The organism is Odoribacter sp. N15.MGS-14 (assembly GCF_000980245.1).
GTDB lineage: Bacteria > Bacteroidota > Bacteroidia > Bacteroidales > Marinifilaceae > Odoribacter > Odoribacter splanchnicus.
On the sequence record NZ_LARE01000018.1, the window covers coordinates 1 to 55,340 of the forward strand.

General features: G+C 44.5%; 49 protein-coding genes, 1 rRNA gene and 1 pseudogene. 13 read left to right on the forward strand and 38 right to left on the reverse strand.

Translation table 11 applies throughout. The features are described from left to right. From WS34_RS05880 to WS34_RS05890, 3 genes and pseudogenes are all read right to left on the reverse strand, one after another. Nucleotides 1-670, reverse strand: a pseudogene (locus WS34_RS05880) (hypothetical protein); the annotation flags it as partial. Between the two features lie 456 nt (nt 671-1,126). Further along, a complete protein-coding gene (locus WS34_RS05885; RefSeq protein ID WP_013611464.1) occupies nt 1,127-1,639 on the reverse strand; it encodes a ferritin-like domain-containing protein in 513 nt (170 codons plus the stop codon). A 199-nt stretch (nt 1,640-1,838) separates the two neighbouring features. After that, entirely contained in the window at nt 1,839-3,098 is a 1,260-nt protein-coding gene (locus tag WS34_RS05890) for a glycerophosphodiester phosphodiesterase family protein (RefSeq protein ID WP_087381667.1), read from the reverse strand. 363 nt (nt 3,099-3,461) lie between these two features. Between WS34_RS05890 and WS34_RS05895 the strand changes: the two genes are divergently transcribed. Then, entirely contained in the window at nt 3,462-3,893 is a 432-nt protein-coding gene (locus WS34_RS05895) for an Hsp20/alpha crystallin family protein (protein WP_013611466.1), read from the forward strand. 33 nt (nt 3,894-3,926) lie between these two features. On the opposite strand, the gene WS34_RS05900 is transcribed toward WS34_RS05895, so the two are convergent. Beyond that, nucleotides 3,927-4,547: a response regulator transcription factor gene (locus WS34_RS05900; protein WP_013611467.1), complete on the reverse strand. Its 621-nt coding sequence runs from the start codon at nt 4,545-4,547 to the stop codon at nt 3,927-3,929. After that, complete coding sequence (locus tag WS34_RS05905) at nt 4,534-5,241, reverse strand: hemerythrin domain-containing protein (protein WP_013611468.1); 708 nt, start codon at nt 5,239-5,241, stop codon at nt 4,534-4,536. Before WS34_RS05905 ends, WS34_RS05900 begins: the two co-directional genes overlap by 14 nt. A gap of 218 nt (nt 5,242-5,459) precedes the next feature. Between WS34_RS05905 and fldA the strand changes: the two genes are divergently transcribed. Together fldA and WS34_RS05915 are read left to right on the forward strand one after the other, a co-directional pair. Next, on the forward strand, nt 5,460-5,969 hold the full coding sequence (fldA, locus tag WS34_RS05910) for a flavodoxin FldA (protein ID WP_013611469.1): 510 nt from the start codon (nt 5,460-5,462) through the stop codon (nt 5,967-5,969). Nucleotides 5,970-6,148: 179 nt separating this feature from the next. After that, nucleotides 6,149-7,360: a zinc-dependent metalloproteinase lipoprotein gene (locus tag WS34_RS05915; RefSeq protein ID WP_286693651.1), complete on the forward strand. Its 1,212-nt coding sequence runs from the start codon at nt 6,149-6,151 to the stop codon at nt 7,358-7,360. A 10-nt stretch (nt 7,361-7,370) separates the two neighbouring features. Here the strand turns inward: WS34_RS05915 and WS34_RS05920 are convergent, their stop codons facing one another. From WS34_RS05920 to WS34_RS15460, 4 genes are read right to left on the reverse strand one after another with little or no spacing between them, the layout of a single operon-like run. Continuing rightward, nucleotides 7,371-8,255, reverse strand: coding sequence for a bile acid:sodium symporter family protein (locus WS34_RS05920; RefSeq protein WP_046403733.1), 885 nt, complete (start codon nt 8,253-8,255; stop codon nt 7,371-7,373). An 11-nt stretch (nt 8,256-8,266) separates the two neighbouring features. Continuing rightward, nucleotides 8,267-10,144, reverse strand: a complete 1,878-nt coding sequence (locus tag WS34_RS05925) for an amidophosphoribosyltransferase (protein ID WP_046403734.1) — start codon at nt 10,142-10,144, stop codon at nt 8,267-8,269. Nucleotides 10,145-10,164: 20 nt separating this feature from the next. After that, entirely contained in the window at nt 10,165-12,357 is a 2,193-nt protein-coding gene (locus tag WS34_RS05930) for a glutamine synthetase III family protein (protein ID WP_022159546.1), read from the reverse strand. A 57-nt stretch (nt 12,358-12,414) separates the two neighbouring features. Continuing rightward, on the reverse strand, nt 12,415-12,567 hold the full coding sequence (locus WS34_RS15460) for an NAD+ synthetase (RefSeq protein WP_013611484.1): 153 nt from the start codon (nt 12,565-12,567) through the stop codon (nt 12,415-12,417). 734 nt (nt 12,568-13,301) lie between these two features. Here WS34_RS15460 and WS34_RS05940 point away from each other — a divergent pair. After that, entirely contained in the window at nt 13,302-14,141 is an 840-nt protein-coding gene (locus WS34_RS05940; protein WP_046403005.1) for an alpha/beta hydrolase, read from the forward strand. Between the two features lie 710 nt (nt 14,142-14,851). Here WS34_RS05940 and WS34_RS05945 read toward each other — a convergent pair. The 16 genes from WS34_RS05945 to WS34_RS06020 form a co-directional block, all read right to left on the reverse strand. Then, complete coding sequence (locus WS34_RS05945; protein WP_013611486.1) at nt 14,852-15,553, reverse strand: phosphoadenylyl-sulfate reductase; 702 nt, start codon at nt 15,551-15,553, stop codon at nt 14,852-14,854. A gap of 74 nt (nt 15,554-15,627) precedes the next feature. After that, nucleotides 15,628-16,458, reverse strand: coding sequence for a phosphate ABC transporter ATP-binding protein (locus WS34_RS05950; protein ID WP_113028748.1), 831 nt, complete (start codon nt 16,456-16,458; stop codon nt 15,628-15,630). Nucleotides 16,459-16,548: 90 nt separating this feature from the next. After that, nucleotides 16,549-17,397 carry a PstA family ABC transporter permease gene (locus WS34_RS05955; RefSeq protein ID WP_013611488.1) on the reverse strand — a complete coding sequence of 283 codons (849 nt, stop codon included), beginning with the start codon at nt 17,395-17,397 and terminating at the stop codon, nt 16,549-16,551. A 16-nt stretch (nt 17,398-17,413) separates the two neighbouring features. Continuing rightward, on the reverse strand, nt 17,414-18,340 hold the full coding sequence (gene pstC, locus WS34_RS05960) for a phosphate ABC transporter permease subunit PstC (RefSeq protein ID WP_013611489.1): 927 nt from the start codon (nt 18,338-18,340) through the stop codon (nt 17,414-17,416). Beyond that, nucleotides 18,340-19,353: a PstS family phosphate ABC transporter substrate-binding protein gene (locus WS34_RS05965; protein WP_013611490.1), complete on the reverse strand. Its 1,014-nt coding sequence runs from the start codon at nt 19,351-19,353 to the stop codon at nt 18,340-18,342. Before WS34_RS05965 ends, pstC begins: the two co-directional genes overlap by 1 nt. A 348-nt stretch (nt 19,354-19,701) precedes the next feature. Next, complete coding sequence (rd, locus tag WS34_RS05970; RefSeq protein WP_013611491.1) at nt 19,702-19,866, reverse strand: rubredoxin; 165 nt, start codon at nt 19,864-19,866, stop codon at nt 19,702-19,704. Nucleotides 19,867-20,270: 404 nt separating this feature from the next. Further along, entirely contained in the window at nt 20,271-21,782 is a 1,512-nt protein-coding gene (locus tag WS34_RS05975) for a beta-helix domain-containing protein (protein ID WP_013611492.1), read from the reverse strand. A gap of 25 nt (nt 21,783-21,807) precedes the next feature. Next, entirely contained in the window at nt 21,808-24,633 is a 2,826-nt protein-coding gene (locus tag WS34_RS05980) for a TonB-dependent receptor (protein ID WP_041557225.1), read from the reverse strand. A 122-nt stretch (nt 24,634-24,755) separates the two neighbouring features. Next, a complete protein-coding gene (locus tag WS34_RS05985; protein WP_046403737.1) occupies nt 24,756-27,878 on the reverse strand; it encodes an ATP-binding protein in 3,123 nt (1,040 codons plus the stop codon). A gap of 160 nt (nt 27,879-28,038) precedes the next feature. After that, a complete protein-coding gene (locus WS34_RS05990; RefSeq protein WP_013611494.1) occupies nt 28,039-28,647 on the reverse strand; it encodes a flavodoxin family protein in 609 nt (202 codons plus the stop codon). 76 nt (nt 28,648-28,723) lie between these two features. Next, the gene (locus WS34_RS05995) at nt 28,724-29,572 is read right to left on the reverse strand and encodes a TIGR01777 family oxidoreductase (protein WP_046403762.1); all 849 of its coding nucleotides are present in this window, start codon (nt 29,570-29,572) and stop codon (nt 28,724-28,726) included. A gap of 260 nt (nt 29,573-29,832) precedes the next feature. Further along, entirely contained in the window at nt 29,833-30,621 is a 789-nt protein-coding gene (locus tag WS34_RS06000; protein WP_046403001.1) for a M48 family metallopeptidase, read from the reverse strand. A 60-nt stretch (nt 30,622-30,681) separates the two neighbouring features. After that, the gene (ung, locus tag WS34_RS06005) at nt 30,682-31,344 is read right to left on the reverse strand and encodes a uracil-DNA glycosylase (RefSeq protein WP_046403738.1); all 663 of its coding nucleotides are present in this window, start codon (nt 31,342-31,344) and stop codon (nt 30,682-30,684) included. A gap of 177 nt (nt 31,345-31,521) precedes the next feature. Further along, nucleotides 31,522-34,326 carry an FAD-binding and (Fe-S)-binding domain-containing protein gene (locus tag WS34_RS06010; protein ID WP_046403740.1) on the reverse strand — a complete coding sequence of 935 codons (2,805 nt, stop codon included), beginning with the start codon at nt 34,324-34,326 and terminating at the stop codon, nt 31,522-31,524. A gap of 1 nt (nt 34,327) precedes the next feature. Then, the gene (locus WS34_RS06015) at nt 34,328-34,702 is read right to left on the reverse strand and encodes a hypothetical protein (protein WP_046403742.1); all 375 of its coding nucleotides are present in this window, start codon (nt 34,700-34,702) and stop codon (nt 34,328-34,330) included. Nucleotides 34,703-34,752: 50 nt separating this feature from the next. Beyond that, the gene (locus tag WS34_RS06020; protein WP_286693652.1) at nt 34,753-35,001 is read right to left on the reverse strand and encodes a hypothetical protein; all 249 of its coding nucleotides are present in this window, start codon (nt 34,999-35,001) and stop codon (nt 34,753-34,755) included. A gap of 526 nt (nt 35,002-35,527) precedes the next feature. On the opposite strand from WS34_RS06020, the gene araJ reads away from it, so the two are divergent. Together araJ and WS34_RS06030 are read left to right on the forward strand one after the other, a co-directional pair. After that, nucleotides 35,528-36,685, forward strand: coding sequence for an MFS transporter AraJ (gene araJ, locus WS34_RS06025; RefSeq protein ID WP_046402997.1), 1,158 nt, complete (start codon nt 35,528-35,530; stop codon nt 36,683-36,685). 17 nt (nt 36,686-36,702) lie between these two features. After that, on the forward strand, nt 36,703-37,092 hold the full coding sequence (locus WS34_RS06030; protein ID WP_013611501.1) for a VOC family protein: 390 nt from the start codon (nt 36,703-36,705) through the stop codon (nt 37,090-37,092). Here WS34_RS06030 and WS34_RS06035 read toward each other — a convergent pair. Further along, entirely contained in the window at nt 37,089-37,364 is a 276-nt protein-coding gene (locus WS34_RS06035; RefSeq protein WP_013611502.1) for a GNAT family N-acetyltransferase, read from the reverse strand. The genes WS34_RS06030 and WS34_RS06035 overlap by 4 nt on opposite strands. Before the next feature lie 135 nt (nt 37,365-37,499). Between WS34_RS06035 and WS34_RS15465 the strand changes: the two genes are divergently transcribed. Beyond that, nucleotides 37,500-37,892 (forward strand): hypothetical protein, encoded by a 393-nt coding sequence (locus tag WS34_RS15465; protein WP_013611503.1) that lies wholly within the window; start codon nt 37,500-37,502, stop codon nt 37,890-37,892. Here the strand turns inward: WS34_RS15465 and WS34_RS06045 are convergent. Further along, on the reverse strand, nt 37,882-39,396 hold the full coding sequence (locus WS34_RS06045; protein ID WP_286693653.1) for a bifunctional metallophosphatase/5'-nucleotidase: 1,515 nt from the start codon (nt 39,394-39,396) through the stop codon (nt 37,882-37,884). The genes WS34_RS15465 and WS34_RS06045 overlap by 11 nt on opposite strands. A gap of 136 nt (nt 39,397-39,532) precedes the next feature. Here WS34_RS06045 and WS34_RS06050 point away from each other — a divergent pair, with 136 nt between their 5' ends. After that, on the forward strand, nt 39,533-40,036 hold the full coding sequence (locus WS34_RS06050; RefSeq protein WP_022159692.1) for a flavin reductase family protein: 504 nt from the start codon (nt 39,533-39,535) through the stop codon (nt 40,034-40,036). Between the two features lie 124 nt (nt 40,037-40,160). On the opposite strand, the gene crcB is transcribed toward WS34_RS06050, so the two are convergent. The 10 genes from crcB to WS34_RS06100 all read right to left on the reverse strand — a co-directional run bounded on the left by crcB (nt 40,161) and on the right by WS34_RS06100 (nt 48,536). Then, on the reverse strand, nt 40,161-40,538 hold the full coding sequence (crcB, locus tag WS34_RS06055; RefSeq protein ID WP_013611506.1) for a fluoride efflux transporter CrcB: 378 nt from the start codon (nt 40,536-40,538) through the stop codon (nt 40,161-40,163). A 25-nt stretch (nt 40,539-40,563) separates the two neighbouring features. Continuing rightward, nucleotides 40,564-41,946, reverse strand: coding sequence for an MFS transporter (locus tag WS34_RS06060; RefSeq protein ID WP_022159691.1), 1,383 nt, complete (start codon nt 41,944-41,946; stop codon nt 40,564-40,566). A 15-nt stretch (nt 41,947-41,961) separates the two neighbouring features. Next, entirely contained in the window at nt 41,962-42,936 is a 975-nt protein-coding gene (gene yut, locus WS34_RS06065; protein ID WP_046403748.1) for an urea transporter, read from the reverse strand. An 18-nt stretch (nt 42,937-42,954) separates the two neighbouring features. Continuing rightward, a complete protein-coding gene (locus WS34_RS06070; RefSeq protein ID WP_046403750.1) occupies nt 42,955-43,872 on the reverse strand; it encodes an urease accessory protein UreD in 918 nt (305 codons plus the stop codon). Next, on the reverse strand, nt 43,869-44,519 hold the full coding sequence (gene ureG / locus WS34_RS06075) for an urease accessory protein UreG (protein ID WP_046403752.1): 651 nt from the start codon (nt 44,517-44,519) through the stop codon (nt 43,869-43,871). Before ureG ends, WS34_RS06070 begins: the two co-directional genes overlap by 4 nt. A gap of 22 nt (nt 44,520-44,541) precedes the next feature. Continuing rightward, nucleotides 44,542-45,237, reverse strand: coding sequence for an urease accessory protein UreF (locus tag WS34_RS06080; RefSeq protein ID WP_013611511.1), 696 nt, complete (start codon nt 45,235-45,237; stop codon nt 44,542-44,544). 42 nt (nt 45,238-45,279) lie between these two features. Further along, nucleotides 45,280-45,909 carry an urease accessory protein UreE gene (locus WS34_RS06085; protein ID WP_013611512.1) on the reverse strand — a complete coding sequence of 210 codons (630 nt, stop codon included), beginning with the start codon at nt 45,907-45,909 and terminating at the stop codon, nt 45,280-45,282. An 86-nt stretch (nt 45,910-45,995) separates the two neighbouring features. Next, nucleotides 45,996-47,714 (reverse strand): urease subunit alpha, encoded by a 1,719-nt coding sequence (locus tag WS34_RS06090; RefSeq protein ID WP_013611513.1) that lies wholly within the window; start codon nt 47,712-47,714, stop codon nt 45,996-45,998. Between the two features lie 2 nt (nt 47,715-47,716). Next, nucleotides 47,717-48,226, reverse strand: coding sequence for an urease subunit beta (locus WS34_RS15890; protein WP_217774143.1), 510 nt, complete (start codon nt 48,224-48,226; stop codon nt 47,717-47,719). A gap of 7 nt (nt 48,227-48,233) precedes the next feature. Next, nucleotides 48,234-48,536, reverse strand: a complete 303-nt coding sequence (locus tag WS34_RS06100; protein ID WP_013611515.1) for an urease subunit gamma — start codon at nt 48,534-48,536, stop codon at nt 48,234-48,236. Between the two features lie 724 nt (nt 48,537-49,260). On the opposite strand from WS34_RS06100, the gene WS34_RS06110 reads away from it, so the two are divergent. The 5 genes from WS34_RS06110 to tsaA are packed head-to-tail and all read left to right on the forward strand — an operon-like array spanning nt 49,261 to nt 55,153. Beyond that, nucleotides 49,261-51,312, forward strand: a complete 2,052-nt coding sequence (locus tag WS34_RS06110; RefSeq protein WP_286693654.1) for a TonB-dependent receptor plug domain-containing protein — start codon at nt 49,261-49,263, stop codon at nt 51,310-51,312. 12 nt (nt 51,313-51,324) lie between these two features. Continuing rightward, nucleotides 51,325-52,416: an ABC transporter substrate-binding protein gene (locus tag WS34_RS06115; RefSeq protein WP_046402993.1), complete on the forward strand. Its 1,092-nt coding sequence runs from the start codon at nt 51,325-51,327 to the stop codon at nt 52,414-52,416. Then, complete coding sequence (locus WS34_RS06120) at nt 52,409-53,464, forward strand: FecCD family ABC transporter permease (protein ID WP_013611518.1); 1,056 nt, start codon at nt 52,409-52,411, stop codon at nt 53,462-53,464. The genes WS34_RS06115 and WS34_RS06120 overlap by 8 nt, the downstream gene beginning before the upstream one ends. Nucleotides 53,465-53,483: 19 nt before the next feature. Then, complete coding sequence (locus WS34_RS06125; RefSeq protein ID WP_013611519.1) at nt 53,484-54,239, forward strand: ABC transporter ATP-binding protein; 756 nt, start codon at nt 53,484-53,486, stop codon at nt 54,237-54,239. Nucleotides 54,240-54,295: 56 nt separating this feature from the next. After that, complete coding sequence (gene tsaA / locus WS34_RS06130; RefSeq protein ID WP_046403770.1) at nt 54,296-55,153, forward strand: tRNA (N6-threonylcarbamoyladenosine(37)-N6)-methyltransferase TrmO; 858 nt, start codon at nt 54,296-54,298, stop codon at nt 55,151-55,153. Between the two features lie 89 nt (nt 55,154-55,242). Here tsaA and rrf read toward each other — a convergent pair. Further along, a 5S ribosomal RNA gene (rrf, locus tag WS34_RS06135) occupies nt 55,243-55,340 on the reverse strand; the annotation flags it as partial.

Sequence of the window (55,340 nt, forward strand, 5' to 3'; positions counted from 1 at the left end):
CCCACTGGTAACAGGGTTGAACGGGATCACCCAGAGCGCTTTCCAAAGCCTTGGCAATCGGCCGCGTGGATTCGGATGCCGGTTTCGCAGACCTCTCCGCAATAAGCGTGTCGGGTTCGACAAAGGGTTTCAGAACCTGCGATGCCGACACCGAATCGGCCGATGTAAAGCCACTTTCCGGTAATGTTCCGGAAGCCGGGATCGTTTCCGAATTCCGGAACAAATAGGCTACCCCAATGACATCAGTCATCCCGTGCCATTGGCGCGTGGAGTTGGTCGTCCGAAAATGATCCTCCTTCAATCCTTCATGGACAATGAAATAGGATTTGACCTGATTGCTCCGATTCTTCGCAGCCGCAAGGTTCTCTGCGCAGGAACCGTAAGAGGAACAAAATCCCAGTACACGTACTTTCATATCGCCCGATTCGATCGAAAGTTTGTGTTGCCGGATGGAACGGGCAAGCGAATCGATAGCGATTGCATTTCCCTTGTAATCAGCCCAGAACATACGTTTTTCCGGAGCAAACCGGAAGACTGCCGTATCTCCCCGGACGAATGGTGCCACAGACATACCGGCCTCCTGCCCCGATGCCACACCGCAAGCAAACAACAGGATAGGCAGAAATAGCAGTCTGTACTTCAATTTCATCGGATGAATAGTTGTTCTCATTTCTTGTTTCTTTCCACCGGATGCGGCATCGAAAAACCCGTTCAAACCGCTAACGGCAGACAAAAATGTTGATTAAATCGTTCGTTTTTTCTGCTATCCGGATTAAATCACGGTTTAAAACGGAGTACGATGGAAATAACAAACAAATAAAGAACTGGGTAGGAAAATTTTAGCCGATATTTTTGCCTTTATTGTCCGCATTTGTTATATTTGCAGGCATAAACGAAGATTTAACCAGCATATTCTTACCTCTAAAAAACAATTAATATACTGGCATTATGCAAATGCATTAACAGGTCAAAACTTCTCGGAATGAGAGGAGAGATCCGAGATGGATTTTCTTTTTGGATTCTTAAAAATTATATTGACATTGACAGAAAAGACCGAATAATCATGGGGACGGGGCAATTGTGCGAAAGTTTCGCACAATTGCCCCGTCCCCGTGATTACAATAAACTATTTACCAAGGATTGATTTTTTCATCCGGGCAATATCGGTCAGATAGTCCTGAAGATCCTGTTCATGCTCTTCCTCCTCGGCCAGAATTTTTTTCGCCATATCACAGGTCGTAAAATCTTTACCATTTGTAAAGTCGGCAATTTCCTGATACCTCAGTATGGCACAACGCTCGGAAGCCACATTGTCATTCAGCAGACAAACAGAATCAAAGTCTTGTGGAGTATCGTATTTGCATCTTGCCAGTTCCGACCACTTTTGGGGATCCAAAACAGGAACGCCTTCCAGTTCGATGATACGTTTAGCAATCATTTCGGCATGCTTGCGTTCTTCATTGGCGTGTTCTTCAAACTCACTCTGTACATTCGGACGCATAGCACCTTCGACAACCAAAGCACCGATCCAATACTGATAGTATGCCAACCATTCTTCAGCCAATGCTGCGTTTAACTGTGAAATCAAGCTTTCCACATCCAATTTTCCTTGCAGGATTTTTACACTCTCTTTAGCCATAATTTTAGTGTTTAGTTCATTTTGTTCTTTTTATACGTACTACGGCCAAAGAAGTTGTTTGTCGTCCGATAGACCGGGAGATCTATTCGGAAACCTTCATCAAAATATTCAGGATCGTTATAATGAGGCAGGTATAGAAATCATATCCCCGCATTACAGCTATGCAGGAGGGCAACGAATCTACCCTCCCTAAATCCGGTCAGTTGTAATACCCTAATTGTTCCAATACTTTTTCAGCCTTTTCCAGCTTCTTTTTTTGCTGTAAATGATCCGGCAGGCCTGAGGTTGCATTCGACTTCAGATATTTTGCGGGCAACGTTTCCTGATAAAACCGGATAGTCATATCCGACTTATTGGTAAACATTCCATCGGCCCGGTTTTGTGCCGGCTGTCCGGCTTTCAATCCGGTATATTCCTCCATCTGCTCCACCGTATCGAAACTATAGGGATGAATGGCCATACCCGAACGGTAAATCAATTCACCGTTTCCGGGAGACAAAAGTTCATCATAATGATTAGGTGCCCCTGCAATACTAGGCCCCATAATCACAGCCCCGTTTTCTATACCGAAATTGATTTTGGCAGCATATTGCTCGGGGGTATTTTGTTTTAAGTCAGAAACGTCATTCCCTAACCACAATAAAAAGCAGGTAGGAATCCGTCGTGGGAAAGCTTCTTTCAGTTTTACCAGGCTCTCGTCCGAGAAAGTCTGCAAAATCACCCGGGCCGACGAATTTGCAATAGCTACTTTGCCCGCGGTTACCGGAATTTGTTTCATTTGTCCGGCATCCGGATGATACCAACCCAGTCTTTGTAATTCTATCACCAAATCTTTTTCCATACCCGGAAACAAATGAGGTTCTTTGGTTTCGGGATAAATACCGGGACGATTACCGTTATCGTCAGGATCTTTTTCGTAACGGGTGTGCTTTCTCCCCTGCCCGTCGATATCGTACACTCTTTTTCCTGCCCGGTCTCTGACTATGCGATAGCCCTCGGCTATACGCACGACATCTTCCAAGGTCAGTATGTCTAAGCCTTCGAATGCTTTTCTGGCCCGATCCGGATTCGCTTTGTTAAACCACGAACCGGCATCCAGTTGTCTCAGCTCTTCCAGGGTAAACTCCGAAACAGGCGAGTCGGCCCGATCCGGAAATACGGTTTCAACATTCGTCGTACGCCTCAGATTGACATCGTGCAGAGCAATCAATACCCCATCTTTCGTTCGTTGTAAATCCAGTTCCAGGTAATCGGCTCCGATATTACGGGCCCAACGCATGGCGGCTTCGGTTTCCTCCGGAGCCCAATACGTCGTACCCCGATGGGCTATAACAATATTCCGGGGTAAATAATCCAAAACTTCACGGGATTCAGGAGGTAAAGTCTTTACTTTTACCTCTCCGGGCAATATCGTTTTCCCGGTCGCCAGCATCAACAATACGGGTAAGAGCATTTTCATCGGTATTATTCTTTTATTAATAAGGCAAAAATAAAGAATAAAGCTGATATCCCCTCATTAAAAGCCCACGGGTTTGTTACAAAACCATGAAGATTTGGCAGACCTCCAAACAGATTTTATGACAATTTTTCCTTTATTCTGCCAAAACAACATAACACACTCATTACAAGTAATTTAACACACAAAGCATCTCTTTCTTCTTTCTTATTTATTATCAATAAATTACACATAATCTACAAAAAAAAATACGTATTTCCCCACGAATTGCGGCATACCGATTGCAATCTCCTAAAACGAACACGGTTTAAAATACCGGTTCTACCCAATGAATATGTTAAACTTAAATAATAGGAGGATTAAATTATGGTACCTGTAAGAAGAACACAGACTTGGTTACCGGATATCTTCAATGATTTCTTCGATAACACGTGGATGGAAAAAACCAATGCTACTGCACCGGCAATCAATATTCGGGAAACCGAAACAAATTACGAAATCGAAGTTGCTGCACCGGGTATGACCCGTGAGGATTTTACCATCAAAATCGAAAACAACAACCAGTTGGTCGTCAGTATGGAAAAGAAACACGAACAGAAAGAAGATAAAAAAGAAGAGGGACGCTATCTGAGACGTGAATTTTCATATACCCGCTTCCAGCAAGCGATGATCTTGCCCGATGATGTGGTAAAAGAGAAGATTCAGGCCAGGATGGAACACGGTGTATTGACCATCGATATCCCGAAACAAACGGTAATTCCGGAAGAAAAAAACGGACGAACGATTGAAATCAAATAATAAAAAATCCCGGATTGTTTCCGGGATTTTTTATTACAAATATTCTTTGATATCCTGCAACTCCACCAATTTATTTACAATCGCATAAATAGTCAGGCCTGCCGGACTATGAATCTGTAACTTACGGGCTATATTCCGTCGGTGAGTAATCACCGTATGGGCCGACAAATACAAGGCATCTGCAATTTCTTTATTAGTCATCCCTTTGACGACACAAGTAATAATTTCTTTTTCCCGGCTACTCAACACTTCCTGTCCGGCTAATTCTTCTTCTGTCTCTTCCCCGGGAACATTCAACAGGCGATTCAATTTTTCCCTGATCGTATCCGCATCGTCATATATAGTCAGAGACTCATCGTAATTCCGCAACACACCCTGATCGGCCACCGAACACATCAAAGCAATACATTTCACACCCGCATTCTGAGGCGTTTCTTTAAATTTACGCACATCGAAATATCCGGTAAATGACGGATTTACAATCAGAATTTCAGGCTTATGAAATCGTACACATTCATCCAACGATTCTTCGGAGACTAACTCTATCGGAAGAATTTTCAATCCCTGAATCCGCTTCAAGACCAATGCCAATCCACTACGGACGATCATCGATGTCTCGGCTATAGCAATCTTTAAAACTTCATCTTCCTGCATTTTCCTGTACTTTCTTTTCCAATTCTGCAATCAGAGGAACAAACATATAATCTTCTACCCGGCAATGTGAACACAAATCTTTTTCACAAGAATAAATATCGAACAATACGGTATTCAACAGATTATTATTCGCCCTGGAAGGATAATATTTGACAATAATATTCTTGAGTTCGGTCAGTTTAGTCTCGATCTGGTTATGACGTGCAACAAAAACACCGATATTATATCGCCCGGTATCCTCACCCTGCAATAGTGCATTCACATATTTAAAAACCACCTCATTCTCATATCCCATATGTGCCCGCACCTCGTTGACATATTCATCGTAAAATTTCAAAATCAGAAAAGCAACGTCATCCTGCGAACAATCGATGGCATCTATTAACCTCCGCCGGATCACCGGCAGATTATAATCCAGAAAATAAGAATGAGCCTGCTTCAAATATTCCATCAGGGCTTCAACCGATATCTGGTCATGAAACTCTTCGGACACACAACATTCCCCATCCATAAAATTCACAACAGCCAGAAAAGTACCCGTATGCACCCCCTGACGTTCACATACCTGCTGTACAGTCTGGTCACCGAATCCCAAGGATAACCCGAACCGACTCATCACCAGTAACAGGTTATAATTCTCACAAATCAGATCACTCATCTTATCTGTACCGGAATATTTTAAACGCTTATTCATTCTAAATAAATTTAATCATGCAAAATAAACATTTTATCCGATTCCAACCAATCCCTATTTTTAGGTATTTTTCAATAATCAGCCCATTAGTTTAACCACAATTAAAATTTTTTCGACATAATAAGCCACCCCATTTCTCTTCCGCTCCGTAAACAGAACAGTGATCTGCACAGAATAGATAAACAGTTGACTTATAATAACTTTAAATCACTATTTTTATGAAAAAAACAGGTATTTTTTACGGTTCCACCAACGGTGATACCGAATCTGTAGCGAATAAAATCGCTATTCAATTGGGGATCGGGAAAGAAGATGTACACAATGTCGCCGATACAACGCCCCATGCCGTACAACCCTACGAAGTATTGTTATTAGGTTGTTCGACCTGGGGAGTCGGGGAAATGCAGGACGACTGGAATGATTTCCTTTTCAAACTCAAAGATATGGATCTGAAAAACAAAACCGTCGCCTTGTTCGGATGCGGAGATTCGGTCAGTTTTAGTTCCAGTTTTTGTGATGCTTTGGGTGTCATCTATCACGAGCTTCAGCACACCGGTTGTACTTTTACGGGAGAAGTAGACCCCTCTGAATATCGTTTCGATGGTTCCGGTGGAGTTATCGACGGTAAATTTGTCGGGCTCCCGATCGACGATAATAATGAATCGGACCGAACCGATACCAGAATAAAAAAATGGACAGACCGCTTAAAAGTAACGGTTTTATCCTGAAGTCAGCCTGCTATGAGGCTACGATCGGTCGCTTTCCGAAGTCACCGATCGTATATGTTCCAATTCCGTACACCAAAATCTATTTTTACAGGCTGTGTGAAAACAATCTTTAAAACAACTTAAAGTGTCAAGTATATAAAGTCTTTTTTATACATTTGCATTCAATAAAAAAGATTCCGATGAAAATACAACGACTTATATTTCTGATTTTCACAACGATCGTAATGTTCGCCTGTGTGACCGATCACCCTTCACCCCAGGTATTGAAAATTTCCGAAAACACCCTCCGGTTTTCCGGTAACGGCGGTGTATGGAAATTAACGGTCAACAGTAACTGTGAATGGAAAATTACAGGAGGGGATACCTGGTGTACAACCGATAAAATGGAAGGCAGTAAAACGGCCGAAATATTAATTCAGGTAGATACCAACGACACCAAAGCCGAAAGAGATACCCGTTTTACTTTTACCTGCGACCAGAAAGAGGCTGAAGTACATGTATATCAGGATACAAGCGGCAACAACTATTATTATGAACTGCCCGTTATTTTTCATTTATTCTATGCGGATGAAACCGACAGTTTGCAAAATGCTTCCGGAGAATTCTTCACCAAAATGATCGACGAATGCAACCGTTTGTACAATACAGGTACCAACAGTATTCCTATGAACCTGAAATTGGTGACGGCTACCGAAGATCCTGCCGGTAATCCCCTGGCCGAACCCGGCATCGAACGCATCCTGAAAACCCCGGCAGCAGTCATGAGCTGTGAGGATTTCATGGCTCAAAGCAATACTTCGTTCAATTCATTCGTTTGGGACCTGAATAAATACATCAATGTATTTGTATATACCTTTAAAGAGGAGACCACGGCAGGCATCTCCCACCTCCCATACACCCCCCGTGAAAACAGTCTTCCGGGCCTGACTGCGAATAACCACTATTTCTCGAACATGCCTTCCTATACCCACTGTATTTCTATCAACAATACCTATATCACCGAGGATGACGTTTATACGACTTTAGCCCATGAGCTGGGCCACTATTTGGGGTTATTTCACGTATTCTCCGAACAAGAGTGCAACGAAACGGATTATTGTGAGGATACTCCCAATTATGACCGTAATGCCTATACCGAATGGCTGAGTACACTCACGCCTCCTTACAATTTTCAGGAAGTGGTCAAAAGAAACGGATGTGAAGGAGAAAGTTTTATATCTACCAATATCATGGACTATTTCTATTCATACCAAAACCGGTTTACCGCCAATCAATACAGCCGGGTACGCCATGTATTGGAAAATAGTCCCCTGATCCCCGGACCGAAAAACATCATTACAACGAAAGTGGCGCGGGAAGATATCGTTCCTGCAGCCAGAGCAATAGAGTAGCCTTCTGTTCTTATTTTCCTTTTTTCCACAACTGCCAGCTATTGATCATATTTTGCCACAGCACATACGAAGCAGGAGCGATGGAGGAAAGAGGGTTCAGATATACCTGTGCCATCCAGATAGCCAGGATGGTATTTTTCTGTCCGAGTCCCTGCCCTCCCGAAACAGGATCGCCATACCGCCGTCCGATACGCCTGCCCAGGATAAACTGCAGGACACAGATCACCAATGCTAATGCGGCCATCCACCACTCTTCCGTAATATCGGCATTCTCCTGATACACGATAAAATAAACCGTTTTCCCGGTTACAATGGTCAATCCCAACGCCCAAAGATAAAAAGAAAGAATTTGCAGTTTTTTCAACTGCCGGTGGAGAGACGGCAAAGCTTTCTCCAAAAACAGGGCCAATGCAAAAGGTAATATCAGGATAGGCATGACTTGCCGGCAAATGAAAAGTACGGAATTCCAGAAGGTCATATCGCTATGTTCTCCCAACAGAGTAAAGATCAAGGGAGATACGACAGCTACCACTAAACTACTCATCAAAGTATATGCCGCCAGACAGGCGACACTTCCTCCGAGCATTCCCGTGATCACTGCAGCAGCCGTTGCAGTCGGCGCCAAAACACAAATCAGACCTCCCTGTGCCACGACCGGATCGAACCACACCAATCCACCGTAAACCACCAAACACCCGACAACCTGAACAGCCAGCAACCACAGATGCAAACCACTGAACTTCAAATCGCGAAAAGACAATTTACAATATGTAATAAACAACATACTGAAAATCAGGTAGGGCGTTAAAAAAGCCAACTGTTGAAAGAATTCATAAAAAAATGCTCCCGACAACATGGCCAGCGGAAGCATCCAGGTCTTTATCTTTTGTAACACGACAAACGGATTTAGGAATTAAACCTTTTCTCATACCATTCCACAAAAGCCCCGTTCACCAGACGGTTTCCGCCCGGAGTGGGATAATCACCCGAAAAATACCAATCCCCGGAATGATTCGGACAAGCCTGGTGTAAATGATCTATCGTCTGATATACCACAGCTATTTCCGAAGGGCAATTCTCAGGGGTGATCATTTCGGCAATCTTAGCAGAAATCTCTTCGTCTGTAAAAGGAGCATAAATTTCTTTGACATAATTCACGACCTTTTCTTTGGGTAATGCTATCTGAGCCTTACTTTTGGTATACACCTCATCGATCACCCGTTCTAATCCCCTCTCTTTCAGCAAAGCGATAGCAGCATGAAAAGCGATAAACTCTCCCATCTTCGACATATCGATGCCATAACAATCCGGATAACGGATTTGAGGCGAAGAGGAGACAATCACAATCTTTTTGGGTTTCTGCCGGCAAAGGATTTTGATTATACTTTGCCTCAAGGTAGTACCCCGGACAATACTATCGTCGATAACGACGATCGAATCCACCCCTTCCCGTACTGTCCCATAAGTGGTGTCGTACACGTGGGCGGCTAAATCATTCCGGCTATTTCCTTCAGCGATAAAAGTCCTCAGTTTGATATCCTTGATGGCCAACTTCTCGGTCCGGATCTGCCGCGACAGGATTTCCCGGATCTGCGCGCTGCTCAGTTGTCCGTTCCGGGCACAGATCTCTTCACTCTTCTGCCGGTCCAACCAGGCTTCCAATCCCTGCATCATCCCATAATAAGCGATTTCTGCCGTATTAGGGATAAAAGAAAAGATAGTGTGATCCACATCATATCCGACACTTTTCAAAATATTTTCGGTCAGCAGACGCCCCAGTTCCTTCCGTTCGTTATAAATATCGCAATCACTTCCCCGGGAGAAATAAATCCGTTCAAAAGAACAGGGAGTTACCTCAACGGCCGGATGGATCGTACTTACTTTCATATTACCGTTCCGTTTCACAACGATACTCTGTCCGGGCATCAATTCTTTCACCTCTGTTACCGGCAAATCGAAAACCGTTTGAATAACCGGACGCTCGGAAGCAACGACGATCACCTCATCGCTGGCATAATAAAAAGCAGGCCGGATTCCATGAGGATCCCGGAAAGCGAAAAGATCCCCGCTTCCCAACAAACCGGTAATGACATATCCTCCGTCCCAGCGTGCCGAAGCTTCCTGCAAAATATGTTCGATATCGATATTCTCTTCGATCGCATCGTTCATCGCCTGACCGGCCAGGCCCTCGGCCTTGAATCTCCGGTAGAGGTGTTCCACCTCATAATCCAGTAAATACCCTAATTGCTCCAGTATAATAAAAGTATCCGCATTATGCCGGGGATGTTGTCCCCTTTCCACGATATACTGCAATATTTCGTCCACATTGGTCAGGTTGAAATTTCCGGCCAACGAAAGATTCCGGCTCCGCCAATTATTACGACGCAAAAAAGGATGTAGGTATGAAATCCCCGAACGCCCCGTTGTACTGTAACGCAAATGCCCCATGTACATCTCGCCGATAAAAGGCAACTCCTCGTCGGGCACCTCCGGTTCTATCCTCCGGCATTCGGTAATCGCCCGGTGGACAGCAGAAAAAATATCCTGAATAGCCCCCGTTCCTTCCGCCCTCTCCCGGAAGATATATTCTTCGCCCGGACGGACATTCAACTTTACCGAAGCCATTCCGGCTCCTTCCTGTCCACGGTTGTGCTGTTTTTCCATCAGCAGGTAAAGCTTATTCATCCCCCAAAAAACATCTCCGTATTTTTTCCGGTAGTATTCCAAAGGTTTCAACAACCTCACCATGGCAATCCCACATTCATGTTTAATTGCGTCACTCATAACATTTCCATTCCTGTTCGTTATCTCAAAAACAAAAGTTCCCGATATTTCGGCAACGTCCACATTTCATTATCGACAATCAATTCCAATTTATCGATATGAGCCCGGATCTCATCGAAGGTCGGGGCTATCCGGTCGTGATAAGCAATCGCTTTTTCCCGTATATCCCCCATCTTATTGATCACTTTCCGGGTTTCCACCATTGCCTCCACCTGGGTCTGAATACAGGTCATATGCCGGGCTATCTTCTCTATCAATTCTAAGTCTTGTTCGGCCAAAACCCTGGCTTTCTCTTTCGGGAAAATCGCCATAAACTTGCTTACCTTATCCAGCAACATACTCTGGTAACGCGAAGCCACCGGTAAGATATGATTCATAGCCAAATCTCCCAATATACGGGCTTCGATCTGTACCTTTTTGGTATATGTCTCCCATTTCACTTCAGCCCGGGCATGCAGTTCCACTTCGTTCAATACACCGGTTTCTCCGAACATCCGGATGTTCTCCTGGGCTAACAGACGATCGAAGATCAGGGGAACGCTGGTCTCACAATCCAACCCACGCCGGGCAGCTTCAGCCTTCCATTCATCACTATATCCATTCCCCTCGAACCGAATCGGTTTGCATGCCACCGTATACCGTTTTAACACCGTAAAGATAGCATTTTCTTTCGTATGTCCTTCAGCGATGAGTTTATCAATATCAGCTTTAAACTCTTTTAACTGATAAGCCACTGCCGTATTCAAAGTGATCATGGCATCGGCACAATTATCCGAGGAACCGACGGCACGGAATTCGAACCGGTTACCGGTAAATGCAAACGGTGATGTCCGGTTACGATCGGTCGTATCCCTGAATAGTTCAGGGATATGCGTAATCCCGTCCATCCTGAACCCAGTCTTTTTATCCAACTGAATCGCTTCATCCGATTGGCTGAATTCGATTTTATCCAGAATAGCCGACAACTGAGTCCCCAGGAATACCGACAAAATAGCAGGAGGAGCTTCGTTAGCTCCTAAACGATGGGCATTGCCTGCACTCATCACAGAGGCTTTCAATAAGCCATTCCGTCGATAGACCGCCATCAGGATATTCACCAGAAAGGTGATAAATTGCAGATTCTCTGCAGCAGAACGTCCCGGAGATAACAGATTCACTCCCGTATCGGTACCCAAAGACCAGTTGTTGTGTTTGCCCGAACCGTTGATCCCCTTGAAAGGTTTTTCGTGCAAAAGTACCCGGAAACAATGACGCCTCGCCACCACTTTCATGGTAGACATCAACAACTGATTGTGGTCATTAGCCAGATTGGTCTCTTCGAAAACCGGAGCAAGTTCGAACTGGTTCGGAGCCACCTCATTGTGGCGGGTTTTTACCGGGATTCCCAATTGCTGACATTCGTATTCCAGATCCTTCATAAAAGCAATCACCCGAGTCGGTATAGAACCGAAATAATGATCATCCAGCTGTTGATTTTTAGCACTTTCATGTCCCATCATCGTCCGGCCGGTAAGTACCAGATCAGGACGGGCCGCCCACAGGCTTTCGTCTACCAAAAAATATTCCTGCTCCCATCCCAGATAAGAGAACACTTTTTCCACCTTCGGGTCGAAATACCGGCAAATATCCACAGCCGCACGGTTTACTGCCTCGAGTGCCCTCAAAAGAGGGGCCTTGAAATCCAGGGCCTCCCCCGTATAAGCAATAAAGATAGTCGGTATACAAAGGGTCGTATCGACAATAAAGGCCGGAGAACTAGGATCCCAGGCACTATATCCCCGGGCTTCAAATGTATTGCGAAGACCACCGCTCGGAAAACTGGAAGCATCCGGTTCTTGTTGTATCAGCAACTTTCCTGTGAACTCTTCCAACACTCCTCCTTCGTGATCGGCCTCGATAAAAGCATCGTGTTTCTCCGCAGTTCCTCCCGTCAAGGGTTGAAACCAATGCGTATAGTGAGTAGCTCCCATATCCTGAGCCCACTGTTTCATTCCGGCAGCCACACAATCGGCTGTTTCCCGATCCAACGGGCTCCCGTTCTTCATCGTATTCATCAACGTTTCGAAACAAGCTTTCGGCAAATATTTCCGCATTTTGTCCCGATCAAAAACATATTTTCCGAAATACTCTGCCGGACGTTCGGCAGGTGCTTTTACTTCTACGGCTTTTCTTCCGATCGCCTCTTCAACCATTTTAAATCTAAGTGTTGTCATAATATTTATTGTTTAGGTGGTTCTTTATCTCTGTATACATCATCGGCCAACGGCATCTTACACCCTTCCCACAGCAGACAGGACCATTTCGCCGGGTAACGCCGGATCTGCACCACTATCCGCAGCCTCGTCAATATAGTCTATGTTCTTACTTTTATTCGAGAGAATATCTCCGACCATAACGTTCAACTGTGATAGTGTAATCTTCATAAGCCTGAAATTTTAAATCAAACGATAAGTGCCGGAAGTCTTTTCCCGGCAGAAGGAAATTGAAAAGTGTCTTTAGCCGTTCCCACAATCTGACAGTCCGGGAAAAAAGAGACGATTTGCCGATATTGTTTCAATAAAAACATCTGTTTTCAATATTCAATCTAAAAAAACAAGGGGATATATACGCTACAAAAAGTATTTTTCCAAACCCATTTCTTATTTTCATTAAAACCAAGACAAAAATACATATTTAGAACAATAATCAAATAAAATTTGAATTATTTTTCCACATATCCCCCCAAAAAAAATACACATATATCAAAATAAAACACAAATAATTCAATACATACCCCCCAATTTTACACACACATACAATAAAAATAGATTTTACTATAAAATCGATAGTTTCCAAAATAATCAGTAGGATCACTTTAGATTTTAATCTCCAAAACATTCTTTGTATCCGGTATTTTATGCCTACCAGAGTTTACGTCAAATGTTGCCCGTAACAGTCGAGGAAGATGAACCTTTACAAGAAATCCATATACAAAATGCAAATTTATGACGAAACTATTGAAAAATAATGACGTATTTGTTACATATCCGCAGGGACAAAATCAAAGAAAAACAAAAAAATATGCAGGAAAATATACAAGAAATAAATATCTTTACAGAGTATTTGCAGCAAGTTTTATATTGTTAATATCCGGTAACAAACCAATAAGTATACCCTTATGAAAAAAATAAGACTGATACAATTATTGTTCCTATCCTTATTTCTGATCGGGACATACCTCCCAACTCAAGCCCAGAAAATAGACACGATCTCGGTTTACAGTACGTCCATGAAAAAACAAATTAAAAATATCATTATCCTGCCTGCCAGCTATACCCAAAATACACAGAAAAAATACCCGGTAGCCTATCTGCTCCACGGTTATGGAGGATGTTACGATACGTGGGCCACCTATACAAAACCCGATCTGGCTCAAATGGCTTCTAATTTCGATATGATCATCGTATGTCCCGACGGCCTGAACAGTTGGTATTGGGATAGCCCCATCAATCCTTCCTACCGCTATGAAACTTATGTGAGCAAAGAGCTGATCAACTATATCGATTCCCAATACCGCACTTATAATAACCGCAAAGGAAGAGCTATCACCGGTTTCAGTATGGGCGGGCACGGTGCTTTATGGCTGGCTTTCCGTCACCCGGACACTTACGGAGCCTGTGGCTCGATAAGCGGAGGTGTCGATATCCGGCCTTTCCCCGAAAATTGGGAAATGAAGCAATTGCTGGGCCCCTATTCCGAGAATCCCCAGCGTTGGAACGAATATACCGTAATCAACCAATTGCCCTACAACAGCAAATCGGGACCTTTAGCCATCATTATCGATTGCGGATATTACGACTTCTTCTATACCGTAAATCAGAAATTACATGAAAAACTCCGGTATTACAATATTCCCCACGATTTCCTCACCCGTCCGGGCGGGCATACACACGAATATTGGAATAATGCAATAGATTATCAACTGCTGTTTTTTTATAAATATTTCCACCCTAATTGACCGAAAATCTTCGATAGATAAAAGACATTTCAAGCCCGCTAAGCATTTCTATCAGGTAGTGATATACATATTTACAACTTATAAATGTAGGTTTATTTTTTTTCTTTCTATTCCGATTCCGGGTTTTATCCCGTCAGACCGGTTCGCCTGGAACGATCCGCTAAGGCTTTCCTTCACTGACCGGCGGAACTCCTCACTTCGTTCGTCAGACACCACCGGTCGGACGTTCGGAAAACCTAACCGGTTCCTCGTTCCCGCTCCAATGGTCTTCCGCCATAAAACCCTCCATCTAACGGCAGAGCTAACCGGTAAAGGAAATACAAGCGGAAATTTACGAAAATAGGAAAAACGGACTATCCGGCTTATTTCCAGGGAGAATGATCTTTCTTAAATCAAGACCGGTCTGCAATTCAGTGATAACGTAAGTCGGAGGTGTTCGTGTTCGGGGATCATTGGAGCTCTGGCGAGTGTCGTCTTGCTTTTTCTGAACGCCCGACCGGTGGTGTCTGACGAACGCAGTGAGGAGTTCCGCCGGTCAGTGAAAGAAAAAGTTAGACGACCGACAGAAGCGACCGGGTCCCCAAACACGATCACCGAAGACGAATAAATAACAAAATAAACCTACATTTAGAGTAAACATGTATATAAGCACCTTTCATTATTAGGTCCGGTAGAAAATTTTCCGACCATCAAGGCAACGAGAAATCCGGTCATTTATGTAATCCACATTCTTTGTGTTCAGGCGACTCCCACCACCAACGTCCGGCCCGGATATCTTCGCCGGGCTTAACAGCCCGGGTACAGGGCTGACAACCGATACTCGGAAATCCCTGATCATGCAATTTATTATAAGGTACGCCGTGCTCACGGATATACTCCCATACCTCGGTTTCTGTCCAATCGATCAAAGGATTCACTTTTATCAATCCGTTCATCCCGTCCCATTCTACCAACTGATTTCCTGTACGGGTAACCGATTGTTCGTGCCGCAATCCGCAAATCCACACTTTCATTCCCTGGAAAGCACGTTTCAGAGGTTCCAGTTTACGGATATGACAACATAACCTCCTGTATTCAATGCTATCGTAAAACAAATTCACCCCATGTTCCGCCACCATTTTTTCCACTTCGTGATAGTCCGGGAAAAATACCTGAATCCGGATTCCATATGTCATATTTGTCCGCCCGATCAGACTATATGTTTCAGGAAACAACCGCCCGGTGTCCAAAGTAAAAATACGGGTAGTCGCATCGATCCCGCAAATCATAGCAGTCAACACCTGGTCTTCAATCCCCAGACTCGACGCCAGAGCAATATGTCCCTGGTATTTTTCCAAAAAATAATCCAATACCTCTTCCGCCTTCTTGCCTTTCAGCTGCTCATTCAACCGTATTACATCCTCTTTCATCATATCCCAATCGATTTTTACTTTCCTCCCCAGCTCCAAGCCCTTAGCTTATAGCTTTTTCCCACTTTTTACTTTTTCTAACTAAATACCCCGGCCAAATATTTCTGTGTCAACTCCTTTTGTGGATTTTTAAAGATTTGTTCTGCCGGTCCGGCCTCGATGATCTCTCCCATATACATAAAGATCACATAATCGGCAATTCGTAAGGCCTGACGCAACGTATGCGTCACCAATACAATAGCATATTCCTCTTTAAGTTTTAAAAACAGATCCTCGATGGTTTTACTCGATATAGGATCCAAAGCCGAAGTCGCTTCGTCTGCCAGGATAAACTGGGGTTCGACAGCTAATCCCCGGGCCAGACAGAGGCGTTGTTGCTGTCCGATAGACATCCGACCTGCCGGAGTATGCAAACGATCTTTCACCTCTTCCCATAATCCCACAGCCTGCAGGTAATGGCGTACGATCATATTCAGCTTCTTCCGGTTACGTATACCATGAATCCGGCAACCGTAAGCGATATTATCATAAACAGACATCGGTAGCGGACAGGGACGTTGCGACAACAATCCCATCTTACGCCGTATATGTGTAATCTCTACTCCCGGAGCATACAATTCTTCCCCGTCTACCAACACACTACCCGAAATATGAACCTCTTCATTCGTATCCAACAGACGGTTCAAGCTCTTGAGCAAAGTCGACTTTCCACAACCCGAAGGACCGATAATACAGGTAATCTTCCGGTCCGGAATAACTGCCGACACCTCTTTCAGAATATGATTGTGCTGGATAGTGACATTCAAATGGTCTACGACAATGTTCGATCTTTTGGAATCATCGGTACAAAATTTCTGATTCGGACGAAAAAAACCTTTTTTCAATTCTGTTTCATTCAAATCGGACATATTATACCATTTGATTTTCTTACCTAAAAACGGAATATTCATATATAGTTACCAGATTACTAAGTTACTCAATTATTTTAATCACGATGATTACTGAATTTTATTCCTGGAGAAACGGTTCGTAATAATCCGTCCCAGGATACTCAATATCAAAACAATAATAGTCAATATCAAAGCGGCGGCATACGCCCTTTCCTGAACTGCGGGTATAGGGCTGCTCAGCTGAAAAAATACGGCCAGAGGCAAAGTGGCTGCCGGCTGTCCCAGGGAAGTCGGGATATTATCCGTATACCCGGCAGTGAACAACACCGCAGCAGCATCTCCGATCGCCCGGCCGATAGACAACAAAGTAGCTGTAGCGATACCCGGAGCGATCTGCCGGACAACCACTTTGATCGTTTCGTAACGCGTAGCTCCCAGGGAATAAGAAGCATTCAGCATATCCTGCGGCAATTCCCGGGCAATCTCGTCCATCGAACGGATAAAAATCGGAATGATCAATAGTGTTATGACAATAATACCACCGGCCAAAGAAGTCTTCAACCCCAAATAGATCATGATGGTAAAAGCAAAAGCCCCGTATACGATCGAAGGGATTCCGAAAAGCACATCATACGCCAGTCGGGCGAACGAACCCCGTTTCGAATTTTTTTTCAGATATACATTCAGATAAAACACGACAGGAATACTCACCGCCAGACCCAATACCGTAGAAGCTCCCACAATATACAACGAACCGACGATAGCATTCAGCAACCCTCCTTCTTTGCCGATGTAAAACCCGCCTCCCGGCAAAGAGGAAATCATTTCCCAATTCATGGCTCCCCAGCCGTTTTTGACGATGGTATATAAAATACTGCCTACAAACAAAAATACCAGTAATGTTGTCACCAACATCACCACTTTCATAGCCTTCTCTTCAATAAATTTCAATTTCATGACATCGGTTTTTCGATCATACCAAATTCCGTTCCAGCTTTCTAAGGATCAGGCGGGAAGCGATATTAAAGACAAATACGACCACAAACAAAATCAAAGCGGCAAACATCAATGCCGATTCATAAAGCGGCAATGACAACATTTCCCCGTAGTTATTGGCGATCAATGCCGGCAACGGATAACAACCGTCGAATAACGAGTCGGGAAGTTGTACAATATTTCCACACACCATCAACACGGCGATCGTCTCCCCCATAGCCCTCGAAATAGCCAGGGTCACCGAAGCTACTATCCCCGGGAAAGTCTTCTTCAGCAATACATATTTCGTCGTCTGCCAACGGGTTGCTCCCAAGGATAAGGAAGCTTCCCGGTATTCCTTAGGAACAGAAGAAAATAATTCCACAAACAAACTGATCAGCAAAGGCAGGATCATGATCCCCAATACAATACCGGCAGCCAGTGTGGAATAACCTGTAGAATATTCCACAAAGTGTGGAGCCAACCGATCGGAAATCCAGGGGACTACGACTAAAATACCCCACACTCCATAGACGACCGAAGGCAGACCGGCCAAAATATCGAGAGCCGGAAACACCACCCTTTTCACCCAACTCTTAGAATTTTCCGTCAGGAAAATAGCGGTAAATAACGAAACCGGTAAAGTCCAAAGGATAGCGATAGCCGTCACCCAAAGGGTACCCATAATAAACGGCAGGAAACCGAAATCCCCGCGCATCGGTTTCCATTTCGCTCCACTAAGTAACTCCCACAGGGATTTGTCGTGTAAAATAGGCAAAGATTTCAGCACCAGACCAATACCGATCAGCACGACCAACAACACAGACACTAACGTAAAAGTCAACATCATTGATCCGGCCATCTTATCTTTGATCAGGCGGATCCTGGAAGTTTTTTGTACAATCTTATCTTCTTCCTCCATCATTATTCCTGCAATTTGAATAATTCTTCTTCCAATATATCGGATGAAAGCCCGATATATCCCACTTCAGGAGCATATTGCTGCCCATCTGTCAAAATAAATTCGAGAAAAGCAAGCACTTCCGGTTTCATCGGTTTTCCATTCGAAACCAAAAACAGGTTCCGGGCCGGCGGGCTGGGATATTTCCCTTCTGCAATAGCAGCATTCAATTCTGTACTAGTGGCATAAAAATCTTCTTCCGGATCGATCTTTCCATTGCCGTTCAAATCCAAGGGAATCACTGCGATATGCCGATAAGGCTTTTTAGAATTGATATCGTAAGCATAGGCAATATTATTAAATCCGATCCCTACTTTGTCACGTTGCACCACAGAAGTGACTCCGGGATCTCCGAATACAGCGGTTCCTTCCAGATCCTCTTGTTTGGCTCCTAACCAGGCAGCAAAAGTTTCTGCAGCACCGCAAGCATCCGAGCGGGTATACACATGTACCGGTATCGTACTGCCCGTCCCCAGCACATCGCCCCAGGTCCGGGCTGTGGTATGAATCCACAGATCCTGAGCCACCTGTTGCTTTAAACCGGTCGCTAATATCTGATCGATCAAAGGATTATTCGAATTAATAGTAGGTACGACGGCATCCTTCACCACCGCTATCGGGAAAGCCCCTTTTTCCAGTTCCTGCGGATAAATATCCCGGGAGACCATTCCAAGGTCTACCACCTTAGCCAAAGCATCGGTAATTCCTTTACCAGCCCCACCGGCAGAAATATCGATCCTCACTTTAGGATGGATCTTACGAAACTCTTCCGCCCATTTCACAGCCATAGGATAAAGAGCAAAAGCTCCGGATAATTGAATCTCACCTTGCAACTCCCGACGTAATTCCCGCCTGTATCTCAATCGTTTAATCCATCCCTGTCTTTTCTCCTGTGCCTGTAATTCATCTGCAACTCCGGCAACCAATACAACAGATAAAGACAAAACTGCAAAAACTACACGTATATTCCGCATCATATTTTATTTAAAATACCAAATCTTCAACAATTTATATGCCAAACCACTATTATTCATTTACTTGGCATATTTATCGAAAAGCTATGCAAAGCTATTCATATTCTGTTAAATAACAATACCTATCCAACGCTATTTTAATAAGCTTTTTTACTTATTTCACACAAAAATAGCTCCCTTTCGGGGGAGCTATATCCATGTATTATTTCTAACACATTCAATGAGGGATTGCCGACCTCTTGTATCTTTATGACTTTAACCGCCAAACGACCAGGTTACTAAATTTGAAATAACATGAAATAAAAACTATTTCAAGCCACAAAGTAAACACTATTTATTTACAATCCAAAATTATTCTTCATAGGGTTCGAATTCATCTTTACCGACCCCACACAACGGACAGACCCAATCATCAGGCAAATCTTCGAAAGCTGTTCCCGGTTCGATACCAGCATCCGGATCACCTTGTACCGGATCATAAACGTAATCACATACAGTGCAAATGTACTTTTTCATGGTTCTATGATTTAGTGATAAAACTATATTTCCTATATTATACGATCTATCGGTTAAAAAGATATATTTTGTCGTCTAACATCATACAAATATGCAAATTTCAATTGAAGAAAAACACAAAAAACGAAAAAGTTTCGAGCCTCACGGCGGGAAACTTTTCACTACTAACTAACCTAATACAAACTTATGAAAAAAAAATGTCTTCTAAATCTTAACGCCACAAAAGTAAGCTTGCAATATGACAAGTTCGTGACAAACTCATGACGTTACTGTTAAATGTTAAAACAAAAAGGATGCCGCAAAAGCATCCTTTTTTCAATTTCGCCGAAATATTACTACTTATTCACATCATTTACAAATTGTAAATCTACGGGAGTAAATTCGCCTGTAATTTTAACAATTCATTAATAAGAGGTATGTTGCGGATCAAAATTCGTCCAACCGCTCATCCAATTGTCCGCCTCCTTGTCACTGGCAAAAGCACCGATATAAGACACTTTGTCAAAACCACTGCTCAGCAAAACATCGGTAAAATCGGCAGCTCCCAACAACGGACTTCCAGTCAGAGGGCCGTAATTCGGAGAAGCTGCCATACTATTGGGTTGGCTCAACTTCAGATCGGCAATAGCCGGATAAGCGACATTCCCCGTAGCTGTATTAAAATAAGTCTCAGAAAATGCCGTCTGTGTGGCATCGATATTCGTACCGTCCGTACACAAACCTCCTTGCAGGCTCTTATTTTTATCACTTCCTAAAATTCCCATTCCTGCAAAAACGATATGATTCAGTTTAAAAACCTCGTTTTTAGCTGCCTCCTGAGTCTGAGAACCTTTATCGTTCTCGATCAAAAGTCCGACCGGATATCCCATAGCGACCGAATTAAAACAACTCAGATGAGAGTTGCGGCGAATTTGTATCGCAGCCTGGAATTGCCCTAACCGTGAACCGTTATTGGGGTTCAGGCCATTTCCTTTGATATACTCTGTGGTATTTTGAAAAGCAGGATCCTGCCCGACCGGTCCGACAAAAGTCACATTACTGAAAACTGTTTTTGTAAAAGGTTCCTGAGTCGTTCCATTTCCATTATTATCACTCTCGAAACCATTGGAAATAGACTGATCGGCAATACCCGGATTCCGTACTCCCAGACAAAACTGCACTTTCCCTGAAAAACCGTTATCGGTATCGAAATCATCATCCCATCCGTGATAGGCCACCAGATATTTACAATTTACCGATCCGCCGAACCATTCGAAGGAATCATCGTTCGAATAAGACACCTGTACATGGTCGACCTGCGTCCCCGATCCGACACTTCCGAAAGTCACCCCGTTGATTTCCTGGTCCGTATCAAAAGGATTACCTGCAAATTCGACCCGCACATAACTCAATACTCCTGAATTATCCGCATTGTCATTTCCTCCGTGCTCGGTACGCAATCCTCCTTCAATAGTCATTTTTCCCTGATTATTCACCGCTTTCCCGCACAGGATAATACCTCCCCAATCTCCGGGTTTACGCGAACCGACAGGTTCGTTGGAAGTAAACACAATAGGAGCATCCTGTCTACCCCTGGCAATCAGTTTACCTCCAGGCTCGGCAATAATCGCTGCTTTGGTGGCTTTATCCCCTTTTATGACCGTACCTGCTTCTATTTCGAGCGACGAACCATCGGTAATATACAACCACCCTTTCATCACATATACTCCCTTGGGCAACTTATAGTTTCCGTTTATCTCCATCTCATCCGCCCCATTGCCCAGCTGAGTACCGTTTTCAAACAGAATATCACTCAGATTATCTCCATCATCATCGCCGTTATCCCCATTACCGCCGTTATCATCACTACAAGCAGTAATTCCAAGGGTTAAGACAAGCATTAAAAGCATCTGCCATTTCTTCAAAATTGTTTTCATAACGATTAAAATTAACTTTTATAGATTACAAATGAATACTCACACTTAAGGTAAAGGATCTCCCCGGTGCAAAACGCTTTGTGGTTTGTTCCCTTTCCACGATCTGTCCATTCGCGTCTTCAAACCTGGGAAATTGTTTAAACACAGCATCCTGCCCGATGACGTCCTTCGCATTTAGTTTCACCTCTACTTGTTTTCCGAACTTTTTGCTCAATACAATATCGAGTGCATCATGAGGCATTTCATACATATCCGGGATATCGTTATTGATAGATCCTCCCACACTCATATCCGACCGCCCGATTCCGACAATCCTTTTTCCTATCCGGTTATAAAGCACTCCGGCCATCACGCCTGCTTTTTCCGTCTGGTAAAACAACCCTGCATTCACCAGGTAAGGCGATTGGCCCTGCATCGGCCGGTCATGCTCCAGGCTATTCTCACTATCGAAAGAAACTTTACTCTTTATCCACGACCCATTCAGGTTCAACATAAAATTCCGCAAACCGATAAATTCCAAATCTTTACGAATATCTACCTCCACACCATAATTCCGGGCCTTATCGGCATTTTCAAAAGTATAGGTATAACTTCCGCCACCATCCCGGAAAGTCCATTCGATCGGATGCCGGAAATGCTTGTAAAACAAAGCTACAGATACCGATTCGCCACTAGCCGGATACCATTCGTAACGTAAATCCAGATTATGAATATAGGCCGGTTTCAAATCCGGATTTCCTTTTACATCACTGAACAATTCGAAATCTTCGTACACAGACGACGAAACTTCCCGAAATTCCTGCCGGTTCACCGACTTACCGTAAGCAAAACGGATCAATTGTTTATCTGTCAGATTATAACTGACATTCACAGAAGGGAAAAAATCGGTATTGTCAAAGTCAGTGTCTTTAGAAATCCAGGCATTCGAACTGATATAATTGGTCAGTGTCATATTCCTGTTTTCCAGCCGTACCCCTGCATAAACATTAAAACGCTGCCAGGGGATATTCAAAGCCAGATAAGCCGCATACAACAGATTATTCCCTTTATAACTATTTTTATTATCCGTATCATCATAGAGATAAAGCTTGTCAGCTCCGAAATTTTCTGCCTGCAAAATATTTTCCACCACCGGCTCATAAGCGAATCCTGCAGGCATATGATCTTCATAAAACCGGTAATAATAGGCCCGGTTTTTATAATCTCTCTTACAATACTCTCCATATACCCCCGCTTTCAGGGTCGGCGTAAATCCTCCGCTTTCATTGAAAAGATAATTGTAATTCGCACCGAAAGATACAATGTGTTCATCCAAACGCAGGAAATCCCTATAGATATCGTTTTGGTCGATCCTCATTTTTCCATAGTTCACATCCCCTACGATATCGTTTTGCTGACGCTCGATAATCCGCCTGTCCGGCTGGTTTTTATTTGCATACGAATAACCCAGATTCCAATCCAGTGTCCCTGCCGGCAAATCGTGGACTCCCGAAAATTGCCCACAATAGGTACTGCGGCTGCCATAAATATATTCTGCTTTTTCCTGAATATATAAAGAGCTGATATTCTGCCAACCACGACGTTCGGTATATCGGTTACTTCCCAATTGGTTAAAAATATTCCGGAAATAAAAACGGCTTTTACTCCCCGTAAAGGCCAGATTCAGCATCGCCCCCAACCTGGCGTTCCGGGTATATTGGTTATCGGTATATTTATACTGATAAATCGGCTCATCCTTTACTTTGTTATACACACCGAAACGGGAGTTTTCCATGCCGATATAACTTTTACCGGTATTGCTATAATTCAAGGCTCCGGTTAAAGCCAGTTTCCTGTCTTCTCCTCCCTTGAACACCTGGCCGAACATGAAAGAGAAACGCTGGTCGGGAAAGGGCTTTTTATGCCTCACTTTCCAATCATTGTTAAACCCCTGTTTTGTCATCTCTTCCACCGAAGCCGCATCTTCATTATCGAACACTCCTTTTATCCCCCCTTTTACCATTCGCATCCCATTGTCAAATCCAAGCCAATCGGTTGCACTTCCCTTATTGTATTTGAAATTCCTGAAATGAGTCCGATCATTCACACTAACCCCATAACTCAGCATATATTGATTTTTTTCAGGAGTGTCTTTCGTACTGATTTTGATAAAACCTCCGGTAAAATCGGCCGGAATCTCCGGAGAAGGCGACTTCATGATCATAATATTCTCGATCTGGGCACTAGGAACGATATCGAAAGAAAAAGCCCTCGAATCCGCCTCCGAACTAGGAACAGCACTATTATTGATCCATACATTATTGTATCGCTGGGATAATCCCCGGGCAATAACGAACTTATCGTCGATAATCGATATTCCCGGAATACGTTTTACAACCTCCGAAGCATCCCGATCCTGGCTTTTGGTGATCAGCTGACTGGAAACCGCACTCATCACTACAGGCGAAGCCTTAACAGCATTCACCATGGCCACCTCGCTGTTCATCTTACGGACAGCCCGCACAGTCACTTCCTCCAATGCTTCGGTAGCAGCTTCCAGCACGATCTTCAGTTCCACGGTACGATCGTCCGTTATTTCAACCCCTTCCACCTTCAAAGTAGTATAAGACAGACAAGAAACATGCAGATTATATTTCCCTGCCGGTATCCCGGAAATCGAAAAGCTACCATCCAGATCGGTAGCAGCCCCTTTCAGCGTCTGCTCGAGCATAACAGCAGCACCGATCACCGGTTCCCCACTGTTTTTATCCAATACTGTCCCTTTTATAATCCCTTCAGCTTTCAACAATGCTGTGGGACAGGCCAACCCGATAAAACCAAACAAACAGACCTTAAAAAACACACTTGACATCCAATTCATCATTTGCAATATTATATCTTAAATTCCATTGCAAAGATGAAAAGAGGATGTTACAGACTTGTAACGAAGCTGTTAAGTAAAAATGAATAGAAAAACAGGATTTTTCCGATTGGTCACATAAAAACGACATGCCGTTGTAGTATCGAAGTAATCTTCGTCCGTAGCTGACCGGCATTTATAGGCTTAGACATATAGGCATTAAAACCGTTGTCCATAGCCTTCTGTTCATCCGATGCATAAGCAAAAGCAGTCACCGCAATAATCGGCACTTGCAAAGAGAACTTCCGGATCTCACGGGTGGCTTCATAACCGTCCATCACCGGCATATTGATATCCATCAAAATCAACTGCGGTTCGTATTCCCGGTATAACTCAATAGCTTCCTTCCCGTTCCAGGCATGCAAAAGATGGTAATCCTTTCCCAATATCGATTCGATCAGTTTAAAATTACTCCCGTTATCCTCAGCCACCAAAATAGTCAGAGTCTTTTGTTCGATCCGCATAGGCTCGATCTTTTTTTCCGCCTGAAATTTTTCTGCCGGAGCAATAAAAGGCAGGGTAAACCAAAATGTCGCCCCTTCACCGGCTTCTGACTGTAAGCCGATTTCTCCCCCCATATGCTCTACCAACATTTGGCAAATCGAAAGCCCGAGGCCTGTCCCCTGAGCAAAGCTGTTCAGCTTGACAAAACGTCCGAAAACAGCATCCTGCTTATCCCGGGGTATCCCACAACCGGTATCCCTGACGTAAAAATACAACTGCCCACTCTCCCACAGTTGATAGCCGAAGCGGATACTTCCCTCTTCTGTAAACTTAATGGCATTGGTCACCAGATTGATGATCAGTTGGGACAAGCGGTTTCGTTCCAAATGGACATAACATTCCTGTAAGCCGGGTTCGAAACAAAGTTGCACTTCTTTGGCCGGATCTAATTTTAAACGCAGGGAATTTTCCAGTTCGTCCATCACTTTATTCAGCTCAAAATCAGAATAAACAAACTCCATCGTTCCTGCTTCGATCTTTGATAGGTCCAAAATATCACTGATCAGTTGCAACAACAAAGCATTGTTGTTCTCGATGATACTCACATACTCTTGTTTTTCCTGTCCCTCTTCAGCAGAAGCCAAAATTCCTGAAAAACCGACAATGGCATTCAATGGAGTCCGGATCTCATGACTCATATTGGCCAGGAAGGCCGATTTCAAACGGTTCGATTCCTCTGCCCGTTCCTTAGCCGACAATAATTCGGCTTCTATTCTTTTCCGCTCGGTAATGATCAGCGAAGAGCCAACCAAAGTCAGAGGCTTCCCATATTCATCACGGGTTTCGACTGCCGCCTGAGCTTCAACCCAATCTATCCGGTAATGGTCATTCACTTTGTCGATCACCCGGTATTCCTCTTTCACTTTTGCAATACGCCCTTCGATCAGGTCGGCATAAGCTTTCTTCACTTTCTCCAGATCTTCCTTATGGATTTTTGAAAAATATTGCCAGTCCGGCACAAAAAGTTGCTCTTCATCCACCTCCGTCTCCTCCCTGCTTAATTCGATTGGCCGGTTGACATCACAGAGAATCGTATGAGCCTGTAAATCCCACTTCCAGGGCACAATATTCGCAACATCCAATGCCATGGAAAGCTTTTGGTTGGTCAAGCCCAACTGTTTCTGGGCATGATGAAGCTCCGTACTATCCACGCAGAATATATCTACCCCATGGCCGTCTTCTGTGACATTTACTACGACGTCGTAAAAAATATCGATTTTTTTATAGTAATAGGGGAAAGTCACCGACCGTTTCTCCCAAAGAGCTATATTCACAAAATGCAGAAATTCCGGCATCGACTCCGGAAAGACCTCACTCCCCAGTTTCCCGATAATCTCTTCCCGTTTGAAAAAATTATTTTCAAAATAACGATTTATATCTAAATATCTCGTATCGACAACCTTTCCTTCTGCATCCTTAATCAGCTCTTCATGCATATAAAGGATCGGCATATTATCGATCAGATCCAAGTACCTCTCATTGGCCTGCAATTCTCTGCGTTGTATCATTTTTATCTTTTCCAGTACCCGCAAACGATGATATTGGAAAATTAGCAATACCCCCACTAAAAGAAAACCGATCCCGATCAGTATATACTTATATTTCTCCCAAAAGGTAGGCGGCATATTGTAAAAAACAGTTCCCGGCGGACACAACTCAGGATCGAGGTTACGCTGCAACAACGATTGATAATTAAACACAGGCGTCCCTTTCGGGCCATAGTAAAAAGGGATATCACGTGCCTGACGCCCACCGATAATCTCCCTGATCGTTTCGCAAAGATGAGCGACATAATCTGTTTTATTATAAATAAAACCTCCGATAATTCCTCCTTCCTCTTCGATTCCGACATTCTTAAAAGAAAACAACGGCACCGAAGAAGTGGCTATAATCCGATGGCTGTTAGCATACAACACGGTATTGCCGGCATAAACTCTTTTTTGAAACCAGGATGAAAATAAAATACCCGTTGTCCGGACATCTATCTGATTTAAAATAGTGAAAAGACTATCGATACCGATATCCCTGGAACATAGAAAACGGTATTTCAATTCAGGATATCCGGACTCCATCAAATGTTTCAGATCATAATCATTCTGCTGACAAATATAAGTTTCATCACCGATATACAATACTTCCTTCATACCGGGAATCAACCGTTTCATCAAATCCAGGTTTTCTTCGAAATAGACCTGGATCGGCATAGAGGTCATATTATATTTACCCTGCCAAGCGGTCAAGGGCATACGCTCTTCCGGAGTCAGCGGTTGTTTTTTCAACACCATATCCTTATTTCCGGCATAATCCCGCTCTCCACACAATATGATCGGGATATCCGGCCACTGACGATCCAAATCCTCACACAGAATAAAACTGGCTGTCCCCAATAATACAATCAGTTTCGGAGGACGGGTCTCAAAATCCTTAAAAATATTTTTCTCAAATGCAGCCAATTCCTCTTCACCATCCATCATCAACATATTCATATGCTCGGTATATACCCCCAATTTTTCATCTTGTGAAGCCATACTGACAATCGGATAAATCATGCTGTTACTCCAAGGAGTCGACTCCGTATAAGTATTGATTATCAAGACATAGTTAACATCTCCCTCAACATTTTTACCACACAAGGTATGCACACAACACAAAAGGCAGGCAATCCAACATGCCGTCCTGTAAATATTTTTCATAAAAATTTTAAATTTTCACCCTATTTTATATATTAGGATGCGTAAAAGTAAGGAGAAATAACCATACAGGCAAGAAAATACCCCAATATAAAAGTCCGGATACTTTAAAAAACAAGGACTTAAATGCTCGTCTTTCAAGTTACCCGAGGATTTAAAATTTTCATCGTATAAAATTAGTCATGACCCGAAGTTCCGGTTCCGGCCGTTCTTCCCGTTTCACTCCTTTCAGCAACCAAGCCATATTCCGGCCCAGCATACGCATAGTCTGAAGTCCTTCGGCATCCTCTGTTGCTTCTCCGGGCCGCATCCCATGAACGCTATTCCAGTATTGCGAAGAAACTACCGGCATATTCAGGATAGTAAAATATTTGTTCAACCGGTCGAAAGTGGCACTCGCCCCACCCCGGCGACAAACAGCCACCGAAGCTCCGGCTTTGTAAGCCAACAATTCCGAACAGGAATAAAACACCCGGTCGAGCAATGCACAGAGCGCCCCGTTCGGACCGGCATAATATACCGGCGAACCAACGACGATACCATCTGCTTCCTGCAATGCTTCTCTGACCTGATTATAAAGGGTGTCCTGAAATACACAATGTCCCAACTCTGCACACTTATTACAAGCAATACACCCTTGCACCGCTTTTATCCCAAGTTGGATTATCTCCGTTTGTACACCTTCTTTTTCAAGTGCCCCCGCTACTTCCGAAAGGGCGATAAACGTATTCCCTTTCCGGTGAGGACTTCCATTTATTAAGACGACTTTCATGGCTATTCATTTTTATACCTGCAACAAAATTAAAAAAGAATCATCGGTCTCTCCCATTTCAACCGAGATATTTACTCTATATACGCTTAAAAAAAGCCTCTACAGTAGGTGCCTGAAACTGAAATTCCTTTTCCAGCAAACGGGTAGGTTTCACACATTGGCCCTCGGTCAGCAAAACAGCCCCCTCCCCATAAAACAATCGAAAAAAAACAGTCGGGAGTTTTACGGTTAATCGGGCATGATACCGTCGGGCCAAAGCAGCGGTAAAAGCAGCGTTAGTCGTCTGCTCCGGCGTCACAAAATTAAAAACCCCACTCCATCCGGGCTGGTCGATCACAAATCCCATTGCCCCGATCAAATCAGTTAGAGCAATCCAGGTAAAAGGTTGATTCCCGGACCCGATCACCGTTGCCAATCTACTCTGCAAAGGACGGATAAGTTGCAGAAAAGCCCCACCCTCAGGGGATAATACCACCCCAAAACGCGTAATGATCAATCTGGCCGACTTCCGGATCAGTCCAGCCTCTGCTTCCCAAGCCCTACACAATCCGGCCAAAAAACCATCGCTTTTCACATGACTATATTCATCGTAACAGCCCCGGGAAGGGTAATATCCTACCGCCGAAGCCGAAATAAAAAGCCGAACCCGGACAGTCCGGTTAATCGCATCGACCAGCATACGTGTAGGAATGATCCGGCTATCGTACAATTCCTGTTTATATGCCGTCGTCCAACGATGATTGACAGGGGCTCCTGCCAAATTAATAACGACATCCATTCCTTCCATCAACTTTGCCAAATGATCGGCATTTCCCTGACCGAACCATTTCCGTCCAAGTCCTGTCACTTCATGCCCCTGTCCCGATAAATAACGGGTTAAATGTGTACCGATAAAACCGGTCGCTCCACTAATTGCAATTTTCATCTGCTTGTTTTTCTGAGTTGAACGGAAATAACTCAGTAAAGTTTTTGAACAATCGTTATTCCGCAACTACAACCTCAAAAGAAATAAACAGACGAAAATATTTTTTATATTTTATCCATATGACCAACCTTGAAACACGCAAACCATCACAGTTCGTAACGGTATCTCCCGGAACAACAACAAAAGATCTTCGGGCACTTCATCAAACTCAATCATTTCTCACGCCACACCAGCCCCGGCCCCGCCGTTAGTCAGGGATTCTATTTATTCAGATAAGCATCCGCTTTCTCTTTCATCCGGGACGCCCGTTTGGCACTATCGGGATGACTAGAAAACATCTGCTGAAATTTAGATGCCTTTTGTCCCTCGGACAAATTATTCAACTTCTCCAGTGCATTAGCCATCCCATAAGGATCGAAACCATGTTTGATACAAAATTCAAACCCATATTCATCGGCTTCAGTTTCTTGTTTTTGTGAAAATTGAGCATTCGACAAGGCTTGGGCAATCTCCCCCAGTTGTGAATCGGTCAATTTTTCCAATACTCCTCCTGCAGCTCCTGCCGCGCTCTTTGCAGCAGCAGCCAAATAGGCATTTTTCATGGCATCCTTGCTGTCGGTATGTACGACATGACCGATTTCATGACCGATAACTGCCATCAGTTCGTCGTCATCCATCAGGTCCATCAAGGCCGAAAATACCCGAATACTCCCGTCTCCGCAAGCAAACGCATTGATATCCACCACCTCATATACCTTATAGTTCAATTTCAAACCTTCTACCTCCCCTACTTTTTTCATCAGCGAATCCAAACGTTTAGAATAAGCCGATCCGGGGTCTGAAACCGGATTTTGCTCATCCATCCATTTCACCGACTCACGGCACAAAGCAGCTACATCCTCATCCGACAAGGTAATGGCAGAAGCCACTTCCGAAGCCGCATTCAACACTTTCTTCGTATTGATCGTACGGTTTCCGATTTTTATCTGAGCCTGTCCCCAGCTCACACTTCCGGCCAACACCAGAACCACTAACATCCATTTTTTCATTTCCTTCCTATTTTTCATATTAAACCGCACAAAAATATAAAATAGTTCTTATAATCAGAATCACCACTCGATTTCTGCCAATCCTTTACTCCGGAAATAGGCATTGGCTTTACTGAAATGCTTGCATCCGAAAAAGCCCCGGTCTGCAGACAGCGGGGAAGGATGGGGAGCCGTCAGTACACAATGCCGAGTACGGTCGATAAAAGTCCCTTTTTTCTGAGCATACGCCCCCCACAACATAAACACAATATGCTCCCGTTCATCATTCAGTCGCCGGATCACGGCATCCGTAAACTCTTCCCAGCCTTTTCCCTGATGCGAACCGGCCTGATGTGCCCGTACGGTCAGAATGGCATTGATCAATAATACTCCCTGATCCGCCCAGCGCTCCAAACGTCCCGAACGGGGAATAGGCTTCCCCAGATCGTTCTGTATCTCTTTGAAAATATTTACCAACGAAGGCGGGAAAGGAACTCCGTCCATCACCGAAAAGCAAAGTCCGTAATACTGCCCCGGCTCGTGATAGGGATCCTGCCCCAGAATGACTACCTTTACCTTTTCAAAAGGACAAGTATTGTAAGCATGAAAAATCCGACTTCCCGGAGGGAAAACCGTATAACGCGCATATTCCTCTTTCACAAATCCCACTAAATGCTCAAAATAGGGTTTATCGAACTCTTCCTGTAATTGTCTCCGCCAGCTTTCTTCTATTTGTACTTTCATAGTAATTTGAAATCACAGACACCACTACATATTTCATTTATTTTTGCAAAAATAACATAATAACCACAAATAAAAAAATGAATACAGGGAATCGGATCTGCATTCCCTGATTCGGTTGAAAGATCACCTTTACAAAGAAAAAAATGCTCCATGCATATTTACACCAGGACCTCATACCTACGTTCCCTGGTCCTGAATTGTCTCATCCACCAGATAAACGATCGACTCATACGGTTGTTCGATATGGTCCTGCATCGCAATCTCACAGGTCCGTGCCAAAGAATAACAACCGTCGAACGATTCATGGCCAATTTCATCCCGTTCATCCCGGGTTGCCGAATCAGACAACTCCGGAAAAATGAAACCACGGTCACCGGAAGCCCCGCAACATCCCCAATTGTCAGGTAATATAACTTCCCGGGCACATTTACGGGCAATATCGAGCAACACCGGAGTAAGTCCCATGATCTGACAGGAACAGGTCGGATGAAGTAAAATCCGATTTTTCGGGCGAATAACTTTGATTCGGGGTAAAACAACTTCTTTGAGCCATTGTGTGATATCCATGATTTTCAATTGCTTGTATTTCTCCCGGTTTTCGGGGGTAAGTATGTCCCCACCGGTTTCAAACAACAGTGTATGTGTACACGAAGTGGTATCACAGAATATCGGAATCCGTCCTCCGCCCGACCATTTATAAAAACTTTCTATCGTACGGTTGGCGGTCAACCGCTGTCCCGCAGGATTTCCCTTATGTTCCCAAATCTGTGAACAACACAACCCATGCGCCTCTTCTGGCAGACTTACCCGAATCCCGGCTTTACCGGCCAACCGCAGTACTACTGTGATCAAATCGTCTTTATGCAAACCCGAAGCACCGAAAATACGGGTGACACAAGCCGGGAAATAAACAAAATCGGGATTCGCTTCTTCCCGGTAATGTAATTTTCGGGGCATCGGAAAATGAGACGACCAATGAGGCACCTGATGCGATATCCTGTGTAAAAAATCGGTAGCCCAAAGCAGAGGATAAGGTGAAATAACCCGTTCCGTACCTACAGCCACCTTCAACATAGCACGCAGGTCGGTTTCCACCGCTCCGAAATGTTCTGCTCCGTAGTGCAGGATATCCGACTCTGCGGGAGTTGCCTTTTTAGCCCGGATAGCATCGGTGACCACAGCCGTGCTGATCCCCATAGGACAAGGCACCTGACACATCCCATCCGCCGCACAGGTCTGTTCGCCGATATAGTCATATTCTTTTTCCAGCTCCCTGCTACCGGTCCGTTCAATAATTCGTCGGGCCTGCAATCGCTGGCGAGGTGTTAGCGTAACATAACGAGAAGGACAAACATGCTCACAAAACCCACATTCGATACATATATCGGCCTTTTTATAGTTCAACTCCCCGGCAAAAAGTGTCATCTTCTTGATCGAATGTAAATGGGCATCCGGATCTTCATTCAGGATCACTCCTTTATTCAGTATACCCTTCGGATCTGCCAGTCTTTTCAGTTCCTGCATCATAGCGTAAATTTCAGTTCCCCACTCCCGCTCGACAAAAGGAGCGACAGCACGCCCGGTACCGTGTTCACCTTTTAGCGAACCGTCGAGCGAAAGTACCAGTGTGACCATTCCTTCCATAAAGCGGGAAAAGTTATTGACCTCGGTTACAGTCTCCATCCCCGAAGTCACCAAGGGATGTACATTTCCATCGCGGGCATGTCCGAAAATAGAACCTTCATAACCATGTTTTCGGAATAACTGCTGTAATCCTCCAACCAGAGCAGCCAGTTTTCCAACCGGAGCAGCCACATCTTCGAGTACCACGGCATTACCCGGAATACGAGCCCCTGCAACACAAGGAAAAATGCCGTTACGGACCTCCCACAGCTTTTCCCGCTCGCTCACCGTATGGGTGAACTCTTCCATATCGACCATACCATCCAATTTCTTCAGCCGGGGCTGTAGACGTTTTACCATATCCTGCATTTCTTCCGGCGACTGTGCACCATAATCGATCAGCATAGCTGTCGTCCCCCGGGGTAATTCCGGACGGTTTCCCAGGCTGCTGAGGGCAGCATAATCCATCATCTCTACCGATACCGCTCCACTTTCTCCGAGGAGAGCTGCAGAAGCCGCCGCTTGCGTAGCATCCTTGAAATAAAGCATCGCCGAACTATACACAGGCATCAGCGGCAAGGTGTTCAACTCCGCCGAAACGATAAATCCCAAAGTACCCTCCCCACCGATCAGCAGATGAGCGAAAATATCCATCGGGTGTTCGAAATCGACGAAAGCATTCATGCTGTACCCGGTTACATTCTTGATCTTATATTTTTCGATAATCCGGTTACGGATTTCATCGTTCTTCAGGATTTGTTCCCGTATCCGCAACAACCCCTGACATAACCATTCTTCCTCCTGCTCAAAGCGTTGCCGATCAGCAGCAACACTACTATTGTAGCGATGGCCGTTAGCCAACATAAACTCGATAGCACTTAAGGTATGGTAGGAATTATAACGCGTTCCGGTCTGCATCCCACTACTGTTGTTCGAAAGTATTCCCCCCATCATAGCCGCTATAGCCGAAGCAGGATCCGGCCCGATTCTTGTCTGGTATTTTTTCAATATCGTATTGATCTGATGAGCGGTCAACCCCGGCTCAAACCAGATTTTCCGTCCATGATCACGTACCTCGCTTTTCTTCCAGGCCGTACGCAATTCACAGATAATCCCTTCATTAACACTCTGTCCCGACAACGAAGTCCCTCCGGTACGGAAAGTGACGTTCACCCCGGCTTCCGAAGCGATAGCCAGCAACTGTTGTACCTGCTGCGGGGTATCGGGCCGAACGATGACTTCCGGTTTGATATCGAAGTAAGAACCGTCCCGGGAATAAATCTCCCGGTAAAGATCGGAAGCGAGAATCTGGTGGGTATCGAATATTCCACCCAAGCGATGTAAAAGTTGTCTGTTCATATCATCCCCGATTTTTACGCCTATACCACATTTCCCCATAAGCAGCTACCTGTAACGACCCGCCGATCAGCCCCAACACCGAAGCCATCGAAAGCCAAGAACTAACCCCATGGAAATCAGGCAAAATTACAAAAAACAGAACAAAAAACAGCAAGACCGATGCCAGTACTCCGCTCAAACGCGTCAGAATATTGGTAAAAAAACTCAATGCTACCACCCACCAACAGATTCCGATCAAAATCACCCATACCACCGGACGTCCTACGCCCTGAGGTACCATAGCCGCATCTGCAGCAATATGTGCAAAATGCAAATACCCATAAACAACATAGGCCAAACCTAACATAATCCGGCCAAAACTTAAAACAGGTTTCATCGATATCATATTTACTATTTACCGATTAAACCCATTCTCCTCCCGATTTGTTACAGCCCATCGTAAAAAAATACTCCAAATCCATCTACTTCGATTTCAATTTTCGGACAGACAATTTTACCTCCGTTAACGCAGATACTTCTCAAAGTTACCTGACTATCCTTCACATTCAAGTGAACCAGAACTCCATCAGCGGTGAGTCGGCAATCGGCCGACCAAGAAATAACCAAATCAGCTCCAGCCGCCTCTTCCGGAAAGAAAGCCATCTTCTCCCACTCACAACTATCGCATATCGTCAATAAATCGGTTTAACATGATTATTTTCCATCCCTTTGCCGATTAGAATTCACATTTACAAAAAACATATTCACCTATCGTGTGATGAAATTATATTCCTAAACCGAAGATGTCTTTCACTTATTTAAATCCCCCCTGAGGACCAGATTTAATAATCCAATTCCACCCTACCAAACTATAAAATAAGTCGCAATATCAAGAAAAGAAGGATCTATTTTATCACTTCCGATTTTTTTAATTTTAGGTTTTGTATAAAATCACAGGGACTGCGTATATCATATTATAATCCCCTACCCCGACAAATCAAGGTTATTGGTACGTTTTAAAAGCGTCTAAACCAATCCCCTTCCCTAATCACAACCACCCCGGCAAACTTCTGAACCCCTTGCTTTCCCTGTAACTAAAAACCATACTTCTATCCACCATCCGGAGTATACCAAACACTTAGATACAACTTTATTTTTTGATATAGATCAAATTCTTCTGTAAAGAAACGTATTATTTTTGCACTCCGAAAATTTGATTACAATGAAAAAGAGTCTTATCGCTTTAGCTTTCGGCACATTAGGATTAGGGATTGCCGAATTTGTCATGATGGGCATTTTGCCCGATGTTGCCAAAGCTTTAAATATCAGTATCGCTACTGCAGGGCATCTGATATCGGCTTATGCGATCGGGGTATGTGTAGGCGCTCCGCTTCTGATCATCGCCCGCAAATATCCGTTGAAAAATATTCTATTGGTATTGGTGAGTATGATTATGCTGGGAAATATCATTGCAGCTTCTGCGCCCAACTATTGGATTTTGATGTTGGGGAGATTTATCTCAGGTTTACCCCACGGTGCTTATTTCGGTGTCGGTTCTATCGTTGCTGAAAAACTCGCCGACAAAGGAAAAGGATCGGAAGCCGTATCGATCATGATAGCCGGTATGACGGTGGCTAATTTATTCGGTGTACCCCTGGGCACTTCGCTGAGTGCAGCGATTTCCTGGAGGATGACTTTTTTATTGGTAGGCGTTTGGGGAGTGCTTATCCTCTACTATATCTGGCGCTGGGTGCCTCAGGTAGAAAAACTACCCGATACCGGTTTCAAGGGACAGTTCCGTTTTTTGAAATCACCGGCTCCCTGGTTAATCTTAGGAGCGACCATGCTCGGTAACGGAGGTGTATTTTGCTGGTATAGCTACATCAACCCCTTACTGACTCACGTGTCCGGCTTTCGTCCTGAGAGTATCACGCTATTGATGGTATTGGCCGGCTTCGGAATGGTCGTCGGCAACCTGGTCAGCGGCCGGCTTTCCGACCGTTTCACCCCGGGACGGGTAGCAGCTTTCACGCAGGGCAGTCTCTCCATTTTACTGTTACTGATCTATTTCCTCGCTTCTATCTCCTGGTTGTCGGTCATTTTAATGTGCCTCTGTACTGCCGGACTATTCGCCCTTTCGAGTCCTCAGCAAGTTTTACTCATCCGTTTCTCCCCCGGAGGAGAAATGTTAGGGGCAGCCAGCGTACAGGTCGCTTTTAATCTTGGAAACGCTATCGGAGCATATTGCGGAGGATTACCGTTACAAGCCGGTTTAAGTTACCGCTATCCGGCATTGCTCGGAACCTTCTTTGCCCTCGTCGGTTTTATACTACTGGTCCTTTTCTCCAGAAAATATGAAACTGCCCGGCAACATGTATAAAATAATTTCAACACACCATGAAAATTACACACATCGGAATCTGGACCAAACAATTAGAAGTATTGAGGAGTTTCTATACCACCTATTTTCAAGGGAAGTCCCATGCAAAGTATATAAATCCGAAAAAAGGTTTTGAATCTTACATGCTTCATTTCGAAGGAGGATGTACATTGGAAATCATGTCCCGGACAGATGTAGACCAGGTACGGAATAGTGAAGACCGGGAATTCATCGGTTTTGCCCATCTTGCCTTTTCAACGGGGAGTAAAGATCAGGTCGATCGACTGACAGAGCGTCTCCGGCAGGCAGGGTACAAGGTCATCGGTGAACCCCGCACAACCGGAGACGGTTTTTACGAAAGTGTGATTCTGGACCCGGACAACAACCGGATCGAAATCAGTGCTTAACTGATCAAATCCCGATAATTCGTATGCCTCAATAAAAAGGCTTGAGCAAAAGCACAGTTCGGGATCACACTATAATGGTGATCCCGGGCATAATCCAGTGCGTACTTCATCAAAGCCGATCCAACTCCCATACCTTCCATCGGTATCGGAACAAGGGTATGAAATATATCCATCACTCCATCCTCCAGGTCGTACTCTACAAAAGCCATCAAGCCGTTTCGGTCGTATTCGAAACGATGGCGCTTCTCATCATGCTTCACATTATATTCCATAGCTTCTCTTTTTAAATAAGTCACACTGATGATACGTTTTCTACCCTTTACTGTTACACGATATTCCGTCAAGAAACGCCGGCAACAGAAATGAAAGTTTTCCGTATAACAAAGAAAAAAGGATAAAACGAGACTATGAATCCAGGAATCGATATTGGGGAGAGAATACGGCTTGTGTTTAAAAAGACAGGGTGGTCTGTAGCTTATTTCGCTCAGCAAATTCAAAAAGACAGAACCATCGCATACAACATTTTTAAACGAAAAATCATAGATACGTCATTACTTTACGATATTTCCATGGCATTAAACACGGATTTCTTTCAATATTTTTCCGATTGCCTGGCAGAAAATAACAAACTTATCCGCATGGAAAAAGAAAAAAAATCTTCTCCTCATCCGGTAAAAAAGAAAAAAATCCTCTTAGAACTGGAAATCACGGAAGAAGAATACGGACATTTCATGAACCATATATTGAAAGCGGGACAAAATCCCGGTTCTGCCCAAGAACCTGATTCTTCTAATCGGTAAATTTGATCCGACCATCCACCCGGGGGATTATTTTTCCCTTCGTCTGAATATATTCGATCAGCACATCCGATAGAGAGCGGGAGGTATTTTCCCTCCCTGTAATATTTTCCAATCCAGCCTCATAGCCATCTTTCCCGGCCGCAACATAATCACAGGTAGCCATATAATACATTTTATCGTCTTCAATAGGCCGGCCGGCTATCGTCAATGTTCTCACCCGCCCGGAATCGTAAACCACCCGTACCTCACGGGACACCTGAGCAAAAGCTCCGTTGCCCAAAGGGATAGAGGCGATATAATCGAACAATCGCCGGACTTCACTACCGGATAAGGCTACCACCTCGAGGACGTTATCAAAAGGTAATACGGCCAAAACATCTCCTTTGGTTATTTTACCGGCAGGCAGGCTTTCCCGGATACCACCGGAATTAGTCAAAGCAAAATCGACCTTCAGATTCAACTTCCCGGCCTTCCATTTTAAAGCATCGGCTACCAGATCTCCCAAAGCCGTCTCGCCATAACGGGCCAGATTCTCTCCATCCTGAAAAAGGGAAAATTCTTCGGTAGCCTCCCCTACGACGGTTGCCAAATCCTTCTCCGCCGTTTCGACATAAGGCCGCAATTGCAGGCTCAAAACAGAATCCGGCTGAAATCCTTTTATCAATACCGGTTTCCAATAAAATCCTACAAAACGTCCTTTTTTCATTCTTATAATACCTTCACCGACGTATCTTCCACTCTGATTAGCCGTAACGATCGTCGTCTTATGGATATGCTCCGGCCGCTCGATAAAAGAATGTGAATGTCCGTCGACCAAAATATCGATACCGTCTACTTCCTGTGCCAATCGGTAAGAAGTGATAAAACCGGGTGCCGACTCGGTAAATCCGAGATGAACCAGACCGATAATCAGGTTTACCTGTTGCTTTTTCAATAACTTAACCACTTTCCGCGCCGCCATCACCTCATTTTCGAAAGTCACTTCCCCGGCATGGATACTGACATTTTCTGTATTCTTCGTAGTCAATCCAAAGATTCCTATTTTCACTCCTCCTATTTCTTTGATCAGATATTCTACTCCCAACGGAGTTCCATTCCGTTGGATATTAGACGTCACAAAAGGAAATTCGGCCCATTGCATCTGCTTCAACAAAACGTTCAGGGGTTTATCGAATTCATGATTCCCTACAGTAACAGCATCATATCCCATGTAATTGTAAGCCAAGATATCGGGCTTTGCATCCGCCCTATTCGAAATAGCTTGCCCGGTATTGATATCCCCGGCATCGACCAGGAGCACATAAGGATTCTTCTCTCTCACCATCCGGATAAAAGTAGCCCGCTCAGCCATTCCCCCCACACTATCCACAGGCAAAATGCTACCGTGACTATCATTGGTATTCAAGAGTATGATTTGATACTCCCGGTTATTTTGATAAATATACAGTCCTAAAACGGCAATGACTACCACCATAGTCATCCCCCATATCTTCAGCGCTCTCATTATTTTTACTTTAATCGGTCATTCGTCACACCAACCTTGTTCGGCAGCCAAAGATAGAATAATCTATCGAATATTTCTTTGATATTCTATTCACAATTTAATAACTTTACCCACGTGAACACAAAAACAATAAATGATGCAAGAACTAGCAATAAAAGATCTGACTGAAAATTTTTTTGAAGCGATCGGTAAAGAATGGATGTTGGTGACTTCCGGTTCAAAAGAAAAATTCAATACGATGACAGCCAGTTGGGGTGGTATCGGTTTTCTCTGGAACAAAGCAGTTGCTTTTATCTTTATCCGGCCCGAGCGTTACACTTACGAATTTATAGAAAAGAACGACATGCTGACACTTTCTTTCCTGGGTAGTGGTAACCGTTCTATATACAACATTTGTGGAAGTAAATCCGGGCGTGATACAGACAAAATCAAAGAGAGCGGACTGCTTCCCCTAACGACCCCGGATGGTAACGTGACCTTCGAACAAGCCCGTCTGACCCTCGAATGCCGCAAACTATACGGCCAATTGTTATCTCCCGAGCATTTTATCGATAAAAGTCTGCCAGACAAATGGTATGGAGCACAGGGAAATTTCCATAAAGTGTATGTCGTGGAAATCCTGAAAGTATGGGAGAAATAAGCGGTTCAATATAGCCACAGCAGGATTCGTAAAGTTTATAAAGCTTCGGTTTCGCCCAATCGTCACATACCGATAAGATCCGATACTTTACAAACTTTACGAATTTTATAAACTTCGGACTGATTCAAGCCGGTTTTACGACACTACGTCCTAACCATACTAAAACAATTCCCAATACAATACTCAATACCAGATAAGCCGAAAAATACCCCCAATGTTTATTCTGCATCAGTAAAAACATGTCGTCGGCAAAGGACGAAAACGTAGTGAAACCACCACAGAAACCGGTGATCAGAAATACATTCATATTGGCAGAAATCAGGTGAGCTTTTTCAGCCATACCGAAGAATATTCCGATGACAAAACTACCGATAATATTCACTGCAAAAGTTCCCCATGGAAAAGGAGAAGAAAAAACATAATGAGCTAATTTACCTACCAAATAACGCAGGCAAGTACCGATAAATCCTCCTGCCCCGGCAATCAACATCGCTTTAAACATAGTTTCAAATTTTATAATTTAACAATTAAACTTTCTCCGGTAAATGCTTCAATACCAAAGGTCCGACAAGCAGGGTAATCACTCCTCCCAATACGAGCACAGCAATCGCTACGATTAAAACCAGTTTACCTCCCCCGAGTTGCAGTAAGGGAGGGATAATAAAGGTAGCGATAATAGCCCCCAATTTACCTAATGCAGAGGCAATCCCCTCTCCACTCGCCCGCTCCTGTAAAGTATAAATCCGGCTCGGTAATTCGAAGGTGGAAAGATGCGGCCCGGCATTTAAAGCCAGTTCAAATAATAAGAATCCGCCTAAGGTCACTCCCAAAGGTGCCTGATAGATATACCCTAAAAGGGTGACGAATAATCCGAGAGCACAAAGAAAGAAACCGAAGGTCTGGGCATGGAGCAGGTTCAGTTTTCGGACGATAGTCAATCCGATGATAAACCCCAACATAACGAAGAAGTTGATATAAAACGTAAAACGCAAAGATTCGACCACCCTGGGGAAAGCTTTGCCGCTTTCGGGAATCAATCCTAAGGTCAGTAACAACACAGGAGTAAATATACCGATACCGTATACTCCCATGCCTTCACATCCCCACGGAATACCACTGAGAACAATCCGTTTTATATTTCCCCGGGCAAAAATATCCCGGCGGGAAGATTGGGGCCGGGTTGTCTTATCTTTTTTACTGGCCAACTCACCGATGTACACATCCTGCCCCAGAAAATGTTTGACATTCTTTTCAGCTTCCTCTACTTTCCCATGAAGAGCCAGCCATTCAGGGCTCTCCACAAACCAGAGACGAGCCAGAAAAGTGACGACAGCAAAAAATGTCAGAAATAAAAACAAATGATTCCAAATCTCCGGATCGGAAGATTCTTTCAATACATACCAAGCCACCAGGATCATCCCGATATTTCCTAAACCAGAAGTAGCCTTGGAAATTCCCAACATGGTCCGCTTCCATTTTTTAGGCATAATCTCTGAAACATACGAAGGATCTAAAGCATACGCCCCGCCTATCGCAAAACCGATCAGTAGCAAACAGACCGTCAATACCACCAGAGAATGACTGAAATAAACACCCAGCGAAGCCCCGGCAATGACCAGCGGACAAAGCCGGAAAAAGAAAAGATACCCGTATTTATCACTGAACCGCCCGAAAAACAAAGACCCCAGCATTATACCGATCAATCCGCAAGCAAAGATAAACCCCTGCAACCAGGGAGATAATCCAGGATGATGGGTCATGGCGATCAAGGGAGCGATAACACCCACCAAAATAGCCAATGCCCCACCAAAAAACTGTCCGGCAGAGGCAATCATTAAAATAAGGATATGCCCTCTACGTAAAGGCATCGTATCCATGTTATATTCCGGTAATTTTTGACTCTCTACCATAAATCTGAAATTTCTCTATCCTTGTTGTAATATCTTTTTATCCAAATTCAGATGCGGCCACAGGAACAACCAGGTTGCCACACAAAACGGACCGGTCAATGTCGGAATCCCCAACGGAGAAAAGAAAGTATCCATACCGGCCTGAATAAATACGGTAGCGAAGATTCCCAGCAAAGTCCAGATGGCGGTCCGCCAATTGACCTGATAAAAAGTCATTCCCAACGCTATAGCAGTAAGCACCGGACTAAAGCTGAACAAACCGTTGGCGATATCCCCACCGTTACATTGATACAAAATGGCAACGGCCAATGCCAGGGCAGATCCGATAGCAGCCCAAATGGCAGCCCAATAGTTACTGATCGCCAATCCGATCAAAAACAACAATCCGGTCACCCAGGATTTGATCAGAAAAACCTGCCCGATTCCAGTCAGCCAATAGATCACCAAGTCTTTAAAACCGGTATCGAATGCCGAAGAAAAATTACCGGGCAATTCGGGAGCACCTAATCCGGAATCGGGCAGTCCGTGCATAATCCGCGCAGCCATCAGTACGAACCAGGTGGTCAACACAAAAGGAAAAGTAAACGAACTCACTTTATAAGGAGCCAATAAATGGTTCAATCCGACCATGACCCAGGTTGTCATAGAGGAAAAGATAACAATGGCCAACCACATTAAGGGTACATTCCCTAAAAATGTCGGTAAGGCACATCCGACCAAAACCCCGTTGAATCCCCAAAGTCCGGCAGTTCCTTTCTCTGCGGGATACCTCAGGAGATATCCGGTACTCGTGGACATAAATACACCGGCCAAAGCCCCCCAAGCCACTGCCGGATTACCCGTTACATAAGAGCCGTAGAAAATCCCGGCTAAAAAGAATAATCCGGTCCAGGCATTATCCTGGAACATCACCTGTCCTGTTCCTTTACACAGGATTTTCCAAAAACCAAAAGAAAATACTCTTGGCAAAGTTGCTGCTTGTGTTTCCATAATTTTTGTTTTTCATTTTTATCTCCAGGCAAACTCTTCAGGTAAAGGTTTACCCTTGACTTGCATTCGTACAGTTGAACAAAATTGCCGGACAACTTTCTTCACCGGAGAGGTTTCTTTCCCCAACACTTTGAATATCAACCCACAGTCATTCGGCAGATGACTTATTCCGACTGCAATATCTTCCTGACGGTCGATATAAGCTTTTGTCTGCTCATAAATCCGGGAAGTTTCCTGAGGAGGAGTCAATACAACGACATTGGCAAAAACATCATAATCATGCATCGTTCCGATAGCCCATACAGGATTCAGGAAAGGCTCGGCAACCAATTTCTCACGGAACAGAAGCGTACCGTCGGGTCGGTGGGCCCGTGTACAAACCGACAGCAAGTCGTATTCGAACAATTCCCCTTCTCCGTAATATTTCCTTCCTCCCATATAGATCTCCGAATAGAATAAAGTCGCAGTCGGATCGATTTCGATATCCGTATCAGTAATATAACGACTGTGACGGCAAGGGATAGTCGCTTCGGGCATATATTCAAGATAGGCATTCTCTTCCAATACAAAGCACTGTTTCAGTCCTGAAAAATTATATACCATCTCGGCAATTTTCGTTGCTGCACCGGTAGATATACAGGCATAAGCATCCTTACGGACGGTAAAACGGTTTTCATAGCGGTCCCCATCCACATTCGGCCCTCCTGACGACAGAATATAAACACAGGGCATTTCAGGCATCCCCTCGTCAAAGTACAATTCTTGCTGTACAATGAGCGGAGCCCGCCTGTCCCAATGCCGCATAATCGACTTCTTGTCTTTATCCAACTCGAATACCAGATCCAGCGAACCGAATTTTCCCGGTGCACCTAAACGCATCGCCTTCGTCGGTTCGAGATAAGGCTTCAATTCTCTACATGTCGTATAATCGTTCATACTTTCATCTCTTCAACCTCTTTTTCCGAAACACGGTCGAACAAGGCCATATCCCGGATCAGAGTAACCAACTCTTTAATACCTTCACCGGTCATACAATTGGTGAACACAAAAGGCTTTCCCGGACGCATCAATTCAGAATCACGGCGCATTACTTCCAGATCGGCATGTACATAAGGAGCCAGATCGGTTTTATTAATGACCAGTATATCCGAATAGGAAATTCCGGGACCGTCTTTACGCGGGATTTTATCACCGGCAGCCACATCGATCACATAAATAAAAAAGTCCACCAGCGCAGGACTGAAAGTCAAAGTCAGGTTATCTCCTCCCGATTCGATCAATACGACGTCGCTATCGGGAAATTTAGTTTCCATTTCCTCGACAGCGGCAATATTCATCGAAGGGTCTTCCCGTACGGCCGTATGGGGACAAGCACCGGTCTCAACACCGATAATCCGTTCTTCTGCCAGATAACCTTTCAACATTTTACGGACATGTTTGGCATCTTCGGTGGTCACGATATCGTTGGTAATAATCAAAACCTGTAAACCCAATTTCAAAAAATAAGGAGTAATGGCTTCGATCAAAGCTGTTTTCCCGGAACCAACCGGTCCGCCGATGCCAATTCTGCATGTATTGCTCATAATAATTTCAATTTTTTAGATTTTAATTCATAAACATCCTCATCTTCCCTTTTTCATGTAGCGAAGCGATGACGTCCATTTCGGGGGCAAAAGCCTGCATATCTTCAAAGTTCAGTTCACGCACGATTTTATAATTTTCTGCCGCCTCCGTACAAAGCCGGTAAAGGATAGCCTGGGTCTCATAGTGGGAAACTTTGACACACCGTAAAGCCGCATTGAGAATCATATTGATCGCTCCATACTCGATAGCCACGAACAGATCTTTCTCTGTAGAACCATTTTGCTGAAAATAAATCGCTTGTGCTACAGGATAGGTTCCCGGTGTTCGTTCTGCCCGAATATCTTCCAACCAACGGCTCATCCAGGGACTATCGGTAATCTGAGTACAAATTTCGGCCATTTTTTTCCCCATACGGATCAACATCAGCCGGGCTTCCGCATTCATTTTACAAAGGATGATTTGCCGGTCAGCCTCCAGAATCGTCTTATAGTTTCCGCCGGCAGCAGCCCGAAAAGCGATCAGGGCCGCTATAGCATCACTGTAAATGGTCTGACGGAGAGCCGTACGGGTATATTGTTCAAGCGTTTGAGCATCGTATACGATCCCTTCGAATGCAGCCGTTTCCAGCCCATTAGAAAAAGAAAACGTTCCCACCGGAAAAGCAGAATCCGAAAATTCAAGTAAACGCATCAATCGGGTAATCTCATCAATCATCATGTTATATTTTCAGGGTTAAGATTTCGGTAGTTTGTATAGTAATCATGAATGTACCTCCCCGTATTCATGCCGGTGGGAATGTTCGTGATCGTGTGTATGATCGTACCCGTGTACGGCATCGTGATGATGGGTGATCTCCTGCGAACTTCCCCCGAACAGTTGCCTGATTTCATGTGGTGCCAGAAAAGGGATCACTTCCAACCCGGTCTGAAATTCATAGGTAATATCTTCAAAATGATGGGTATCCATTACACTGGTCATCACCTTCTTGTCTACAGTCAAAGGGATATATAATTTTGTACCCTTCACGATAGCCGGCCAATGTTGGTTACCAACGGCATGCCCAAGTTCGACACAACGACGAATAATCTCTTCAGGTGTTTTCGCTGCAATCTTTTTCAATTCGACGACCAATACCGGTTTCAATGCGATACGTATCACGATGGCCACTTTCCGCTCCGGGTCATATTCGAGTATATCCCCATTTTCGATCTGACTGTGACGCTTCAAAGCGACGGCATATTCCTGTCCGTCCGAACCTTTAGCAATGAAGCGACTTTTCTGAGCCGTCCATTGATCCAGCTCCAGGTATTCGATTTTTGTGTTTTTCAATTTCTCCGCCCATTGCGGGTCAGTTGTCATATTTCCTATGACTTCAGAAAATATTTTCATAAAAAGAATTTTATAGAGGAAGTGCAATCGAAAGGTTACAAAGGCACTTCCTCATCGGTGAATAAATTGTTCGATAAACCTTCGGATCAACTAAACCAATAGAGTTGTGCCAAAGAGAACTTCTGTGCCGGTTTAACATAAGCCTGCCGGCCATCGATAAACACTTCAAAAGTCTCGGGATTGACATCGATCTTAGGCATATTTCCGTTGAGTACCATATGTGGTTTACCGATCTGACGGCAACCGTGTACCGGATAAACGATCCGTTGCAACCCGTATTTCTCTTTAATACCGGCATCATGAGAAGCCCGGGATACAAAAGAAATACAGCTCTTCGGCATAGCCGAACCGAAGCTGCCGTACATCGGCCGGTAGTATACAGGCTGTGGTGTCGGCAAAGAAGCATTCGGGTCACCCATATTCGCCCAGTTGATCATTCCCCCTTTGATGACTAATTTAGGTTTAGTACCGAAAAATGCCGGTTCCCACAATACGAGGTCGGCCATTTTGCCTTTCTCGACAGACCCTAACACTTCCGAGAAACCATAAGTCAAAGCCGGGTTAATCGTCAATTTTGCCAAATAGCGTAATACCCTGAAGTTATCGTTATCAGCAGAATCCTCTGCCAACTTTCCCCTCACCTGTTTCATATAACTTGCCATCTGGAAAGCACGTAAAAAGTTTTCACCTACACGTCCCATAGCCTGAGAGTCGGAAGAAATCATCGAGATAACCCCCAGATCGTGCAGTATATTTTCAGCAGCCTGAGTTTCGGGACGTACCCGGCTTTCTGCAAAAGCAACGTCGGACGGAATTTTCGGATTCAGGTTGTGACATACCATAATCATATCGAACAACTCAGCCTGGGAATTGATACCGAACGGCAGCGTAGGATTGGTAGAAGACGGAAGTACATTCGCCAGAGAAGCCACCTTCAACAAGTCGGGAGCGTGTCCGCCACCGGCACCTTCAGTATGATAAGTATGAATCGTACGTCCATCGATAGCAGCGATCGTATCTTCCACATATCCGCCTTCGTTCAACGTATCGGTGTGAATAGCCACCTGAACGTCGAATTCATCCGCTACAGCCATCGTAGCCCGAATAGCAGCAGGAGTACTTCCCCAGTCTTCATGAATTTTAAAACCACAAGCACCGGCTAACATTTGTTCAACCAACGGACGACGAACAGAACAGTTACCTTTGCCCAGAAAACCGTAGTTTACAGGCAGGCCATCGATGGATTGTAACATCCGTTTCATATTCCAGGTACCGGAAGTAATAGTCGTACCGTTGGTACCGTCGGTCGGTCCGACACCACCACCGACAAGCGTAGTGACTCCATTACTCAGGCAATGGTAGGCTTGCTGCGGTGCGATCATGTGTACGTGACCGTCGATAGCTGCAGCTGTCAGAATCAGATGTTCTCCCGAAATGGCATCGGTAGCAGCTCCTGTTACCAATTCAGGGGTAACTCCCCGCATGATATTCGGATTGCCGGCTTTACCGATTCCGGCAATTTTACCGTCTTTTACTCCGACATCCGCTTTGATCACCCCCAATATCGGGTCGATAATCGTTACATTAGTAATGACTAAATCCAACGTACCCCCTTCTGAAGTCGTAGTATTTGCCAAGCCCATACCATCCCGTAAGGTTTTACCACCTCCATAGACTACCTCATCGCCATATACACAAAGGTCTTTTGTAATTTCAACATACAGATCGGTATCTCCTAAACGGATTTTATCACCTACGGTAGGGCCGTAAAGGTCGTTATATTGTTGTCTTGATATTGTTGCCATAATTACTTTGTTTTTTGATTCTTTTTCTGGAGGTCAGCTTCTGCACTGGCTTCATCTATGATTTTAAAACCCAAATTTTTTGCATTCCCGATGGCCTGAATCCGTTTCGGATAATAAGTCGGAGCATCTTCATCTCCGGTAAATCCTTGTACCAACCCATTGAATCCCATAACATACTGTTTACCGGAATAAGCGACGACTTCAACCTCTTTTTCATCACCCGGTTCAAAACGTATAGCTGTTGTTGCCGGAATATTCAGGTGACAACCGAAAGCTTTTGCCCGGTCGAATTCGAGATACCGGTTCACTTCGAAGAAATGGAAATGCGAACCGACCTGAATCGGACGATCACCCGTATTGTGGACAACAATCTTTGCTGTATACCGACCTTCGTTGTATTCGATCGGCTCTGCACTCAAAATCTCTCCTCCGACTCCCACATATTGTTTCGGAGTAAAACCCGGTACAATGGGTGCTTGTTTCGGAGTACCTGCCTTATTCATATCTGCCATAATCTTACTATTTAATCGGTTGATGAATACTTACCAGACGGCTACCATCGGTAAAAACCGCCTCTACCTGAATCAAAGAGATCATGTCGGCCACTCCCTCCATCACATCATTTTTGGTCAATACTTTTGTGGAATCGGTCATCACCTGTTCCAGGGTTTTTCCTTCGCGAGCTCCTTCCAAAGCTGCCGAACTGATGTAGGCTACAGCTTCCGGATAATTCAGCTTCAACCCTTTTTCCTTACGCCGTGCGGCAATTGCACCTAATGACAATAACATCAGCTTGTCAATTTCTTTCGGTGTTAAATGCATAGTTTTCCGTTTTTAAATGTTAAATAATATTTTTTAATACAGAAGGAGTATCTTTTTTCCTTCCGGCCTTAACACGAGAACTACGCTGGAATTTTAAAGTTGTTTCAAAAAGGGAAATGTTATTCCGGTATTTAGACTACCTTAACCTTAGAGAGCATATGTCGCAAATACATATAGCATTCATTTTCATGTATATACATTCACATCTATCCATTCATAATCCGATAAATATTAAATTACTTTAATTTCCGGGGGAATAAAACCAAACCTTTCCCGGGTGCGTATGAGTTTAAGTAATCTAAACAAAACACGATGAATTCAAAAAGATCAGGGGCTGTCCGGTTACCCCTAAAGGAACCCGTAATCCTAAAATCCGAACACGATCCTTTCCTGTATGGCAACATTGCCAAGAGAGACGTGATAGAAACTATCAGCAGGAAAGCCATATCGTCTCTCAGTAAAGAAATTTCAGAAAATTATAAACCAGGATTACCAGGTATCACTTTTAAGCTACAGGCCCTCAATCTGCCAGCGCCCTTATTCCCTGGAAGAAGTTATCATTACGGGGTTCCGAACGTAATCCCCCTCTCATACAAAACCCGGGAAGTATCAGCGTCATCTTCCCGCCAGTGACCGATTACAGAACCGACACTCGTTTTTATACTAAAACCGGTCGGTTATTCACTCACGTTTCAATTTTTCTGAAATTTCAATGTATTTTCTTATGACAACTCTAAAACTAATTATACTCTTATGCTGTAGCTCAACGGTAGCGATAAGTTATGGCCAGACTTCAAAAGTAGATACGACTTTACGCCTGGAAGAAGTCGTCGTTACGGGCTCGGGAACCGAACGTCCGATCAGTCAGAGCCCCGGCAGTATCCATGTCGTCACCCCTTTGCTCCTGCGTAACAGTCCGGCCCAAAGTGTCGACGACATTCTTTCGATGCTCTCAGGAGTGAACACAACACGTAGTGACGGGATCAGCAATATGCACACCAACGTCAGTATCCGGGGATTGGCCGGAGATGAACAAGGCCGCACGCTCGTCCTCTTCGACGGCATTCCCATCAATACTTCGGACGAAGGCTCGGTAAACTGGAATAGTATTCATATAGACAATGTGCAGCGTATCGAAGTATTCAAAGGTCCGGGATCCTCCTTATACGGCAATAGCGCTATGGGCGGAGTCATCAATATCATCAGCAAAAGACCGGTTTCGCCCTTCTCGCTCAACGCCTCGGGTTCCTACGGGAGCCTGAATACCTGGAAAACCGATCTGGGCCTATCCAGCCGGATAAACGACAAGTTCGCCATTTTTTTATCCGGTTATTACAACAAAAGCGACGGCTTCAACAACATCCCGGATAGCCTCCGCACAGAACCCGACTATAGTGTCGCCCGCTTTATGAAAGAAGGGGGATTATATGCTAAGGTCCTCTACAATCCGACAGCCCTATTCAATGTCGATTTAGCCTATGACCTGTACAGAGACAAACGGGGCGAAGGAGAAAAAATCCAAGCTCCCGACGGCGAGTACCGCCATTTCAATCACAACCGGGTCCAAAGTCGTTTTTACGGGGAAAAAGGAAAATTTTCTTACCAGGCAGCACTTTATTTTCAACGCCAGGATTATTTCAAATTGGACGAACGGATAAAAGGCGGAGATTATCAGCGTTTCGATGTAAAATCTCACCGGGACGACTGGGGAGCGATCATGCACCTGCGACTCGAAGGACGTCACAATGCTTTTGCACTCGGCGGAGAATTTAAGAATGGAAGCATCGACGGAGGAGACCATTACGTCACTTCGACCGATGAAGTACTCAACAAAGGCTCCATCCGTATCCTCTCTGTATTCGCCCAGGATGAACTCAGTCTTTTCAACAAAAAAATCTGGTTACAGGTTGCTTTACGTTACGACAATGCTTATTTTCATAAAGGATGGTTCGAGGCTAACGGAGAAAATGTCTCCGATTTCAACACTTACAACGGAAAGCTAAAAAATAACCGTTGGGAACATCTCTCCCCCCGGGTAGCTCTGCGCTATAACCCCACCCGAGCCATATCTGCCTATATTTCTTATTCTCAAGGTTTCCGGGCATCTATTCTGGACGACCTTTGCCGTTCAGGATGGATGTGGGTAGGACCTAAGATCGCCAATCCGGAATTGGGACCGGAACAGATCGATAATTATGAGATCGGCGGTACGTTCCGGCTCACCAAAAACTTGTCTTTCTCCCCTTCTCTCTACTATGCTAAAGGAAAAGACTTTCTGTATTATGTAACTACAGGAGAAAAAATGTGGGGAAAAAGAGATATATTCCAACGGCAGAATGTTTCTAAAGTCGATGTAAAAGGCATTGAAGCCGACCTGAATTATATCCCGTTCAATGGTTTGAAAATCAACCTCAACTATTCGTATAATAACCCGAAAGTCAAAGACTTTAAAGAAAAACCGGAACTGAATAATAAAATACTGACCTATGCTCCTAAAAACCAGATAAAGGGATATGTGCTGTGGACCGGCGGGATTGCAGATGTCATGTTCCGGGGACGATATAAATCCAAACAATATACCACCGAAGATAATTCGGCAGCCATCGATGGCTTTACGATTTGGGATGCACAGGTATCCAAATGGTTTTTCGACCACCGGCTTTATGTCGGTGGGGAAATCATCAATATGTTCGACAACAGACACATGAACACCAAAGATTATATGTCCGCCGGTCGTTTAATGAATATCAAAGTGGCTGTTAACATCAACCGATAAAAATCACGATATATGAAATGGTTGCACTATTTATTTATTGTCAGTCTTCTCCTGTTTTCGTGTAAGGGGCAGAACGTTAAAAACAAGCGTCCTACCCGGCTTTTAACCGATGCATTACAAAGGGAAGTGGCGCTGCCCGATACGATCCGTCAACTGGTCTGTATCCGGTCTTCCGCGATCCGGTTGGTTACTTATGCGGGAGGAGCCCCGTTGATTTGCGGAGTGGAAGAACAGGAAACACGTCCCAATGAATTTACTCATATTTTCGCCCATCCCGATCTGGCCAGGCTACCGATCATCGGTCCGGGTATGGGGGGAGATCCAGAACTCATTATGGCAGCCGGACCGGATGTGATATTTATGACTTCGACCACTGCCGGAGAGGCGGATGCTCTGCAGAAACAGACGGGAATTCCCGTATTTACCATTGAATACGGTGATCTGGGTAGAAACCGTCCGACATTTTACAATTCACTTCAACTGATCGGCCAGGTCCTGCATACCGAAGACAAGGTCGATTCGCTGATCGGTTTTATCGATGAGCAGATTGCAGATCTTCAAGCCCGAACCGCCGGTACAGATAAATCTGCCAAAGTCTATGTCGGCGGCATTTCCTATAAAGGACAAAAGGGTATCACTTCTACAGATCCTTATTATGCTGCCCTGGATTATCTGGAAGCCGACAATGTGGCTTCTGAACTCGATTCGACCTACGTATCCCCGATAACAGGGACCTATATCGACTGGGAACAACTGATCGACTGGAATCCCGATGTGATCTTTATCGATGTCGGCGGTTGGCCATTGGTACAGGAAGATTTTAAAACCCGTCAGGGACTCAACCGCCTGCTTAAAGCCTATGAAAACAAACAGATTTATACCCTTTGGCCCTATAACAACCATCATTCCAATTTCGACGTCATGCTAGTCAATGCCTGGTATGCCGGTAAAGTACTTTTCCCGGAACACTTCGGGGAAATAACGATGCGCGGCAAAACCGACGAAATTATGACGATGTTCGTCGGAGCTCCGATTGCAGATTCTTTGATCCAACATTGGGGTCCCTACCAAAATATTTTCGACGGAAAAGAAAATCATGAGTAACGAAGTTTTAACACAATATAAAAGGTACCGGGCCAGAAACCGCCGCTTTATCTCTGCGATGGTTTTATTATTGGCCGTTACCGGTATCGTCTCCCTGATCATCGGTTCACACCGAATCGGTTGGCAGGAGCTATGGGCGATCGTACAAAACGAAGGCACGGAAATGAACCGGCAGATCTTGTTAAATATCCGGTTACCACGTATGCTGGCAGCCGTAATTACCGGGATTATCCTATCGCTATCAGGAGCGATCATGCAAATTTTGTTACGCAATCCCCTGGCCTCCCCCTATACGCTGGGGATATCCAATGCAGCAGCCTTCGGAGCCTCGTTCGGGATTGTATTTCTGGGAGCCGGAGCCGGCATTACCCGGTCTTCAGACCTCTTTATGATCACCAATCCATATGTCATTACCCTTTCAGCCTTCTTAGGCAGTCTGTTGGGATTGGCTATCATTCTGATCATCATCAGGGGCAAACAGGCCTCGGTCGAAACGATCATCCTTTCGGGAGTGATCATTAACTCCCTGTTCGGTGCCGGCATTGCGGTCATGCAATACGTAGCGAACAACGTACAGTTGGCTTCGATCGTTTTCTGGAACTTCGGCGATCTGGGACGTAGTGACTGGTCGAAATTACTCTTTTTAATCGTCGCACTGATTCCGGCCCTGATCTACTTCTATCTGAAACGCTGGGACTATAAGGTGCTTTGTTCAGGCGACGATTATGCACAGAGTATGGGTGTCTATCCGCAACATACCCGGATGACCGGGATGGTCGTCACCTCGCTGATCACTGCCGTAGCTGTGTCTTTTTTCGGAGTGATCGCCTTTGTCGGACTCGTCGTTCCCCACATCGTCAGGAAATGCATCGGAGATAACGAAGAATTTTTAATTCCCGGTTCTGCAATCTTCGGAGGAATGTTTCTGTTACTGTGTGACACGGTCGCCCGCACGATCCTCTCCCCGATCATTCTACCGGTCGGTATACTGACCTCATTTTTAGGGGTCCCTTTGTTTTTATTCCTCCTGACCCGGAAAAAAAGATAACTCAGTAAAATCTAAAGATATGATACAAATTAAAGTCAAAGACCTATCGTTCAGTTACAGTGGCTTCCGGGCATTACAGGATATCTCCTTCGAGGCAGGAGCAGGTGATATGCTGGCGATCATCGGACAAAACGGCTCGGGGAAAAGTACTCTCCTGAAATGTATCAGCCGGATATTGAAAATCAATACAGGCCATATCGAAATCGGGAATATTTCCCTCTCAGCCCTTTCTGCGTCGAAACTCTCCAGGATAGTCGCCTATATTCCCCAATCAACAGACTCGATCAGCGGGATCAATGTGTTCGATACGGTACTATTGGGACGTAAGCCGTATATTCACAGCAGACCGGCTCCGGAAGATATGGAATTGGTCAGCCGGCTACTCACCCGTCTCGAACTGGATGAAGTCGCTATGCGTAATCTGAACACCCTGAGTGGCGGACAACAACAAAGAGTATTCATTGCCAGAGCTTTAGCCCAACAGCCCTCCATCCTGCTATTGGACGAACCTATCGCCAACCTGGATATCAATCATCAGATGAAAGTGATGAAACTATTGCGGCAACTGACCCAAGAAGGTATCCTGGTTATTATTACCATCCACGATATCAATATGGCTGCCCGCTTTTGCAATAAGGCACTTATGCTGAAACAGGGCCGGATCTTCGCCTCCGGTATGCAATCCGTCTATACTCCGGAAAATATAGAAAACCTTTACGACATCCAGGTCGATATCCTCCGTCATAACGATTGTATCTGTATAATACCTCAATAAAATAAAAAATAATGAATTTTTTACATTTTACCACGAATCTTTTACCTATTGTGACTATGATTGTTCTAGAACCTATCGGTTTCGTACATAATACATGTACCACCAGCCAAGCACCTGAGTTTATAAAAAAAGAAATTTCAGAAATCGAGATTCTTCCCGAATATTCGGAAGGTTTACAGGATATAGAACAAGCTGAATACCTCGATCTTGTATTTTCTTTTCATCATGAAAAGCGTACCGAACTGGTCACCCGCATCCGTTCCGGTGAAATGAAAGGTGTATTTGCTTCCCGTTCCCCCAAACGCCCGAACCATCTGGGAATAACTACCGTAAAACTGATTCGGCGGGAAGGTAGCAAATTGTATGTCGAAGGAGCCGATGCTTTAGACGGTTCTCCGGTGATCGATATTAAATATTGCGATACCTCTGTCTTCGACCAAAAACATGTTCACCAAACCATTCAGGCAGATTCGCCCCGCATCGACATTGTCCGAAATATCATGCAGAATGAAACCGATGAGTTATTATTAAAAGCTGCACAATTCCATGGACATATCTGTCCCGGCTTAGCTTTAGGAGTTTTGGGGGCAACTCAGGTAATGCAACAATTATACAATCAGCAGGAAGATCCCCAAGCGTATACTTTAACGGCAGAAATGCAAAATTGTCCGATCGACGGAGCGATGTTTATCACCGGTTGCACACCGGGTACACACCGTTACCAGCAAGGCGATCCGGAAAACATGTGTTTTTACTTAAAAAATAAAGCCGGAAAAGGCTGGAAAGTCAGTTTCGATCCCAACAACCGGGAATATATGAACCGCCATCTCCCCGCCGACTTGTCAACTTCTGCGAAAGGTTTCGCCACCCTTAAACTCGATCCTCACCAACTGTTCACCATCGAAACACTATAGTTCACGGGGGAGGGAAGCGATTGATCGCCAAAGACCCGCCCCTGGATGTCCGAAAAAAAAGCGAGTCACTTTCGTAACTCGCTTTCACAATTCGGCGCCAACCTACTCTCCCACCATAAGGCAGTACCATCGGCACTCAGGGGCTTAACTTCTCTGTTCGGAATGGAAAGAGGTGGATCCCCCCGGT

What these genes read in the sequence shown, in the direction of transcription:
- WS34_RS06050 (WP_022159692.1), top strand. Translation starts at nt 39,533, where the DNA reads ATGCAAGAACTAGCAATAAAAGATCTGACTGAAAATTTTTTTGAAGCG.
- WS34_RS06060 (WP_022159691.1), bottom strand. Translation starts at nt 41,946, where the DNA reads ATGGTAGAGAGTCAAAAATTACCGGAATATAACATGGATACGATGCCT.
- WS34_RS05905 (WP_013611468.1), bottom strand. Translation starts at nt 5,241, where the DNA reads ATGAATAAGCGTTTAAAATATTCCGGTACAGATAAGATGAGTGATCTG.
- WS34_RS06125 (WP_013611519.1), top strand. Translation starts at nt 53,484, where the DNA reads ATGATACAAATTAAAGTCAAAGACCTATCGTTCAGTTACAGTGGCTTC.
- WS34_RS06030 (WP_013611501.1), top strand. Translation starts at nt 36,703, where the DNA reads ATGAAAATTACACACATCGGAATCTGGACCAAACAATTAGAAGTATTG.
- rd (WP_013611491.1), bottom strand. Translation starts at nt 19,866, where the DNA reads ATGAAAAAGTACATTTGCACTGTATGTGATTACGTTTATGATCCGGTA.
- tsaA (WP_046403770.1), top strand. Translation starts at nt 54,296, where the DNA reads ATGATTGTTCTAGAACCTATCGGTTTCGTACATAATACATGTACCACC.
- WS34_RS06035 (WP_013611502.1), bottom strand. Translation starts at nt 37,364, where the DNA reads ATGGAATATAATGTGAAGCATGATGAGAAGCGCCATCGTTTCGAATAC.
- WS34_RS05995 (WP_046403762.1), bottom strand. Translation starts at nt 29,572, where the DNA reads ATGAAAATTGCAATTAGTGGAGCGACCGGTTTTATCGGTACACATTTA.
- WS34_RS05900 (WP_013611467.1), bottom strand. Translation starts at nt 4,547, where the DNA reads ATGCAGGAAGATGAAGTTTTAAAGATTGCTATAGCCGAGACATCGATG.
- WS34_RS15465 (WP_013611503.1), top strand. Translation starts at nt 37,500, where the DNA reads ATGAATCCAGGAATCGATATTGGGGAGAGAATACGGCTTGTGTTTAAA.
- ung (WP_046403738.1), bottom strand. Translation starts at nt 31,344, where the DNA reads ATGAAAGTACAAATAGAAGAAAGCTGGCGGAGACAATTACAGGAAGAG.
- WS34_RS06085 (WP_013611512.1), bottom strand. Translation starts at nt 45,909, where the DNA reads ATGAAAATATTTTCTGAAGTCATAGGAAATATGACAACTGACCCGCAA.
- WS34_RS06115 (WP_046402993.1), top strand. Translation starts at nt 51,325, where the DNA reads ATGAAATGGTTGCACTATTTATTTATTGTCAGTCTTCTCCTGTTTTCG.
- WS34_RS05990 (WP_013611494.1), bottom strand. Translation starts at nt 28,647, where the DNA reads ATGAAAGTCGTCTTAATAAATGGAAGTCCTCACCGGAAAGGGAATACG.
- WS34_RS05930 (WP_022159546.1), bottom strand. Translation starts at nt 12,357, where the DNA reads ATGACAACACTTAGATTTAAAATGGTTGAAGAGGCGATCGGAAGAAAA.
- WS34_RS06045 (WP_286693653.1), bottom strand. Translation starts at nt 39,396, where the DNA reads ATGAGAGCGCTGAAGATATGGGGGATGACTATGGTGGTAGTCATTGCC.
- WS34_RS05890 (WP_087381667.1), bottom strand. Translation starts at nt 3,098, where the DNA reads ATGAAAATGCTCTTACCCGTATTGTTGATGCTGGCGACCGGGAAAACG.
- WS34_RS06110 (WP_286693654.1), top strand. Translation starts at nt 49,261, where the DNA reads ATGACAACTCTAAAACTAATTATACTCTTATGCTGTAGCTCAACGGTA.
- WS34_RS06090 (WP_013611513.1), bottom strand. Translation starts at nt 47,714, where the DNA reads ATGGCAACAATATCAAGACAACAATATAACGACCTTTACGGCCCTACC.
- WS34_RS15460 (WP_013611484.1), bottom strand. Translation starts at nt 12,567, where the DNA reads ATGAAGATTACACTATCACAGTTGAACGTTATGGTCGGAGATATTCTC.
- WS34_RS06080 (WP_013611511.1), bottom strand. Translation starts at nt 45,237, where the DNA reads ATGATGATTGATGAGATTACCCGATTGATGCGTTTACTTGAATTTTCG.
- crcB (WP_013611506.1), bottom strand. Translation starts at nt 40,538, where the DNA reads ATGTTTAAAGCGATGTTGATTGCCGGGGCAGGAGGATTTATCGGTACT.
- WS34_RS06120 (WP_013611518.1), top strand. Translation starts at nt 52,409, where the DNA reads ATGAGTAACGAAGTTTTAACACAATATAAAAGGTACCGGGCCAGAAAC.
- fldA (WP_013611469.1), top strand. Translation starts at nt 5,460, where the DNA reads ATGAAAAAAACAGGTATTTTTTACGGTTCCACCAACGGTGATACCGAA.
- WS34_RS06000 (WP_046403001.1), bottom strand. Translation starts at nt 30,621, where the DNA reads ATGAAAAAATGGATGTTAGTGGTTCTGGTGTTGGCCGGAAGTGTGAGC.
- pstC (WP_013611489.1), bottom strand. Translation starts at nt 18,340, where the DNA reads ATGATGGAGGAAGAAGATAAGATTGTACAAAAAACTTCCAGGATCCGC.
- WS34_RS05915 (WP_286693651.1), top strand. Translation starts at nt 6,149, where the DNA reads ATGAAAATACAACGACTTATATTTCTGATTTTCACAACGATCGTAATG.
- WS34_RS06010 (WP_046403740.1), bottom strand. Translation starts at nt 34,326, where the DNA reads ATGAACAGACAACTTTTACATCGCTTGGGTGGAATATTCGATACCCAC.
- WS34_RS05985 (WP_046403737.1), bottom strand. Translation starts at nt 27,878, where the DNA reads ATGAAAAATATTTACAGGACGGCATGTTGGATTGCCTGCCTTTTGTGT.
- WS34_RS05955 (WP_013611488.1), bottom strand. Translation starts at nt 17,397, where the DNA reads ATGAAATTGAAATTTATTGAAGAGAAGGCTATGAAAGTGGTGATGTTG.
- WS34_RS05925 (WP_046403734.1), bottom strand. Translation starts at nt 10,144, where the DNA reads ATGAGTGACGCAATTAAACATGAATGTGGGATTGCCATGGTGAGGTTG.
- WS34_RS06070 (WP_046403750.1), bottom strand. Translation starts at nt 43,872, where the DNA reads ATGAACGATTATACGACATGTAGAGAATTGAAGCCTTATCTCGAACCG.
- WS34_RS06015 (WP_046403742.1), bottom strand. Translation starts at nt 34,702, where the DNA reads ATGAAACCTGTTTTAAGTTTTGGCCGGATTATGTTAGGTTTGGCCTAT.
- WS34_RS15890 (WP_217774143.1), bottom strand. Translation starts at nt 48,226, where the DNA reads ATGGCAGATATGAATAAGGCAGGTACTCCGAAACAAGCACCCATTGTA.
- yut (WP_046403748.1), bottom strand. Translation starts at nt 42,936, where the DNA reads ATGGAAACACAAGCAGCAACTTTGCCAAGAGTATTTTCTTTTGGTTTT.
- WS34_RS05950 (WP_113028748.1), bottom strand. Translation starts at nt 16,458, where the DNA reads ATGTCCGATTTGAATGAAACAGAATTGAAAAAAGGTTTTTTTCGTCCG.
- WS34_RS05980 (WP_041557225.1), bottom strand. Translation starts at nt 24,633, where the DNA reads ATGTCAAGTGTGTTTTTTAAGGTCTGTTTGTTTGGTTTTATCGGGTTG.
- araJ (WP_046402997.1), top strand. Translation starts at nt 35,528, where the DNA reads ATGAAAAAGAGTCTTATCGCTTTAGCTTTCGGCACATTAGGATTAGGG.
- WS34_RS06100 (WP_013611515.1), bottom strand. Translation starts at nt 48,536, where the DNA reads ATGCATTTAACACCGAAAGAAATTGACAAGCTGATGTTATTGTCATTA.
- WS34_RS05945 (WP_013611486.1), bottom strand. Translation starts at nt 15,553, where the DNA reads ATGATGAAAGAGGATGTAATACGGTTGAATGAGCAGCTGAAAGGCAAG.
- WS34_RS05885 (WP_013611464.1), bottom strand. Translation starts at nt 1,639, where the DNA reads ATGGCTAAAGAGAGTGTAAAAATCCTGCAAGGAAAATTGGATGTGGAA.
- WS34_RS05940 (WP_046403005.1), top strand. Translation starts at nt 13,302, where the DNA reads ATGAAAAAAATAAGACTGATACAATTATTGTTCCTATCCTTATTTCTG.
- WS34_RS05975 (WP_013611492.1), bottom strand. Translation starts at nt 21,782, where the DNA reads ATGAAAACAATTTTGAAGAAATGGCAGATGCTTTTAATGCTTGTCTTA.
- WS34_RS05965 (WP_013611490.1), bottom strand. Translation starts at nt 19,353, where the DNA reads ATGATGCGGAATATACGTGTAGTTTTTGCAGTTTTGTCTTTATCTGTT.
- WS34_RS05895 (WP_013611466.1), top strand. Translation starts at nt 3,462, where the DNA reads ATGGTACCTGTAAGAAGAACACAGACTTGGTTACCGGATATCTTCAAT.
- ureG (WP_046403752.1), bottom strand. Translation starts at nt 44,519, where the DNA reads ATGAGCAATACATGCAGAATTGGCATCGGCGGACCGGTTGGTTCCGGG.